45 protein-coding genes and 1 other RNA gene (1 of these 46 running past the window's edge) are annotated in these 44752 nt (G+C 50.6%); 17 read left to right on the top strand and 29 right to left on the bottom strand.

Annotation, left to right across the window (positions count from 1 at the left end; genetic code table 11):
- A protein-coding gene (locus EVX52_RS21805) for a DUF1471 domain-containing protein (RefSeq protein WP_129952880.1) crosses the window boundary here: on the bottom strand, nt 1–257 show its 5' portion. 19 nt of this gene lie to the left of the window's left edge; the window shows 257 of its 276 coding nt (coding positions 1–257); it begins with the start codon at nt 255–257; the stop codon falls past the left edge of the window.
- A gap of 389 nt (nt 258–646) precedes the next feature.
- On the opposite strand from EVX52_RS21805, the gene EVX52_RS21810 reads away from it, so the two are divergent.
- Nucleotides 647–1567, top strand: coding sequence for a DUF808 domain-containing protein (locus tag EVX52_RS21810; protein WP_129992105.1), 921 nt, complete (start codon nt 647–649; stop codon nt 1565–1567).
- A gap of 55 nt (nt 1568–1622) precedes the next feature.
- Here EVX52_RS21810 and EVX52_RS21815 read toward each other — a convergent pair whose 3' ends face one another.
- Nucleotides 1623–2393 carry a class I SAM-dependent methyltransferase gene (locus EVX52_RS21815; protein WP_129992125.1) on the bottom strand — a complete coding sequence of 257 codons (771 nt, stop codon included), beginning with the start codon at nt 2391–2393 and terminating at the stop codon, nt 1623–1625.
- A gap of 137 nt (nt 2394–2530) precedes the next feature.
- Between EVX52_RS21815 and EVX52_RS21820 the strand changes: the two genes are divergently transcribed.
- The 3 genes from EVX52_RS21820 (at nt 2531) to sseA (ending at nt 4887) form a co-directional block, all read left to right on the top strand.
- Nucleotides 2531–3322, top strand: coding sequence for a helix-turn-helix transcriptional regulator (locus tag EVX52_RS21820; protein ID WP_129992106.1), 792 nt, complete (start codon nt 2531–2533; stop codon nt 3320–3322).
- A gap of 137 nt (nt 3323–3459) precedes the next feature.
- Entirely contained in the window at nt 3460–4008 is a 549-nt protein-coding gene (locus tag EVX52_RS21825; protein ID WP_129992107.1) for a GNAT family N-acetyltransferase, read from the top strand.
- Nucleotides 4009–4041: 33 nt separating this feature from the next.
- Nucleotides 4042–4887 (top strand): 3-mercaptopyruvate sulfurtransferase, encoded by an 846-nt coding sequence (sseA, locus tag EVX52_RS21830; protein ID WP_129992108.1) that lies wholly within the window; start codon nt 4042–4044, stop codon nt 4885–4887.
- A gap of 46 nt (nt 4888–4933) precedes the next feature.
- On the opposite strand, the gene EVX52_RS21835 is transcribed toward sseA, so the two are convergent.
- From EVX52_RS21835 to purL, 5 genes are all read right to left on the bottom strand, one after another.
- Entirely contained in the window at nt 4934–5740 is an 807-nt protein-coding gene (locus tag EVX52_RS21835; RefSeq protein WP_129952885.1) for a phosphate/phosphite/phosphonate ABC transporter substrate-binding protein, read from the bottom strand.
- A 12-nt stretch (nt 5741–5752) separates the two neighbouring features.
- Entirely contained in the window at nt 5753–6760 is a 1008-nt protein-coding gene (locus tag EVX52_RS21840) for a fatty acid desaturase (RefSeq protein ID WP_129952886.1), read from the bottom strand.
- A gap of 100 nt (nt 6761–6860) precedes the next feature.
- On the bottom strand, nt 6861–8162 hold the full coding sequence (gene agp / locus EVX52_RS21845) for a bifunctional glucose-1-phosphatase/inositol phosphatase (RefSeq protein ID WP_129952887.1): 1302 nt from the start codon (nt 8160–8162) through the stop codon (nt 6861–6863).
- Between the two features lie 172 nt (nt 8163–8334).
- Nucleotides 8335–8946 (bottom strand): lipid IV(A) palmitoyltransferase PagP, encoded by a 612-nt coding sequence (pagP, locus tag EVX52_RS21850; RefSeq protein WP_129992109.1) that lies wholly within the window; start codon nt 8944–8946, stop codon nt 8335–8337.
- 254 nt (nt 8947–9200) lie between these two features.
- Nucleotides 9201–13091, bottom strand: coding sequence for a phosphoribosylformylglycinamidine synthase (gene purL / locus EVX52_RS21855; RefSeq protein ID WP_129992110.1), 3891 nt, complete (start codon nt 13089–13091; stop codon nt 9201–9203).
- 278 nt (nt 13092–13369) lie between these two features.
- On the opposite strand from purL, the gene mltF reads away from it, so the two are divergent.
- Entirely contained in the window at nt 13370–14830 is a 1461-nt protein-coding gene (gene mltF, locus EVX52_RS21860) for a membrane-bound lytic murein transglycosylase MltF (protein WP_129992111.1), read from the top strand.
- Between the two features lie 18 nt (nt 14831–14848).
- Here mltF and tadA read toward each other — a convergent pair whose 3' ends face one another.
- From tadA to murQ, 4 genes are all read right to left on the bottom strand, one after another.
- Nucleotides 14849–15376, bottom strand: a complete 528-nt coding sequence (gene tadA / locus EVX52_RS21865) for a tRNA adenosine(34) deaminase TadA (RefSeq protein WP_255466773.1) — start codon at nt 15374–15376, stop codon at nt 14849–14851.
- Between the two features lie 71 nt (nt 15377–15447).
- On the bottom strand, nt 15448–16086 hold the full coding sequence (gene yfhb / locus EVX52_RS21870) for a phosphatidylglycerophosphatase C (RefSeq protein WP_129992113.1): 639 nt from the start codon (nt 16084–16086) through the stop codon (nt 15448–15450).
- A gap of 4 nt (nt 16087–16090) precedes the next feature.
- Complete coding sequence (locus tag EVX52_RS21875; RefSeq protein WP_129953315.1) at nt 16091–17461, bottom strand: PTS transporter subunit EIIC; 1371 nt, start codon at nt 17459–17461, stop codon at nt 16091–16093.
- Between the two features lie 28 nt (nt 17462–17489).
- Nucleotides 17490–18395, bottom strand: a complete 906-nt coding sequence (murQ, locus tag EVX52_RS21880) for an N-acetylmuramic acid 6-phosphate etherase (RefSeq protein ID WP_129952893.1) — start codon at nt 18393–18395, stop codon at nt 17490–17492.
- 142 nt (nt 18396–18537) lie between these two features.
- Here murQ and EVX52_RS21885 point away from each other — a divergent pair, with 142 nt between their 5' ends.
- Together EVX52_RS21885 and EVX52_RS21890 are read left to right on the top strand one after the other, a co-directional pair.
- A complete protein-coding gene (locus EVX52_RS21885; protein ID WP_129952894.1) occupies nt 18538–19386 on the top strand; it encodes a MurR/RpiR family transcriptional regulator in 849 nt (282 codons plus the stop codon).
- A gap of 113 nt (nt 19387–19499) precedes the next feature.
- On the top strand, nt 19500–19754 hold the full coding sequence (locus EVX52_RS21890; protein ID WP_129952895.1) for a YfhL family 4Fe-4S dicluster ferredoxin: 255 nt from the start codon (nt 19500–19502) through the stop codon (nt 19752–19754).
- 148 nt (nt 19755–19902) lie between these two features.
- Here EVX52_RS21890 and acpS read toward each other — a convergent pair whose 3' ends face one another.
- The 7 genes from acpS to lepA all read right to left on the bottom strand — a co-directional run bounded on the left by acpS (nt 19903) and on the right by lepA (nt 26466).
- The gene (gene acpS / locus EVX52_RS21895; protein ID WP_129952896.1) at nt 19903–20283 is read right to left on the bottom strand and encodes a holo-ACP synthase; all 381 of its coding nucleotides are present in this window, start codon (nt 20281–20283) and stop codon (nt 19903–19905) included.
- A complete protein-coding gene (gene pdxJ / locus EVX52_RS21900; protein ID WP_129992114.1) occupies nt 20283–21014 on the bottom strand; it encodes a pyridoxine 5'-phosphate synthase in 732 nt (243 codons plus the stop codon). Before pdxJ ends, acpS begins: the two co-directional genes overlap by 1 nt.
- A gap of 103 nt (nt 21015–21117) precedes the next feature.
- On the bottom strand, nt 21118–21855 hold the full coding sequence (recO, locus tag EVX52_RS21905) for a DNA repair protein RecO (protein WP_129992115.1): 738 nt from the start codon (nt 21853–21855) through the stop codon (nt 21118–21120).
- An 11-nt stretch (nt 21856–21866) separates the two neighbouring features.
- The gene (era, locus tag EVX52_RS21910) at nt 21867–22772 is read right to left on the bottom strand and encodes a GTPase Era (protein ID WP_129952898.1); all 906 of its coding nucleotides are present in this window, start codon (nt 22770–22772) and stop codon (nt 21867–21869) included.
- The gene (rnc, locus tag EVX52_RS21915; protein WP_015698392.1) at nt 22769–23449 is read right to left on the bottom strand and encodes a ribonuclease III; all 681 of its coding nucleotides are present in this window, start codon (nt 23447–23449) and stop codon (nt 22769–22771) included. Before rnc ends, era begins: the two co-directional genes overlap by 4 nt.
- Nucleotides 23450–23660: 211 nt before the next feature.
- Nucleotides 23661–24638 (bottom strand): signal peptidase I, encoded by a 978-nt coding sequence (gene lepB / locus EVX52_RS21920; RefSeq protein ID WP_129952899.1) that lies wholly within the window; start codon nt 24636–24638, stop codon nt 23661–23663.
- A gap of 28 nt (nt 24639–24666) precedes the next feature.
- The gene (lepA, locus tag EVX52_RS21925; protein ID WP_129952900.1) at nt 24667–26466 is read right to left on the bottom strand and encodes a translation elongation factor 4; all 1800 of its coding nucleotides are present in this window, start codon (nt 26464–26466) and stop codon (nt 24667–24669) included.
- Nucleotides 26467–26889: 423 nt separating this feature from the next.
- Between lepA and EVX52_RS21930 the strand changes: the two genes are divergently transcribed.
- Nucleotides 26890–27708 (top strand): DUF6585 family protein, encoded by an 819-nt coding sequence (locus tag EVX52_RS21930; protein ID WP_129952901.1) that lies wholly within the window; start codon nt 26890–26892, stop codon nt 27706–27708.
- 68 nt (nt 27709–27776) lie between these two features.
- Here EVX52_RS21930 and rseC read toward each other — a convergent pair whose 3' ends face one another.
- From rseC to rpoE, 4 genes are read right to left on the bottom strand one after another with little or no spacing between them, the layout of a single operon-like run.
- On the bottom strand, nt 27777–28241 hold the full coding sequence (gene rseC / locus EVX52_RS21935) for a SoxR-reducing system protein RseC (RefSeq protein ID WP_129992116.1): 465 nt from the start codon (nt 28239–28241) through the stop codon (nt 27777–27779).
- 48 nt (nt 28242–28289) lie between these two features.
- Complete coding sequence (gene rseB, locus EVX52_RS21940) at nt 28290–29240, bottom strand: sigma-E factor regulatory protein RseB (RefSeq protein WP_129952903.1); 951 nt, start codon at nt 29238–29240, stop codon at nt 28290–28292.
- On the bottom strand, nt 29240–29887 hold the full coding sequence (gene rseA / locus EVX52_RS21945; RefSeq protein ID WP_129952904.1) for an anti-sigma-E factor RseA: 648 nt from the start codon (nt 29885–29887) through the stop codon (nt 29240–29242). The genes rseB and rseA overlap by 1 nt, the downstream gene beginning before the upstream one ends.
- A gap of 30 nt (nt 29888–29917) precedes the next feature.
- Nucleotides 29918–30493 carry an RNA polymerase sigma factor RpoE gene (gene rpoE / locus EVX52_RS21950; RefSeq protein ID WP_129953316.1) on the bottom strand — a complete coding sequence of 192 codons (576 nt, stop codon included), beginning with the start codon at nt 30491–30493 and terminating at the stop codon, nt 29918–29920.
- Nucleotides 30494–30707: 214 nt separating this feature from the next.
- Here rpoE and nadB point away from each other — a divergent pair, with 214 nt between their 5' ends.
- Entirely contained in the window at nt 30708–32309 is a 1602-nt protein-coding gene (gene nadB / locus EVX52_RS21955) for an L-aspartate oxidase (protein ID WP_205952702.1), read from the top strand.
- Between the two features lie 62 nt (nt 32310–32371).
- Here the strand turns inward: nadB and EVX52_RS21960 are convergent, their stop codons facing one another.
- Complete coding sequence (locus EVX52_RS21960; protein WP_129992118.1) at nt 32372–33118, bottom strand: tRNA1(Val) (adenine(37)-N6)-methyltransferase; 747 nt, start codon at nt 33116–33118, stop codon at nt 32372–32374.
- Nucleotides 33119–33274: 156 nt separating this feature from the next.
- On the opposite strand from EVX52_RS21960, the gene srmB reads away from it, so the two are divergent.
- Nucleotides 33275–34603, top strand: coding sequence for an ATP-dependent RNA helicase SrmB (gene srmB / locus EVX52_RS21965; RefSeq protein WP_129992119.1), 1329 nt, complete (start codon nt 33275–33277; stop codon nt 34601–34603).
- An 88-nt stretch (nt 34604–34691) separates the two neighbouring features.
- Here srmB and grcA read toward each other — a convergent pair whose 3' ends face one another.
- Together grcA and EVX52_RS21975 are read right to left on the bottom strand one after the other, a co-directional pair.
- Nucleotides 34692–35075: an autonomous glycyl radical cofactor GrcA gene (gene grcA, locus EVX52_RS21970; protein WP_129952908.1), complete on the bottom strand. Its 384-nt coding sequence runs from the start codon at nt 35073–35075 to the stop codon at nt 34692–34694.
- A 118-nt stretch (nt 35076–35193) separates the two neighbouring features.
- The gene (locus EVX52_RS21975; protein ID WP_129992120.1) at nt 35194–35421 is read right to left on the bottom strand and encodes a hypothetical protein; all 228 of its coding nucleotides are present in this window, start codon (nt 35419–35421) and stop codon (nt 35194–35196) included.
- Here EVX52_RS21975 and ung point away from each other — a divergent pair.
- Nucleotides 35414–36094: a uracil-DNA glycosylase gene (ung, locus tag EVX52_RS21980; RefSeq protein ID WP_129992121.1), complete on the top strand. Its 681-nt coding sequence runs from the start codon at nt 35414–35416 to the stop codon at nt 36092–36094. The two genes, EVX52_RS21975 and ung, sit on opposite strands and share 8 nt — an antisense overlap.
- 56 nt (nt 36095–36150) lie before the next feature.
- Here ung and grpE read toward each other — a convergent pair whose 3' ends face one another.
- Complete coding sequence (gene grpE, locus EVX52_RS21985) at nt 36151–36738, bottom strand: nucleotide exchange factor GrpE (RefSeq protein ID WP_129952911.1); 588 nt, start codon at nt 36736–36738, stop codon at nt 36151–36153.
- A gap of 137 nt (nt 36739–36875) precedes the next feature.
- On the opposite strand from grpE, the gene nadK reads away from it, so the two are divergent.
- The 3 genes from nadK to bamE all read left to right on the top strand — a co-directional run bounded on the left by nadK (nt 36876) and on the right by bamE (nt 39969).
- On the top strand, nt 36876–37754 hold the full coding sequence (gene nadK, locus EVX52_RS21990) for an NAD(+) kinase (RefSeq protein WP_129952912.1): 879 nt from the start codon (nt 36876–36878) through the stop codon (nt 37752–37754).
- A 96-nt stretch (nt 37755–37850) separates the two neighbouring features.
- A complete protein-coding gene (recN, locus tag EVX52_RS21995) occupies nt 37851–39512 on the top strand; it encodes a DNA repair protein RecN (protein ID WP_165385195.1) in 1662 nt (553 codons plus the stop codon).
- Nucleotides 39513–39624: 112 nt separating this feature from the next.
- Nucleotides 39625–39969, top strand: a complete 345-nt coding sequence (gene bamE / locus EVX52_RS22000) for an outer membrane protein assembly factor BamE (protein WP_037040188.1) — start codon at nt 39625–39627, stop codon at nt 39967–39969.
- Nucleotides 39970–40046: 77 nt separating this feature from the next.
- On the opposite strand, the gene EVX52_RS22005 is transcribed toward bamE, so the two are convergent.
- Both EVX52_RS22005 and EVX52_RS22010 read right to left on the bottom strand, forming a co-directional pair.
- Nucleotides 40047–40331 (bottom strand): RnfH family protein, encoded by a 285-nt coding sequence (locus tag EVX52_RS22005; RefSeq protein WP_129952914.1) that lies wholly within the window; start codon nt 40329–40331, stop codon nt 40047–40049.
- Nucleotides 40324–40758: a type II toxin-antitoxin system RatA family toxin gene (locus EVX52_RS22010; RefSeq protein ID WP_120506496.1), complete on the bottom strand. Its 435-nt coding sequence runs from the start codon at nt 40756–40758 to the stop codon at nt 40324–40326. Before EVX52_RS22010 ends, EVX52_RS22005 begins: the two co-directional genes overlap by 8 nt.
- 156 nt (nt 40759–40914) lie before the next feature.
- On the opposite strand from EVX52_RS22010, the gene smpB reads away from it, so the two are divergent.
- The 3 genes from smpB (at nt 40915) to EVX52_RS22025 (ending at nt 43096) form a co-directional block, all read left to right on the top strand.
- The gene (gene smpB, locus EVX52_RS22015) at nt 40915–41397 is read left to right on the top strand and encodes an SsrA-binding protein SmpB (RefSeq protein ID WP_129952915.1); all 483 of its coding nucleotides are present in this window, start codon (nt 40915–40917) and stop codon (nt 41395–41397) included.
- Nucleotides 41398–41446: 49 nt separating this feature from the next.
- Nucleotides 41447–41810: a transfer-messenger RNA gene (ssrA, locus tag EVX52_RS22020) on the top strand.
- 101 nt (nt 41811–41911) lie between these two features.
- Nucleotides 41912–43096: an integrase domain-containing protein gene (locus EVX52_RS22025; RefSeq protein WP_129992123.1), complete on the top strand. Its 1185-nt coding sequence runs from the start codon at nt 41912–41914 to the stop codon at nt 43094–43096.
- 220 nt (nt 43097–43316) lie between these two features.
- On the opposite strand, the gene EVX52_RS22030 is transcribed toward EVX52_RS22025, so the two are convergent.
- A partial coding sequence (locus EVX52_RS22030; protein WP_205952703.1) for a hypothetical protein occupies nt 43317–44752 on the bottom strand: 1436 nt, incomplete at its 5' end.

Below are 44752 nucleotides of genomic sequence, written 5' to 3' on the forward strand. Positions count from 1 at the left end.
CTGGCACGGGTCAGACTTGAATCCCCCGGGGTATCCGCACCAATCACACGGTAGTGGCTCGCCCCTTTGTCGCTGGCAATCTGGTTCAGCTGGTCGTGCAAACTGCCCGGGATGGTGCTAGGCGCACTGACGGACACCATGCCCAGTGACTGATAAGTACCGCTTTGCGCCTGCATTTCTGAAATAGGCGTCGCAGCCAGGGCAGAAAATGAAGCAACAGTAATAGCAACAGCTGTAATTGCAGGTAACAGTTTCATATTACGCACCTTTCTTTCGTTAGTTTCGTTAATTAATGGGGGCGGAAGCAATCCGTTGAATTAATTATCGCCGAAGCAATGAAAGCGGACGTAATACAATGTAAAGAACTTAAACCATTGTGGTAAAAATAAGGAGAGTATGAAAACAAACATTTCTGCTAGCGTAAGCGCTGGAGAATCAACGATATTTAATGGAGAAAGTATGGAGGAATTTCAAAGTTATTTATAGTTCGCACAACTTTCGCACAAATCGACGCCAGCATGCAATCACTGTTATGATTATTTTGTATGAATTCTCTGTTGCAGTGACCGGCTGTCCTGTCAGGGTTACAGAGTTCGGTTTCCCGCGCGTGCGGAGAACCTTTGCATAATGATAAAAGGGAGTATTTATGGCGGGTGGTAGTCTTCTGGCCTTAATCGATGACATCGCATCGATTCTTGATGATGTAGCGGCGATGAGCAAAGTCGCTGCGAAAAAAACAGCCAGCGTGCTGGGCGATGATTTGGCGCTGAATGCACAACAGGTGACGGGAGTAAAAGCCGATCGGGAATTACCGATCGTCTGGGCGGTAGCCAAAGGCTCAATGATCAACAAAGCCATTCTGGTTCCGCTGGCCTTACTGATCAGTGCCTTTATCCCCTGGGCCATTACCCCGCTGCTGATGATTGGCGGCGCTTATTTATGTTATGAGGGTTTCGAAAAAATCGCCCATAAACTCATGCCGGGCGAGCATCCTGCTGAAGAAAAACCGGCCACCGCTGAAATAAAAAATGAAGCGGATGCTAAAAAGCATGAAAAAGATAAGGTCAAAGGCGCTGTGCGCACCGACTTTATTCTTTCAGCTGAAATCATCGTGATTTCGCTCGGTATTGTCTCATCAGCGCCGTTCCTTAATCAGATCACCGTGATGGTGCTGATTGCGGTGATAATGACTATCGGTGTCTACGGGCTGGTCGGCGCGATTGTCAAAATCGACGACGCCGGTTTGTATCTGAGTAAACTCTCCGGCGAAAACAGCATGATGAAGGGTGTGCGCGCCTTTGGTCGCAGCATCGTAAATCTCGCTCCCTGGCTGATGAAGGCACTGTCGGTGGTGGGAACTGTTGCAATGTTCCTGGTCGGCGGCAGCATCATCAGCCACGGCCTGCCGTTTATGCACAGCCTGATTGAACCCCTGACGCACGGCCACGAAAGCTGGGTGAATACACTGATTACCGGTGCCACTGATTTAGTCGTCGGTCTGATTGTCGGCGCGGCCGTGCTGGCGCTGGTGATAATTGGGCAGAAAATGTTCGGCAAGAAATCATAATACAGACGCTGTGCGCCCTTCCCTCTGTGAAAGGGCGCCTCTTAGGCTTTTATCTTCAGTGCTTCGATGCCACCAGCATCATGATATCACTGGTGAACGTACCGTCAGGCTGGATCTCAAAATGTTGTACCACCTCATCCGACATGACTTTTTGCAGTTCGCGGATAGCAACGGCGAAATGTTCCGGCGTACGCATACGGGCAATCCAACTGGTGAACTCCAGCGGCAGACGATCTGTCGTGACCTCACGGGCAATCAGCCCGGCTTCAGCCACCATATTCAGCCATTCACCTGGTGAATAATTGCAAACATGCGAGGTGTCGCGCAGCACTTCGACGGTTTGCAGATAAATATCCAGCAACGGGTGTCCCGGTGACACCACATCCATCATGATAAATTTACCGCCTGGCTTCAGCACGCGTGCCACTTCGCGCAGCGCCTGCCCGACATCATGCCAGTGGTGCGCGGAATAGCGGCTGATGATCACCTCAGCGCTATGATCCTCGAAAGGCAGCGATTCCGCCATGCCCTGTTGCACAGTGATATTGGTCAGTTGCTTATCCCGGGCAGCCAGCATGACCACATCCAGCATCTGCGCCGACAAATCGTAAGCAATCACATTTTTAACCACGCCTGCGGCAACAAAGCTGGCGTGCCCTGCGCCGCACCCCAGATCAATGACCTGCGCTTCCTTATAGGGTGCCAGCAAGGCAGCGAGACGTTGTAAATCCGCGCCCTGCGAATGAACCGCACTGGTCAGGTAATCCTGTGCCTGTGAGCCAAACTGCTTATCAACAGCCTCACTGTGAGTATTTTTGGTATTCATCATTGCTCCTGTCTGTCTTGTTTTTGTAATAAGAATCTGGGTTTCTCATGTTTCAAAATCACTATAGGCAGAGTTCTATACGAGAACAATATGAGCATTTATACTGGTATCAGTTACTTCCTGTTTAAGAGAATGTCATGACTGATAATGCAGAGTCGCTCAGCGGGCCGAAAGCGCTGGGCACGTTTTTACGTACTCACCGCGAACGTGTCACGCCTGAAATGGTCGGGCTTCCCGGTTCCTCCCGCCGCAGAACCAGCGGTTTGCGCCGCGAAGAACTGGCGCAAATCAGCGGGATCAGTGCAACGTGGTATACGTGGATTGAGCAGGGCCGCGATGTGTCCATTTCCGCTGCGACACTCGACAGACTGGCAAAAGCGCTGCGCATGGAGTCTGCCGCGCGCGAGTATTTATTCAGTCTGGCGTCGGTGAAAGATCCCCGGGTGTTGCCCTCTTCCGGCGCGCCGGACGCCGGCCTTAAAGATTGCGTCAGTCAACTCACCTGCCCCGGTTATCTGCTCGACAGTGCCTGGAATGTGCTGGCATGGAATCCCCAGGCAGGAGCGTTGTTCGGTGGCTGGCTGGGAGTGGATGAACACCCTAATCTGCTGGAGTTCATGTTCCTGCATCCGCTGGCTCGCCGGCTGGTCACAAACTGGCCGGAACGCGCCAAACGGGTGGTGGCGGAGTTTCGCGCCGAAACCAGTCATTACGCCCATTCGGAAGCCGTCCGCCAGTCGGTGATCAACCTGCGTGAGCGCAGCCACGAGTTCAACCAGTGGTGGTCACAGCAGGAAGTGCTGGCGCGTGAGGGAGGTGAACGGCGTTTCCATCACCCGCTTCAGGGTGAAATCTGTTACCGGCAACAGACCTTTTTCCCGGCCGGATATGCAGAATGTAAACTGGTGATACTGGTACCCGAAACGTAAAAAACCACAGCGGGCAGCCTGCTGTTTTTTCTTGGTTAATGGTCATTTTCACCAATTGACATACAGATGCCGGATATGTGAGGCTGACTTTTTTGGTTTGCTAAATAATTGGTTTCCCCAATGACAGGTTAACGCCCATGATGACACGCCAGATTTATCAGGATGAAGAATTCGAAATTCGTGTAGCGACTGAACTTGAGGCCGTCACGCATTTTGCGGCAGTTAAAGCGTCTGTAAAGGATATCGGCGCATGGGAGTCCTGGTGTACCGATAAATATTCGCATGAAGACAGCCGGAAATACCTGGCCGACAGCGAGCAGAAACGCCATCGCGGCACAGAATTCAATTTTTGTATCTTTGAGCGTTCAGGCGGTAATCTGATTGGCAGCGTGGGCATCAACCGCATTACGCCCGAGTACAAATTCGCCAATCTCGGTTACTGGATCCGTACCGGTTATACCGGCCACGGGCTGGCGACGCTGGCAGCCAGATCGGCGGCACGCTTTGCGTTTACTGAGCTGGAGCTGACCCGTCTGGAAATCGTGGTGATGGAGGGCAACGAACGCAGCCGCCGGGTAGCGGAAAAAACGGGCGCGATATCAGAAGGCCTGCACCGTAACCGGCTTTATTATCATGGTCAGCCATGTGATGCCTGGATGTATTCTCTGATCCCGGGCGATCTCTGAGGCTGACCTCACAAAAAGATAAGGCAACAAAACATGACTTTTTCTACCCATACCGTATCTACCGACTGGCTGGCGAAGAATCTGAACTCACCGGACGTGGTCATTATCGATTGTCGTAAATCCAAACCGGGCATTACACCGCCCATCGATTTCCACGCAAAATATCTCGAAACGCATATTCCCAACGCGATTTATGTGGAAGTCGACAGCATTTCTGATTGCAGTACCGGCCTGCCACACATGATGCCGACAGCGGAGGAATTCGCTGCGTCAATGAGCCGTTTAGGCGTGGCCGATACGCAAACCATCGTACTGTATGACGAAGGCGATCTCTTCTCCGCGCCGCGTGTGTGGTGGATGCTGACCAGTTTCGGTGCCAAAAGCGTACGCGTGCTGGATGGGGGTCTGAATGCATGGATTGCCGAAGGTAAGCCGACACAAAGCGGCGAGCACACCCGCGTACCCACAACGTTTAATGCCAGGCTGGTGCGTCCGGTGGTGGTCAGTGCTGGTCAGGTGAAAGACGCGATCGGCAAGGTGCAGATTATCGACGCCCGTTCGCTGGCACGCTTTAAAGCCGAGGCGCCGGAACCGCGGCCAGGGCTGCACGGCGGGCATATTCCCGGCAGCCTGAGTGTGCCGTTTACCGAACTGACGCAGGACGGACATCTGAAATCGCCATCAGATCTGAAGGCGACGTTTGAACGTCTGGGCGTCAATCTGGATAAACCGGTCATCACCAGTTGCGGTTCAGGTGTTACAGCCGCCGCCCTGGCATTCGGACTTGATTCGCTGGGCGTTAAAGATGTGCTGTTATATGACGGTTCGTGGGCTGAATGGGGGGACATTAACGAAGATTTCCCGATCGAAACGCACTGATCCTGTGATGCAGGAAAACGACAACCGGGCACCGCGCCCGGTTTTTTTATGCCGTTTTTGACAACTCAGGCATCAGCTCACTGACGCCGAGCGCCAGAGCTAACGCTTTCATCTGGCTGATCACCTGGTAGGCCTGTCGTGGAACTTCGGTGAATTTTTCAATAAGTAAGGGTTTACTGACCGGCTCATCCACAATGTCGTGCAACGCCTGCCGTAAAATCGCCAGATCCTCCGAAGAAGTTTGCGCACAGGTGATCATCGGTAAACCGGGCACAGCGGCGGTTTGTCCGATCACCTCCAGCCCGGTGAGGGAACGGGACCCGGTACGCCGCAGGAGTTCCAGCGTTACGCAGTCAATCGCGGCAAGATCGGCAAGATTTTGCTGAACGTAATGAAGCGATTCGCGGTGCCCTCCGGTGGCGGTGGCCTGTGAGAAAAACCTTCCGTCTTTGGCCAGCGGCGCGACCAGTGCGCGCAGGCTGTTATAACCTGACTGGGAATCGGTACTGTTAAACGCCAGCCGCCGGTGGCGAAAATCAGCCAGATGTAATCCGGCATCCTCCTCACGCGCCAGTAAAAAACTGCGATAACGGAAACCGTCGCAGCCGGGGGCATGGTAACTGAATGTGCCCACCAGCTGAACCTGGGGCAAACTTTCCATCAGCGGAAAACCGCAGGTCTGGCTGAGCAACAAATCCGGTGCCTGCCAGTGGCTGAATAAATCCTGCGGCCAGTTCAGCGCATCCGGTGTTGAAGCGAGGCCGAGTTGCCGGAGTTTTTGGCGTAGCACGTCGGCGAACGCTTCCACATCAGCGGGAGAAATCGCATACATCGGCAAAGACATCAGCATCATCTGGCCACTCCGTCAGGGGGTATCCTGCTGATAATCATAGTCGCTGAGCACAGGTTGCGCCGGAGATTTCCCGGCGGCAAAAGGATGAGCTTCAACATCTACAGGTATCTGCGTGTGATCGCGGAACCACTGGCGGTAACCATGCACGACGAAACCCTCGCTGCGCTGAATATACGCCTCACGGTCAGCGACGTAGACCTGTCGCAGCGCATACCACGGCACGCCGGGTAAATCGTGATGTACCAGATGATAATTCAGATTCAGAAACAGCAGACGCCACACAAAACCGGCTTCATTGAGCGTCGATCGGGCCTGCGGCAAATGCTCTGCGCGATGTTCAAAGAAAGATCGGACTTTGGTCAGGCTCAGGGCGGGATAACTTACTGCCAGAATAAAATACAGCGGCGATAACCCGCGTTGCGCCATCACGCTGAACAGGGCTACCAGCAATACGCCATGCATCAGCCACATACTCACCGTACGCCACTCGCCACGCAATACGGCCATCAGCGCGCCGGTCAGCGCACTCACAATATCTGACAGCGGGCCAATGAACATTCTCCCCGGCAAGGTATTGCGCAAACGGACAACAGTTTTCATCGCGGGTGACAGATTTTCCCAGGTTGTACGGCTGAAATAATAAGCTTCAGGATCGTCGCCGGGCAGCGTCAGATGTTCATTGCGGTGATGTTGCAGATGCGTATCCCGATACAGGCCATAGGGATACCAGACCGCCAGCGGCAGCATGCCAAATAACTGATTCAGCCAGGGTTTGCGGGTAGGGTGACCGTGGATGAGTTCATGTTGCAGTGACATATACCAGGTAGTGAACCAGATAAGCAGCGGTGTTCCGAGCCATGGACCGAGACCATGCCAGAAAAAAACGCTAGCGAACCAGCCGCTGTAGACTGAGACAATCAGCAACCAGGTGGGGATTTCCAGCCTCCACCAGTAATGGCGTGAGCGGAGAGTAATTTCGGCCCGCTGACGGGCGCTGAGGTAAAACGAAGAAGACGTCATAATGTGCCAGAGTCAGAAAGCCTGACACATTATCGGACAATGGATTGATGCCGCTAACTAACTTAAATCACTATCTATTGCCAGTTAGCGGCTAACAAACTCAGCCCTGCATATCTTTTTGCAATGCCTGGGTAAACTGTTCCATCGGACAGAAACCCTGCTTGTCGGTGGTACATCCTTCGATGTGCAACGTCACACGTTCCGGAGGATTTTTGAGGCTCAGCGCCACATTATTGCGGATCTGGCGGGCAGTCGGATAAACATATTCAATTTTCATCAAATCCTTATCCGCTTTTTTATCGTGCCAGCGCTGGAAGACCACCGTGCCGCTGATAGGCGTACGTTCATACTGCCCCGGTAACTGGTAATCCTGCGTTTTCAGTGCAGCCAGCAGGGAAGCGATATTCGAATCATGCCCGACCAGCACCGCCAGTTTTGCCTGTTGGGCGGCCTTCTGATCAGCGGTTGACGCCAGCTTCGGATCAAGCACACCGGCGATAAAGGTCAGCAACGGTTTAGCTGCGTTGGCCGCAATCGCTGGCGATCCGAACAGTGTTTCGTGATACAAATTTTTGATAGTTTCCAGCTTCGTCCATTGGTCTGGTGTATCAACTTTCCCCCAGGCAATATCCTTCATCGGGAAACCTTCGTAATACTGCAACATGAAGGCATCGGTTGCCCCGGTCGCCATTCGTAGCGGGCCGGTAATGCCCGGTTCCTTGCCCTGGGTCAGCACCACGTCTGACGGCTGCGAAGCCAGATCGCACTGTTTTTTCTCTTTGCAGATTTTACTGTTTTTATAATCGAGGATGCTTTCCAGCAACTGATAGTTCGGCTTGAGACGCTGATTCAGCCCTGCCAGTCCGCCCTCGCCTGCGTGCTGATTAATCGAGTTCAGGGCGCTGGTTTTGAAAGTATCATTCACTTCTGCGGTAATGATCGGGTTAAAAACGGGATCCATTTTGCCGATCTCTACGCGATTCAGCACCGGGACATCGCAGCCGGGGAAAGCCCCGCCGGTAAAGTGTTTCGCGGTATCAATGGTGCGCGGCAAACTGTTAGCGTAGGTAAAGACTTGCGTATTTTCAGGGCATCCGGCGGCAGGCAGCAGTTTGTCCTGCGCCAGCCAGGCACGGAAATAATGCCCCATATGTTCGGAAACCTGACCACCTTTTGGTGTCAGCAAACCGCCTTCGGTTTTCCACACCGGCCAGGTGTGCGTTGTCGATTCGGCAAGCACATCACCATAATTGACCAGCGGCGCACGGATACCGTGGCGGCTGAGCACCAGCACCTGTTGCAGTTCTAAATTATCGGACTGGGCAGCCTGAGCGACAGGCAAAGTGAGAGGTAAAACGCAGGCAAGTGCTGACAACGCAAAATAACGGGATGCTTTTTTCACGAGTGATCCTCTTGATGAAGTGTTTTGTAGATTCCCTGAAAACAAAAAACGCCGCAGAAGCCAACAGATTGATTCCTGCGGTGAATTTTCAGCATAGTGGAATATTCATCAAAAGTGGGGGATCAGGTTCACAACCTGTATCCGGGCTTTGTTCAGTCACAAAGAAAGCGGATCAGAACTGATAACGCAGCCACGCAAAGAACACATTGCCGTTATTGTAAGTTCCCGGAATATATGTCGCCTGGAAGGTAAGTTTGTTATAACCGATGGAAGCCAGCGGTAAAACGATCGGAATCGGGATATATTTATAGTCGTCACGAGCTGTGACCGCTGCGGTATACCCCAGCCCTAAGCGGAAGTTCTTATCTTCTGCAGGTGTCCATATTTTTTCCCAACCGTAACCCCCGATGGGTTCCCATTTATTATGGGAGTCTTTAAACGCCATTAAATAAATGCCATTCCAGTTACCCTTTTCATCGTACCGGGAAATACCATAACCTCCGCCCCACGGACGTTCGTTATATTTATCGGTTTTCTCTTTATCGTAGGTCAGGCGGTTATGCCAGGTAATAACCGGTAAATACAGATCCTGCGAATCAGAATCATTCCACGTCGTCGAAACCTTGTCTTTAAAATCTGACCATATTCCGGGAAAGATAGACTCTTTCTGTGATGGCTTTGGATCATCCGTGGGATAGGCACTATTATTGGCGGCAAAAGCGGGCACACAACAGGCGAGAACAACGGTGAAACTTAAATCCCTGGCAATTTTTTTATAAAACATCTTTTCAAATAACTCCCTGACGTAATGAATTATTATACCTAATCACGTCTGGAAAATAATTAAACGAGTTAAAAACAATACCCTTATTATTTTTTAATTACCTGAAATTTAAGTGATTGCCGATTATATTATAAGAGAATTCCTACCCTGAAGATAATACCATAAGTAAACAGAACGTAAGGAATAAGTAAGTTTCATAAAAAAATCCGCAGGCTTTCGCACTGCGGATTTTTATTACTGAAGCCCGTTAAGCGTTAGCCAAGCTGTTTACGGGCATTGCGGAACATGCGCATCCACGGGCTGTCTTCGCCCCATTCTTCCGGATGCCATGAGTTGCTGACAGTGCGGAAAACGCGCTCCGGATGCGGCATCATCACGGTAACGCGGCCTGACAGGTTGGTCACCGCCGTGATGCCGTTCGGAGAGCCGTTCGGGTTCGCCGGATAGCTTTCGGTCGCCTGACCGTTGTTATCCACGAAACGCAGCGCTACCAGATTACTGTGCTCAATTTGCGCCAGATGCGCGGCGTCACGCACTTCCACATGCCCTTCCCCGTGGGAAACGGCGATTGGCATACGTGAACCGGCCATACCCTGCATGAACATCGACGGGCTGGCAGCCACTTCCACCAGGCTGAAACGTGCTTCGAAACGGTCAGACAGGTTACGCACGAAGCGTGGCCAATGTTCCGCACCGGGGATCAGCTCTTTCAGGTTAGACATCATCTGACAGCCGTTACACACACCCAGCGCCAGCGTTTGCGGACGGTGGAAGAATTCTTCGAACTCTTCACGCACGCGGTCATTGAACAGAACTGATTTCGCCCAGCCTTCACCCGCGCCCAGCACATCACCGTAAGAGAATCCGCCGCACGCCACCAGCGTATGGAAATCCTGCAAATCCCGGCGACCGGCCAGCAAATCACTCATGTGGACATCAACCGCATCAAAACCGGCACGGTGGAAGGCAGCCGCCATTTCAACGTGGGAGTTCACGCCCTGCTCACGCAGCACGGCAACTTTCGGACGCGCGCCCTTCGCGATGTAAGGTGCGGCCACGTCTTCGTCAGGGGCAAAGGTCAGTTTGACGTTCAGCCCCGGATCCAGATCGTTGGTTTTCGCCTGATGTTCCTGATCGGCACATTCAGGGTTGTCGCGCAGACGTTGCATCTGCCAGGTCGTTTCAGCCCACCAGGTACGCAGCGTGGTGCGGCTTTCGCTGTACACCGGCTTGTCACCAGAAGAAATGATGAAGCGGTCACCGGTTTCGACGCTGCCGAGGTAATGCGTGCAATCCGCCAGACCAAAATCAGCCAGCGTTTTCTCAACCGCTTCACGGTCTGATGCACGGATCTGGATCACCGCGCCCAGTTCTTCGTTGAACAATGCCGCCAGCGCATCAGTGCCCAGCGCCGCGATATCTGCGGTCAGGCCGCAATGCCCTGCGAAGGCCATTTCAGCCAGCGTCACCAGCAGACCACCGTCGGAACGGTCATGATATGCCAGTAATTTCTGCTCAGACACCAGCGCCTGCATGGCATTGAAGAAGCCGCCCAGTTGCTCTGCGCTGCGCACATCCGCCGGTGTATTGCCGAGCTGACGGTAAACCTGTGCCAGCGCCGTGGCACCCAGTGCGTTATGACCGGCACCCAGATCCACCAGCAGCAACGCGGTGTCACCTTTATCGGTGCGCAGTTGTGGCGTCACGGTATGACGAACGTCTTCGACACGGGCAAACGCGGTGATCACCAGTGACAACGGCGAAGTCATCTCGCGTTGTTCGTTACCTTCCTGCCAGCGGGTTTTCATCGACATGGAGTCTTTGCCCACCGGGATGGTAATGCCCAGCGCCGGACAAAGTTCTTCGCCTACCGCTTTCACGGCGGCGTATAAACCGGCATCTTCCCCAGGATGACCGGCCGCAGACATCCAGTTAGCAGAAAGCTTAACGCGTTTCAGGCTGCCGATTTCTACCGCCGCGATATTCGTCAGTGCTTCGCCAACGGCCATGCGACCGGAAGCGGCGAAATCCAGCAAGGCAACCGGCGCACGTTCGCCCAGTGACATCGCTTCGCCGTGGTAGCTGTCGAGGCTGGCGGTGGTGACTGCGCAGTCGGCTACCGGGATCTGCCACGGGCCGACCATCTGGTCACGTGCGACCATACCGGTGACAGTGCGGTCACCGATGGTGATCAGGAAGGTTTTCTCGGCCACGGCCGGCAGATGCAGAACACGGTTTACCGCTTCAGCAATCTGAATATTTTCCGCATTCAGGTCATCGCCTTTGGCTTTCAGCGTGGTGACGTCGCGGGTCATTTTTGGCGTTTTGCCCAGCAGCACATCCAGCGGCATATCTATTGGCTGGTTGTCGAAATGGCTGTCTTCCAGAGAAAGATGCATTTCTTCAGTGGCTTCGCCGATGACCGCATAAGGAGCGCGTTCGCGCTGGCAGATCGCATCGAACTGTTCCAGCTGCGCCGGAGAAACCGCCAGCACATAACGTTCCTGCGATTCGTTACACCAGACTTCCAGCGGGCTCATACCCGGTTCGTCGTTGAGGATATCGCGCAGCCGGAAACGGCCGCCACGGTTACCATCACTGACCAGCTCCGGCATGGCATTCGATAAACCGCCCGCACCGACGTCATGGATAAATAAAATCGGGTTGGCTTCGCCCAGTTGCCAGCAGCGGTCGATCACTTCCTGACAACGGCGTTCCATTTCCGGGTTGTCGCGCTGTACGGAAGCAAAATCCAGATCGGCATCAGACTGACCGGAAGCCATAGAAGATGCCGCACCGCCGCCCAGACCGATATTCATCGCCGGACCACCAAGAACGATCAGTTTCGCGCCAACGGTGATTTCACCTTTTTGTACGTGATCAGCACGGATGTTACCGATACCGCCCGCCAGCATGATCGGTTTATGATAACCGCGCAGCTCCGGGCCGTTGTGGCTGTTGACGTTTTCTTCATAAGTACGGAAGTAGCCCAGTAATGCCGGACGACCAAATTCGTTGTTAAATGCGGCCCCGCCCAGCGGACCGTCGGTCATAATATCCAGCGCGGTAACGATACGATCCGGCTTACCAAAGTCTTCTTCCCATGGTTGTTCAAAACCCGGAATACGCAGGTTGGAAACGGAGAAACCGACCAGACCGGCTTTAGGTTTCGCACCACGGCCGGTTGCGCCTTCATCACGGATTTCGCCGCCGGAACCGGTGGCCGCACCCGGCCACGGAGAGATCGCCGTCGGGTGGTTATGGGTCTCGACCTTCATCAGGATATGCGCCTGTTCCTGATGAAAATCATACAGACCGTCTTTTGCATCAGCGTAGAAACGGCCGACCTGTGAACCTTCCATCACGGCGGCGTTATCTTTATACGCAGACAGCACGTGATCAGGGGTGTGTTCGAAGGTGTTCTTAATCATCTTAAACAGGGATTTCGGCTGCGTTTTACCGTCGATAATCCAGTCTGCGTTGAAGATTTTGTGACGACAGTGTTCTGAGTTTGCCTGTGCGAACATATACAGTTCGATATCCGTCGGGTTGCGCCCCAACGACGTAAAGGCAGCCATCAGATAATCAATTTCGTCCTGCGCCAGCGCCAGACCTAATTTGGTATTGGCGGCTTCCAGTGCGCCACGGCCCTCACCGAGGATATCCACATGTTGCACAGGGGCAGGCTGATGCTGTGCAAACAGCGCGCTGGCGTCTTCCAGCTGGCCAAAGACGGTTTCCATCATGCGGTCATGCAGCAAGGCACCCAGTTCGCTCCACTGAGCTTCGGCCAGTTGCGGTGCCTGAACATAAAATGCCAGACCGCGCTCCAGACGCAGAACCTGTGACAGGCCGCAATTGTGTGCGATATCGGTAGCTTTGGAAGACCACGGAGAAATGGTGCCGGGGCGCGGGGTCACTAACAGTAAACGACCAGAAGGAGCATGTTCAGCGAGAGAAGGACCGTATTTCAGAAGGCGTTGTAACTTGGTTTGTTCGTCCGAATTCAGCGGCGCGCTGACATCGGCAAAGTGTACATATTCGGCGTAAATATCGCTGACCGGAAGGCGGACTTCCTGACAACGGGACAACAATTTATTAATGCGAAAAGCCGACAAAGCGGGCGAACCACGCAGTATTTCCATAATGACAGATCTCTCGTCTTCGAAGACACTGACCACAGTGCTTCATTGGGCGCAACAGGGGGAAAACGCGGGCTATTATAAAGAAAGCTGGCGTCCGACGAAACCGTTTGCGCAGGGAAACTTGATATTCATTTATAGGCCCACATATCTTGCGGGTATCATGAATAAAGTTGCAGACTGCCGTTTTGTTGAGCAAAATGCGTCAGCACTGGGGATATAACCATACTAACTGCACAGCATAGCGTAAAAAAACAAGAGCGCCGCAGCGAGATAACTATTTGACGCGACTAAAAATTAATTATGTCCTGGTGGGGATCGCCGCCCTGTTACTGGCGCTGGCTTTATGGCCCGCAGTCCCATGGCACAGAGGTGAAGGCGACCAGCTGGATCACATAAAATCCCGTGGAGAATTGCGCGTAAGCACGCTCAATTCTCCACTGACTTTTATGGAATCTCCGGAAGGTAATCTCGGCTTCGATTACGAACTGGCTAAACGCTTTGCAGATTATCTGGGCGTGCGGCTGGTCGTGACACAGCACACCACCATCGAGAGCATGTTTGACGATCTGGACCATGATCATACTGACCTGCTGGCTTCCGGGCTGGTATATAACAATGCGCGGCTGAAAAACTACCGCGCCGGTCCGGAGTACTATTCCGTTTCCCAGCAGCTGGTTTACCGGCAGGGTGCCGTGCGTCCGAAAAGCTTTGCGGACATCAAAGGCTCGCTGGTGGTGTCTGCCGGCAGCGCACATATCGCCACACTCGAAGACGCCAGTAAAAAGTATCCCGGCCTCACGTGGACCACAACCGATAAGATGTCGCCACGCGATTTGTTGCAGCAAGTCGAGAACGGCAAACTCGATTATACGCTGGGCGATTCGGTGACTATCGCGCTGATGCAGCGCGTCTATCCGCGTCTGGCGGTGGCTTTTGATGCCACTGATGACGAACCCGTGACCTGGTACTACCGCAAGCAACCTGATGACGACAGCCTCTCGGCCGCCATGCTGGACTTTTTCAGCCAGATTTCTGAAGACGGTACACTGGAAAAGCTGGAGGAGAAATATCTCGGGCATGTGGGCGATTTTGATTACGTCGATACCCGGACTTTCCTTAACGCCATCGACAGTACGCTGCCGGATTTACAGCCGCTGTTTGAAAAATATGCCGGGAATATTGACTGGCGTTTACTGGCTGCCATCGCCTATCAGGAGTCACATTGGGATCCGCAGGCGAAATCCCCGACCGGCGTACGGGGTGTGATGATGCTGACCCGTGCAACCGCTGGCGGGCTGAATGTCGACGACCGTACTGACGCCGAACAGAGCATTCGCGGCGGTGCCCAGTATCTGTCGCATCTGATGGATAAAATGCCGGAATCAATTCCGCAGGATGAACGGATCTGGTTTGCCCTTGCCGCTTATAACATGGGTTATGGTCATATGCTGGATGCCCGTAAGCTGACGGCGCAGCAAAAAGGCAATCCTGACAGCTGGGCTGATGTGAAGCAACGCTTGCCGATGCTGAATCAGAAACGCTTCTTCAGCCGGACGAGTTACGGATATGCGCGTGGTACGCAGGCGTATAACTATGTGGAGAATATCCGTCGTTATCAGCTGAGTCTGGTGGGATACCTGATGGAAAAGGAAAAACAGCAGGCACAGAAAGCCGCCTTACAGGCTCAGTTAGGTCAGGGGTATCCGGTGGTCAATGCGCAGGAAGCCCTGGCACCGTAAGGCTGGCAGGCCTGTTTATCAGGCCTGTTCATCCGACGCATTACCCGCCTGAGCAGCACGCTCTGCCAGTCGCAGCGCTTTTTTCTGGCTGCGGCGAAAACGGAAAAAACGACTCAGTTGTTCCGAACAGGCTTCTGCCAGTACACCCGCAGTAATGTCTATCTGATGATTCATGCCCGGATGGCGCAGTATATCGAGCAACGATCCCACAGCACCGGTTTTAGCGTCAGCGGCACCATACACCACGCGGCGGATCCGGCTGTGGATCATCGCCCCGGCGCACATAACACAAGGTTCCAGCGTGACGTAAAGTGTGGCGTCAAGCAGGCGATAATTGCATATGGTGTCACCGCCCTGACGTAATGCCATGATTTCCGCATGCGCTGTCGGATCATGATGACCGATAGACCGGTTCCAGCCTTCGCCAATCACCTGATTGTCTAAAATCAGCACTGCCCCCACCGGCACTTCGCCTTCGTCCTGCGCTTTCAGCGCCAGCGTCATGGCATACCGCATCCAGTGTTCATCATCATTTATTACTGCCAATTCTGCGTCTGCCACTTCAACCTCAATTATTTTTTACCGGCAGACATTTTAGCTGAATTTTGTGCTGGCCGTTATTCGAGTTGCTGTAACTCACCCTGTTTACTGACGCGAAAACGGTGTTCACAAAAGAACAATAACGGGTTGTCCTGCTTACTGTCGCTGTATCCGCTGTAAAGTTTAAGCGGAGAACCAATGCGGCTTTCGAGCTGCACCACTTTCTCCTCACCCAGGCAACGCAAGGGTAACACCCAACCGCCTTTACCCCGGGCGATCCGGCTGCCGACCAGACGGACCTGTGGCAAAAACAGGGACGTATTATAGACCTGCTTTACCAGATTCTCCGGTGATCCGGTGATCAACCAGACTTCAGTATCATCGCTGTCGAGATATTCACGCAGCCTGCGCTGCACCACCGGAAACTCCACCACTTTCTCGCGAAAGGCAGTCACAAATTGCAGCTCCAGCGCTTTTAGCCGCGCTTCACTGTGACCAAAAGTAATAGCCCACAGTAACAGGCTCATCGGCCAGCGCGCGGCGCGCCCATGGATAAACAGCCCGATTCCTATCAGTGGCAGAACCGGCACGACTAAAATCAGATTCTGCGGCATCCGTCTGAGCAAAAATCGCAGAAAGCTGCCGAACATATCCTGCTGGTGCAGCGTGCCATCAAGATCAAAAAAGACTACCCGCCGATCAGGCTTCCTACTCAATCCGTTACTCCTCGGGATCGTTGAACCCCATCAACCAGGTAAAAATAAAACCAGCCAATACCGTAATGACTAAACCCGTCAGATACAACATCACTTTGCCGGAAATAATGGTCAGTGCCAGCGGCAGTCCGGAAATACCAAACGTGATGACCGTCGCGACTTTCCAGTAACAGATTAGCGCACCCCCGACGGCTCCGCCCAGACACGCACCAATAAAAGGACGACCGAGCGGCAAGGTAACACCGAATATTAATGGTTCACCAATACCGAGAATACCCACCGGCAGCGCGCCTTTAATCACTTTTTTCAGCCGTGTGTTTCGGGTTTTAATATACACCGCAATTGCCGCGCCCACCTGCCCCACGCCCGCCATGGCTAAAATCGGCAGCAGTGGATTAGAACCATGTGCCTGGATCAGCTCAACGTGGATCGGCACCAGCCCCTGATGCAGCCCGGATAATACCAGCGGCAAAAATGTCCCCGCCAGTATCGCGCCCACCAGTAACCCACCTTTATCGATGGCAATATTGACACCCTGCGCGATGCCGTCAGAGATATAACCACCGACAGGCTGAAGGATAACAATCGCCAGTGTCGCAGTGATAAGGGTCGTCATCAGCGGATTAAGGATCAGTTCGACAGATTCCGGCAACCACTGACGCAGCCTCTTCTCCAGCCAGCACATCAGCGCGACGACCAGTAATACAGCGATCACACCGCCGCGCCCCGGCTGTAAAGTTTCACCAAACAGGGTAATTTGCGCCAGTGCAGGGCTGGAGAGGATCCCCGCCATCACACCGCCCATGGCCTGAGAACCGCCGAAAACGCGCGCCGCGTTCACGCCGACTAAAATATTCATGATGGCAAATACAGCACCACCAAAAATCGCCAGCAAGCCAAGCACGTTAGGATAATCAAGGGCAATGGAACCGGCGATATCCGGCCGTTTGAGCAGGTTAATAATGCCCATAATCAGCCCTGAGGCAATAAATGCCGGGATCAGCGGGATAAAGACATCAGCCAGTTTGCGCAGCGCCCCGCTCATCGGTGCAGAGTACTTCGCTTTGGCGCTGGCTTTATTCCGGGCAATGTCATTTTCTCCCGACGAATTTGCCGTCCCTGTCGGACTCAGCAACAGACGCATCTCATCCACCACTTTTGCCGCCGCACCCGGGCCAACAATAAACTGATGCTGGTCACCTTGTTTAAGATATCCTTTGATACCTTCCAGTGTTTTCAGGCTGACCAGATCCAGCCGGTTATCGTCATACACTTCCACGCGGACGCGGGTCATGCAGTTTTCCAGCTTGCTGATATTCCCTTCACCGCCGACGCCCTGCAAAATCTTCGCAGCCAGCAGATGAGTTTTATCCATTGCCATCGCCATGCTTAACTCCTTGAGTTTAATCAGTCAGTGCCGCGCGCAGGAATCCATGGTGTTTAGTCAGTCGTATTTTGGCCTGCTCCGCGTCAATGCCTGCCAGCACCATCAGAATAGCCGGTTTGACTTCAAAATCGGTTTGAGAGAGTGCCTGTTCAGCATCAGCACGGGAGGCCCCTGTGGCCTCAACAACGATCCGGCAGGCACGATCGACCAGCTTCACATTGGTCGCCTTCACATCTACCATCAGGTTCTGATAAACCTTGCCACTTTTGACCATCGCCCCGGTTGAAATCATATTCAGCACCAGCTTCTGCGCCGTGCCGGATTTCAGACGGGTTGAACCGGTCAGCGCTTCCGGCCCGACAACCGGAGAAATCGCGATAGCCGCCTCGCGGGCAATTGGCGAATCCGGGTTACAGGAAATCGCCACTGTGGCGCAGCCCGTTTCGAAGGCATAGCGCAAAGCACCGATGACATAAGGGGTGCGTCCGCTTGCGGCTAATCCGACGACGGTGTCATCCGCGTTCAGATTGATGTTTTTTAAGTCTTCAACGCCCAGCGATTCACTGTCTTCCGCACCTTCTACCGCTTTGAGCAGCGCACCCGGCCCGCCGGCAATCAGCCCGACAACCATGCCGTGCGGCACGCCAAACGTTGGCGGACATTCCGAAGCATCCAGAACGCCAAGACGTCCGCTGGTGCCGGCACCAAGGTAAATCAGGCGTCCGCCGGATTTAAAAGAAGCCGCCGCTTTATCAATAGCCTGTGCGATATAAGGCAGAACTTTATTGATGGCTTCCGGCACTTTGCGGTCTTCCTGATTGAAGCAGGTGGCCAATTCCAGTGAAGACATTTCATCTAAGTTCATCGTATCCGGATTGCGGCTTTCAGAAACGAGTGCGCCTAAATTGAGTGGACGATTCATGATTCTCTCCTGAATTTTTAATTCAAAATTATTACACAATAGTTGAATATATTATTCATCAATACGAGGAATATTTGCTACTTTAGATAACATAATCCGTAAAACGTGATGTAAGTATTCAGAGACACCGGGATAACCCACCATGAGTTGTATGATCCGTATCCGTCAGCTTTATCCGACGCTGGCGCAAAATGACCGCAAACTGGCTGATTTTCTCCTCGCGCATCCGGAAAAAGCGCGCCATATGAGTTCGCAGAAACTGGCTGAAAAGGCCGGTGTCAGCCAGTCTGGCGTGGTGAAATTTGCCCAAAAACTGGGATATAAAGGCTTCCCGGCGCTGAAACTGGCAATGAGTGAAACACTGGCATCGCCGGAAAACAGTGAGCCGGTCACTGTACATAATCAGATTTTAAGCACCGACAGCCTGCATGTTGTGGGTGAGAAATTACTGGCTGAGAAACAATCGGCGCTTCGTGCAACCCTGGATATCAACAGCGAGCCACGGCTGCAAATTGCGTTGTCGATGCTCGCCGGTGCCCGAAAAATTGTGCTAAGTGGCATTGGCGCATCCGGATTAGTGGCAAAGGATTTAGCGTATAAGCTGCTGAAAATCGGGGTCACGGCAATTGCCGAATCCGATACGCATGTTCTGGTTGCCACCGCACAGGCGCTGTCGAAAGAAGATTTATTGCTGGCGATTTCGTTCAGCGGTGAACGGAGCGAAATCAATCTTGCGGCAAAGGTCGCCCGCGAGAGTGGGGCAAAAGTCCTGGCCATCACCGGTTTTTCACCTAATACCCTGCAACAGCAGGCAGACCATTGTTTGTATACGGTCGCAGATTTACCCGCAACCCGCGGCGCAGCCCTCTCCGCCAGTACGGCGCAATATTCCCTGACGGATTTATTGTTCGTCGCACTGGTTCAGCAAGATACGGCGCATGCACCGGAGCGTATCCGTCACAGCGAAGAATTGGTGAAAAAGCTGGTTTGATCCGGATCATTTGAAGGATGGAAAGGTACGCGAGCAGAATCTACGCCAGCGCAATTCTGCTATACTGCGCGCCCTGATTATTGATCTGTTTATTGAATATAAGAGAAAACGCCATGGCCCTGTTGATCACACACAAATGCATTAATTGCGATATGTGCGAACCGGAGTGCCCGAATCAGGCGATTTCAATGGGCAGTGAGATTTACGAAATCGACAGCGATCGTTGTACGGAATGCGTCGGTCATTATGATAAACCGACCTGCCAAAGCGTCTGCCCGATCGACAATACCATCATCATTAATCCGCAACACACCGAAACCAACGAACAGCTTTGGGATAAGTTTGTGGTATTGCATCACACCGTATAATTAACGGCGTGATGCATTTTCAAAACCACCCAAAATAATTCGAGCGGGAGGAAGGCGGCAAGTGAAGTGATCCCGATGAGCTTATTCAGGTAAGTGATTCGGGTCACTGAAAGCAGCCGACGCATCTGCCGCTTGCAGTACGAAGGGGTTAGTTCTCGATAATTACCGTGGCACAGGCATAACGCCTTTCATCAGCCAGCGTAACATGGACTGATTTCACCCCCATTTCTGCAGCCATTTCCGCCGCGCGGGCATGAAAAACCAGCCCCGGTTTTCCCAGCACATCATTGACGACTTCAAATTGCTCAAATGCCAGACCGTTGCGGATCCCGGTTCCCAGCGCTTTAGCCGCGGCCTCCTTGACAGCAAACCGCTTCGCGAGGAAACGTACCGGCTGTTGGTGCTGCTGATACACAGACCATTCATTCGCGCACAAAATACGCTTCGCCAGACGGTCGCCACTGCGTTCAATTACCGCTTCGATACGGGAAATTTCAACGATATCCGTACCTAAACCTAAAATGCTCATTACCGGCGCGCTTCCCGCATCAGGTTTTTCATTTCGCGTACTGCACCGGATAATCCGTCAATAACAGCCTGACCGATAATCGCATGGCCGATATTGAGCTCATGCATTTCCGGCAGTGCGGCGATCGGCTGCACGTTATGGTAAGTCAATCCGTGGCCGGCGTTCACTTTCAGCCCCTTACCGGCTGCATAAGCTGCGCCCTGTTTAATACGCTCCAGCTCGGCCTGACGCTCAAGGTCAGTTTTCGCCTCCGCATAAGCACCGGTATGGATTTCGATGTAAGTTGCCCCTACCGCGACGGCCGCATCAATCTGGCGCATATCCGGGTCGATAAACAGGGAAACCAGAATGCCCGCTTCGCTTAGGCGCGTGACCGCAACGGTCATTTTATCCAGCTGACCGGCGACATCCAGCCCCCCCTCAGTGGTCACTTCTTCGCGTTTTTCCGGCACCAGACAGCAGAAATGCGGCAGAATTTCGCAGGCAATACCGACCATCTCGTCGGTGACGGCCATTTCCAGATTCATGCGGGTTTGGATAGTCTGACGCAGAAGACGTACATCACGGTCGGTGATATGACGACGATCTTCACGCAGGTGGACGGTGATCCCATCAGCACCAGCCTGTTCAGCGATAAATGCCGCCTGAACCGGATCAGGGTATGCCGTACCGCGTGCATTACGCAATGTCGCGATATGATCAATGTTAACGCCCAACAGCAACTCAGCCATAACAGCTCCAGGTTTAAGAATGAATTGATTGATGAATGGAACAAAACGCTAATTCCTGCAGTTTACACCTTTGAGAGTGGCGGCGTGTAGCCCGGATTCCGAATTAGCGGGAAGAATTATCAGAAGGTGATACAGGTTTTTTAACCTGAAACTGGCGGAACAGCTCGCGGCTTTTCAGGGGCTTACCGCCAAGGTAAGGTTTGAGCGCCATGCGGGTGAAACGCTTTGCAGCCCGCAGCGTTGAGACATCCGGGAATTCACGGCTGGCCAGTGCTTTTAAATCCCGGCCGGTAAAGCTGGAATGATCAATCACCAGACTGGCAATAAAGCCTTTTTCTTCACGGTAACGGTACGTCATGGTGTCACTGACTTCTTCACCGCTGCCTGCGCAATGCAGAAAATCCACGCCGTAACCCAGATGGTGCAATAGGGAAAGTTCGAACTGACGTAATGCATATTCAGGAGACGCGCTGGCACTCGCGAGATTTTGCAAACAGTTGAGATAATCGAAGAACAATGATGAGTAATTAGCTTCCTGCTCAAGCACCCGTGAAACGAGCTCATTGACGTACAAGCCGCTGTAAAGCATCAGCCCGGAAAGAGGAAGAGCAAGGGAGACAGGTTCAGCATTACGCAGGGTTTTCACTTCTCCCCGCCCGCTCCAGCGAACCAGTAAAGGAGTAAAAGGCTGCAGGCAGCCTTTTAAATTGGACCGGCGGCCACGCGCACCTTTAGCCAGTATGCGTACCCGCCCTTGCCCCTCAGTGAACAAATCCAGCATTAAGCTGGTTTCACTGTAAGGTCGCCCATGCAAAACAAATGCGCGTTGCCAGCCTTCCATAGGCGCGGACCTTATAAATCGTCTACATAACCCAGACTGCGCAACGCACGTTCGTCGTCTGCCCAGCCGGATTTGACCTTAACCCACAACTCAAGATGGACTTTCGCTTCGAACATGTTCTCCATGTCGTGACGCGCTTCGATCCCGATTGTCTTGATTTTAGAGCCTTTATTACCGATAACCATTTTCTTCTGGCCTTCACGTTCTACCAGAATCAGGCCATTAATGTCGTATCCGCCCCGTTCATTGCTGACAAAGCGTTCGATTTCAACGGTCACTGAATATGGCAACTCTTCGCCCAGAAAGCGCATCAGTTTTTCACGGATGATTTCAGAAGCCATAAAGCGCTGGGAACGGTCAGTAATGTAATCCTCGGGGAAGTGATGAATCGCTTCCGGCAGGCGTTTTCGCACCAGAGCTGCGATGGTATCAACGTTGGTACCTTTCTCTGCGGAGATCGGCACGATATCGACGAAGTTCATCTGCTCACTCAGGAATTGCAAATGTGGCAATAATTTAGATTTATCGGTGACGTTATCAATCTTGTTGATTGCCAGCAGAACCGGTGATTTCAAATCACGCAGTTTGTTGACCACCATTTCGTCATCGGCAGTCCAGTTAGTGCCTTCAACAACGAAGATCACCAGTTCAACATCACCGATGGAGCTGCTTGCAGCGCGGTTCATCAGACGGTTGATGGCACGTTTTTCTTCAATGTGCAGCCCTGGTGTGTCCACGTAAATAGCCTGATAGGGCCCTTCGGTATGGATACCCATGATGCGGTGACGCGTGGTTTGCGGTTTGCGGGAAGTAATGGAGATTTTTTGCCCCAATAATTCATTCAGCAAGGTAGATTTACCGACGTTAGGACGGCCTACGATTGCAACAAAACCACAGTAATTCTTTTCTTCGCTCATTCAAGCTCCAGCTGTATCAGCGCTTGTTCCGCTGCCGCCTGCTCGGCTTTACGGCGGCTTGAACCGGTTCCTACAACCGGCTGGCTCAAGCCACTGACCTGGCAGTGGATGGTAAACTCCTGATCGTGCGCTTCACCGCGAACCTGCACAACCAGATAAGAAGGCAACGGCAGATGGCGACCTTGTAAAAACTCCTGTAAACGGGTTTTTGGGTCTTTCTGCTTATCACCGGGACTGATTTCGTCTAAACGACTACGGTACCAATCGAGAATCAGCTTTTCGACGGTCTGGATATCACTGTCCAGGAACACGCCGCCAATGAGTGCCTCCACCGTATCCGCAAGAATCGACTCGCGGCGGAAACCACCACTTTTCAATTCGCCCGGCCCTAAGCGTAAACATTCGCCGAGATCGAATTCACGTGCCATTTCCGCGAGCGTATTTCCACGTACCAGCGTGGCACGCATACGACTCATATCGCCCTCGTCTACGCGAGGAAAACGATGATACAACGCGTTAGCAATGACATAACTAAGAATTGAGTCACCCAGGAACTCTAAACGCTCATTGTGTTTACTGCTTGCGCTGCGGTGAGTCAGTGCCTGCAATAAAAGCTCCTGCTGTTGAAAAGTGTAGCCCAGCTTCCGCTGAAGCCTGTTTATTACGATGGGATTCATGAGTTACCAATAGACTAAGAATGCGTCAAAAACTTCAGCATACGGAACAGGCCTGCTTCGCCCTAAGCCAATCCAAAGCTGTTTCGTTTGCAGTGGCTCCCTCAGTTCGTTTTAAATTAAAACGTAAAATCAGGGGAGCCAACTTTTATCGCCCGAAAGGATATTCTACAACGAGTGGAAATATAATGCTGCGGTAATAGGCACCATTAAATTAATGAATTCCACCGATTCGGCTTAAACGAACACCGGTAGGCCATTCACCTTCCTGTTTTTTAAAGCTCATCCAAATTGCGGAAGCTTTACCCACTAAGTTCTGTTCCGGAACAAAACCCCAGTAACGGCTGTCAGCGCTGTTATCACGGTTATCGCCCATCATGAAATAATGGCCGGCCGGCACCACCCAAGTTCCCAGTGGCTGACCCGGTTGCTGATAATAAGCACCCAGTTGGTCACGCGCGCCTGGCACGGTCAGAATACGATGCGTCACATTACCCAGGGTTTCATTGCGCTGCACAAGACGGACGCCGTCTTGTGGCACGTTACTGGTCGGTGGCGTTTCAAAGAAACCACTGCTGGCTTCGCCACCTGAAGACTGACCAAAAGTCTGTACGAAATCACTGGCAACGCCGGTGTCATATGTCACCGCCAGTGCGGTGGTGCAATTTTTGCCGGTTTCACAGGCAGGCTGAACGGTCACCTGCTTGCTGAACGGATCATATGTCACTTTGTCACCCGGTAAGCCTACCAGACGTTTAATATAGTCCACGCTCGGATTTTGCGGATATTTAAATACCACAACATCGCCACGTTTCGGCTCACCCGTTGGGATCAGCTTAGTCTGCGTAATAGGATCTTTCAGGCCGTACGCATATTTTTCAACCACAATGAAATCGCCAATAAGCAGCGTTGGCATCATGGAGCCGGACGGGATCTGGAAAGGCTCATAAATAAATGAACGCACCACAAACACAACCAACAATACCGGGAATACCGAGGCACAGGTTTCTACCCAGCCCGGTTGCTTCGCCACTTTGTTCAACGTTGAATCGTCAACAGCACCACCCGTTTCAGCCTTAATTTTAGCAATTTTAGCCCGGCGTGCAGGTGCCAGCTTGAAACGATCAAGGCACCAGATAATCCCAGACACCAGCGTTGCAATCGCCAGAATCAGGGCAAACATGTTAGCCATGCATACTCCCTACAACTCAATTAAGGGTTTACTTGCTGTCTTTACCCACGTGAAGAATGGCCAGGAACGCTTCTTGTGGTAACTCGACGTTACCCACTTGTTTCATGCGTTTCTTACCATCTTTCTGTTTCTGCAAAAGTTTTTTCTTACGGCTGACGTCGCCGCCATAACATTTGGCGAGAACGTTTTTACGTAATTGCTTCACGGTTGAACGGGCAATGATATGAGCACCAATCGCCGCCTGGATAGCAATATCGAACTGCTGACGCGGGATCAGTTCCTGCATCTTCTCGACCAGCTGGCGTCCACGGAACTGGGAATTGCCACGGTGAGTGATCAACGCCAATGCATCCACACGGTCGCCGTTGATTAGAACATCAACACGCACCATGTCAGAAGCCTGAAAACGTTTGAAATTGTAATCAAGTGACGCATAACCGCGTGACGTTGACTTCAGGCGGTCAAAGAAATCGAGTACGACTTCCGCCATCGGGATTTCATAAGTCAGTGCGACCTGATTGCCGTGGTAAACCATGTTGGTCTGTACGCCACGTTTTTCAATACACAACGTAATCACGCTGCCCAGATATTCCTGAGGCATCAGCATGTGACACTCGGCGATAGGCTCACGCAGTTCCAGAATGTTATTCAACGCTGGCAGTTTAGACGGGCTGTCTACATAAACAGTTTCGTTGCTGGTCGTCAGAACTTCATAAACTACGGTCGGTGCCGTGGTGATCAGATCCAGATCGTATTCACGTTCCAGACGTTCCTGAATGATTTCCATGTGCAACAGCCCCAGGAAACCACAGCGGAAACCGAAGCCCAGCGCAGTAGAACTTTCTGGTTCGTAGAACAGTGAGGCATCATTGAGGCTCAGTTTGCCTAACGCATCACGGAAGTTTTCATAATCATCTGAGCTGACCGGGAACAGACCAGCATAAACCTGCGGTTTCACTTTCTTGAAGCCAGGCAGTGCTTTGTCAGCAGGCTGACGAGCCAGAGTCAGTGTGTCCCCTACTGGTGCGCCGAGAATATCTTTGATCGCGCATACCAGCCAGCCAACTTCGCCGCAGTTCAGAATGTCTTTATCGACACGTTTAGGCGTGAAAATACCCAGACGATCGGCGTTATAAACCTGTCCGGTACTCATCACTTTAATTTTGTCGCCCTTTCTCATGGTACCGTTTTTGATACGTACCAGAGACACAACGCCAAGATAGTTATCGAACCATGAATCGATGATCAACGCCTGCAGTGGCGCATCAGGATCACCTACCGGCGGTGGCACATCACGTACCAGACGCTCCAGCACCTCCGGCACACCGACACCGGTTTTCGCAGAACAGCGGACAGCATCCGTAGCATCAATACCCACGATGTCTTCGATTTCCTGCGCCGCACGATCCGGATCAGCGGCCGGTAAGTCGATTTTGTTCAGAACCGGCACAACTTCCAGATCCATTTCCATTGCCGTATAGCAGTTTGCCAGCGTCTGGGCTTCAACACCCTGCCCTGCATCCACGACTAATAACGCCCCTTCGCAGGCGGCGAGAGAACGGGAAACTTCATAGGAAAAGTCGACATGGCCCGGTGTGTCGATGAAGTTCAGGTGATAAACCTGACCATCTTTCGCTTTATAGTCGAGCGTCACGCTTTGCGCTTTGATGGTAATGCCGCGTTCACGCTCAAGATCCATCGAATCGAGGACCTGCGCTTCCATTTCACGGTCGGATAACCCACCGCAAATTTGAATAATACGGTCTGACAGCGTCGACTTACCGTGGTCAATGTGGGCAATAATGGAGAAATTTCGTATATGCTTCATTATAAAAGTTTTTTTACCTTGGTATTTCTGAATCATTCGCCATGAACATACAGCGACGGTTTGTAGGTTGGCTGTCTTTCGCCTAAGTCGCAGCATTCTACATGCCAGCACCGTGAAAACCTAGTCTCGCCACATCCTAACTCCAGATTATGCGAGCTTTCTCAGGACGAAATCTTTATATTTTCATTTGTTTTCATTACCCGGGTGACTGTGTGCCTCCTATGTTTGTCCTCATCCGGTATTGCGTGCGTGTGCCGCATGCCGTTTGGTTTTAGGAAAATCCCCATATACACAAACCCGTGTTGAAACTTAATATATTGTTATAAAAGAAATTACATAATTTCAAACATTTAAAGCTCTTATTCGCCTTCTTCCATAAATATCTTTTTCTTTTTAATTCAATCCGGTTACAAGGTTATCACTATGATCAATGAAGGGCGGCTGCTCAGTCAGCATGGCTTTGCCAAAGCCAACTCTTGGATCACTCTGGTCCTGTCTGTATTGTTATTGATCGGCGGTGCAGTGCAGATTGCATTTTTGCTGGCCTTTGGCCAGACCGCTGAGGGACTGCATACTGTAATTTTGTCCGCTCTGCTCAGTATTGCCCTGGGTATTGTCCTTATCCTGCTGCGACGTCTGATACGGCCAAATCAAATCTATCAGCTTCATGAAAACGGTATTTTAGTTATAAGCCAGACCGATAAGAAAAACCGTTTTATCCCTTTTGACCGCATTATGGATATATATCGCTTCAGAACCGGGAAATACACACGCCGTATTTTAAACACAATGATATTCCGCGAGGAAGACAGCAAAGTCTGGCACCGAATTACGCCAAACATCGCCAATTCGGAAAGATTAATTGAAGTGATTAAAAATGAACAGCTGATGTATCGCGGCCCCTGGGCCTTAAATACCCTGGCGCAGGGAGGGGATATTCTTTTTACCTATCTGATCAATCCACATTCCGGATTGAAAAGATTTATCGGCGCTAACCTGCTGGCGTTGAACGAAAAAAAGATACACCTGAGCGCCCTGGTATTAACCACCGATGAAGGAAAGAAAGTGCCTGTTGAGGATATTCAGTTTATCAGTGGCGGCAGCAACAGCCCGCTGATACGTCTGCTGGATAAACACGGCCGCATCCTTTTCTCTGTTGAATATACATCGCTTTCAAGTGCAGATCTTTTCATCGCACTGATCGAACATATGATCCAAAACCGTATACCCGTCAGAAATTAAAAATGACACAGTGTTAGCAAACACTGTGTCATTTTTATGCATGGCAAGAAGCAGAATTAAGCAGGGAGTTAACTGTCAACCGAATAACGGAAAGCGTCAGGTGGCAAACCCACCTGCAAAATCACAGGCTGGTAGCCTGCTTTACTATCCATTTTCGCAGCCAGTGATTTGGCTATCAGAAATCCTAATCCGCCCCCCAGCACCGCACCAACAACCGCATATACATCTGCTTTCAGCACGGCTTGCAATACGCTGCCACCTGCAATCACACCAACCAGTGGCGTCATATAAACCAGCAACGCCGAGCGCAACAGGTTCCCTTCCTGTATTCCCAGTTCAACTTTCTGACCAGGGACAAGAGGTTCGTTAACGCTGACCCGGAGGTTATGTTCAGTTTGCGGCCCTAACTCATTCAATACGCGAGCGCCACAGCCTGAACGTGAATGGCAGCTACTGCAACCCGCCTGTGTTTCACAACGCAGTGTCGCAATACCGTCTTGCCACGACACAACCGTGGCCCATTCTTTCATCATGTGATCACCCTGTATTTCTGCCACTGAGGCCGTTAATTCTGTTAAACGCTATTTTGCTGAGAAAACAATGCTCTCGGCAATACGTTTGGCCGTTGAAGGAGGAAGTTCACCGACGACAGTGATTTCATTGCCATTACGTATTTCGGTTTGCACGGTTCTGCGCCCTTGCCTGATCAATTGCTCAGAAGGACCACTGGTTGTTGCACTGATATTGACAGAGAAACTAAACAGTCCGTCTGTGTACAACCGGGATTCTATCGATACAGGCATATTTGGCAAGTTCCGGCGGCTACTTGCCACCTCCGTCACGCCATCTGGCAGCCATTTTATTTGCCAGTCAAACTTCACCTGCTCAGAGGCAGGTAAAGACAGCACCGGCGGTAAACTCGCTTTTTCGAGATCAACAACCGTTCCAATGACTTGTTGTCCTTCATCGAAACTGATGACGCGGAACTGCTCCAGTGTTTCACCGTCACGATCCAGTAAATCGACACGCATCGGCAGTTTCGTCTGCTCATCGATCCATATGACATAACTAAATCGGGTACCATCGCGGGACACAACACGGATCACCTGACTCAGACGATCGGCTGCACGTGCACGGCCTACGGCAATAAAATCGTAGTATTTAGTCAGAAGAGTGAAATCGCTAAAGACGATAGAAGGCAGGGAATCAACGATATGATCGCCGTCCAGCGTAAAGGGCTGTAAACCGGTCTCAAAGTAGCTGATGTCTTTCCCACGCTGGACAATTTCACGGCGCGGTCCATCCATCAGAACCAGTTGAGCGAGCGGAGTTTGATGAGAAACAGCATGACGATAGCGAAAGGAATCAATCCCTTGCTTCGTGATGTTGATAAAACCCATTTCATAATTCAGCGTTTGGGAAGCTTTGCCCATCTCTTGTAGTAACGCCTCGGAAGGTGAATCTGCCGAGGCGATACCAGGAGTAAGCACGCTGCCCGCCGCTAAACAAACGGCAAACCAAATTTGCTTCATTACTGCGTTTGCGTTCCTAAAGACTGAGTTCCTGGGACCTGAACAGCGGCTTGCTGAGGAGTAACAGGTTCAAGTTGAAGCTGCTCTGAATGCAAGCGGCGCTGCAATTCGTAATCCTGCAACATCGCATTAATGCGTTTACGTTGCTCCTGAACATTTTGTTGCCCGCTGGTGGTATTGCCTTCATTTGGCACGCCGAAGCTCACCGGAGAAGCTTTACCCATCATAGGCAATGTATTGAACGCTGGCGTTTCCGGAGAAGCCCCTGATGCGTCAGGCTGGTTATAATGCTGAACACCAACAATAACAGCGAGTGAGACACAAGCCGCCACGCCCACCTGAGTCAACTGGCTCGCCCATGGGCGCACCTTCTGCCAGAATGGCATTTTTTGCCAGGTATGAGGCTGAGGTTGAGATTCGGTTGCGGAACCCGGTACCAGTTTTACCGGCTCATTTGCCAGCGCTGCGGCCACACGGTCTGCGATATCCAGATGCAACACGTTCCCAATATCACCGCGTAGCGTATCGCGGATCAAATGATAACTCTGCCAGTCTTGCTGAAGCCTGGTATCAGTTGATAATGAACTTAACAGTTCAGTATCAATGGCTTCACCATCCATCAGAGCGGAAAGCTTTTCTTTCTGCATGCCTAAGTATCCTTCCTGTGTCCGTCATCTCTAACGCTGGATGAGCGGTTGAACTTTGTTATCAATTGCTTCCCGGGCACGGAATATACGTGATCTCACTGTACCCACCGGACAATCCATGATGGCGGCTATTTCTTCGTAGCTCAATCCATCCAACTCCCTCAAGGTAATCGCCATACGGAGATCTTCAGGAAGTGCTTCAATAGTACGGAAAACAACCTGCCGTAATTCTTCAGACAACATCAAGTTCTCAGGGTTCGAAATTTCTTTAAGGGCACCGCCATTTTCGAAATTTTCGGCTTCATTCGCGTCGACATCACTGGATGGCGGGCGTCGGCCCTGAGCGACTAAATAATTTTTCGCTGTGTTGACTGCAATACGATACAGCCAGGTATAAAAAGCACTGTCGCCGCGGAAAGATTCCAGCGCACGATACGCTTTAATAAAAGATTCCTGAACCACATCAGGCACATCGCCTTGTGGTACATAGCGGGATACAAGGCTCGCTACCTTATGCTGGTAACGAATAACCAGTAAATTGAACGATTTTTGATCACCCTTCTGGACCCGCTCAACCAGAACCTGATCGGCTAACTGCTCGCTCATCCGAGGTAAAATCTCCCCAAAACTTTCTCCGCGCTTAAAATCGTACTGCCAGCTTTCATCATTATATTCCTGAGCAAGTACTGCTTGGAGTTCACATGAAACATTAAGTTCCACATCGCCATTGTTTTTTCTATTGAAGTCTCAAGCCCGTGGCTTTTGCACGGAGGTTTAGGCTAACATGAATTTCCCTCTTCTTCTGCAAACATCATACGTTATGCAACCTTCATCTGAATTTGTTAGCGATGTATTGATAATCGGAAGTGGCGCTGCGGGCCTTTCTTTGGCTTTGCGACTTGCAGACCACTGTCATGTCACTGTTCTCAGTAAAGGCCCACTCAACGAAGGCTCAACATTCTATGCCCAGGGCGGCATTGCCGCAGTTTTCGACGAAGCAGACAGCATTGCCTCACATGTTGATGACACATTAATTGCCGGCGCGGGCTTATGCGATAAAGAAGCTGTTGAATTTATCGCGAGTAATGCACGTCATTGCGTCCAGTGGTTGATCGACCAGGGCGTACTGTTTGATACCGAACCTAATACCAGCTCAGAAGAGCGTTATCATCTGACTCGCGAAGGCGGTCACAGCCACCGTAGGATCCTGCATGCTGCTGATGCTACAGGTAAAGAAGTAGAGACTACGCTGGTTGGGAAAGCAAGAGCCCACGCTAATATTTGCGTGAAAGAGCGCTATAATGCCGTTGATTTAATCACCTCAAGCAAGCTTGGATTGCCCGGGACACAACGCGTTGTTGGCGCATATGTCTGGAACCGTGATAAAGAGCATGTTGAAACGCTCCGTGCCAAAGCCGTTGTACTGGCCACGGGGGGCGCTGCCAAGGTTTATCAGTACACGACCAATCCTGATATTTCATCAGGCGATGGCGTCGCCATGGCGTGGCGTGCAGGCTGTCGTGTGGCCAATCTTGAATTCAACCAGTTTCACCCGACCTGTCTCTATCATCCTCAGGCACGCAACTTTCTGCTGACGGAAGCATTGCGCGGCGAAGGAGCCCTGCTCAAACGCCCGGACGGCACCCGTTTTATGCCGGATTTCGATGAGCGTGGCGAACTGGCACCGCGCGATGTCGTGGCGAGAGCCATCGACCATGAAATGAAGCGTCTTGGCGCTGACTGCATGTATCTGGATATCAGCCATCGTCCGCCGGAATTCATTAAACATCATTTCCCGATGATTGATGAAAAGCTGCAATCACTGGGTATTGATCTGACTAAAGAGGCCATTCCAATTGTTCCGGCTGCCCATTATACCTGTGGTGGTGTCATGGTCGACCAGCACGGACGCACCGATCTCGATGGGTTGTATGCCATTGGCGAAGTCAGTTATACCGGCCTGCATGGCGCAAACCGTCTGGCCTCTAATTCACTGCTGGAATGCGTCGTTTATGGCTGGTCAGCGGCGGAAGACATCATCAAACGTTTGCCGCATGCCCGGCTGGCCAAAAACATCCCACAATGGGATGAAAGCCGGGTGGATAATTCCGATGAACAGGTTGTCATTCAGCATAACTGGCATGAACTGCGGCTGTTTATGTGGGATTACGTCGGGATCGTGCGCACAACAAAACGCCTTGAGCGCGCATTGCGCCGCATCATGACGCTGCAACAGGAAATTGACGAGTATTATGCAAACTTTCGTATTTCCAATAACCTGCTGGAACTGAGAAATCTGGTGCTGGTGGCCGAGTTGATCGTCCGCAGTGCCCTTGAGCGCAAAGAGAGTCGCGGACTGCATTACACGCTGGATTATCCTGATTTACAGGAAAATCCGCAGCCCACTATTTTGCAGCCGTAGTATTTACCGAAACACTGCCGGGAAAGTGCGAAGGAACGCACTTTTAAAAGCTCAGACATCCGCTAATAATTCAGATAAAAATCAGTAATCAGCGCACAAAAAGCTTCACTGTAGACACCTTCCGATTTTCGCAGCGCCAGTTCCTCATCAACCCGTTCAACGGATTGCCTTGATAAGGTGAGCAGTAACCGGTTTAGCGGTTTTCCCGGCCGATCGCGTACGGCCATCCGCCATGCGCTGAACCAACCTTGCCGGTGAGCCAGGGTTTCAAACGCCAGCCCGATGTCGTACGGTAAAACAACGCAGAACAATCCCTCTGGCGTGATCAGATTTTTCGCGCATTCCAGCAATGTGTCGTGCGTCAGAGTTTCGGTGTAACGGGCCGCATTGCGGGCTGCATCGCGGCAGGCCACCGCCGATTCAAAGTAAGGCGGATTACTGACAATCAGATCGTATTCAGACGGATGCTCTGCGGCATACGCAGTGATATCTTGCGCATACACCGCCAGCCTCGTCGCCCAGACTGATTCGCGGAAATTCTCATCAGCCTGCGCGGCGGCGGAAGGTTCCAGTTCGACGGCATCAATACGGGTTTGAGCCTGACTGCGTTGCGCCAGCATCATGGCAATCAGACCGCTGCCACAGCCAATATCGAGCACGCGCCGTGCCTGGCTGACCGGCGCCGTGGCACCGAGCAGAACACCGTCGGTACCTACTTTCATCGCACAACGGTCATGCGCAACGAAAAATTGTTTAAAGGTAAATCCGTTACGCCGTAAAGTTTTTGCAGAACCGACTTCTTTTGTCACTCATTTCACCGTAATAACGCCAGCCAACAGGGCCGGGAACGAAAACTGTCGTAGCATAGGGTAAAGAGAAGCAGAGTAAAAGCCACGCAAACCGCTTAAATAGGTGAAGATCGCGTCTAACACGTCTATAATCGGCGCCCCAAGTAGAGGTAGACCATGACTGTAACCACTTTTTCCGAACTCGAACTCGATGAACGCCTGATTGAAGCCCTTGGCGACAAAGGCTATAGCCGTCCTACTGTCATTCAGGCAGAGGCCATTCCGCCAGCAATGGACGGACGCGATGTGTTGGGTTCGGCTCCTACCGGCACCGGCAAAACAGCGGCATTCCTGCTGCCTGCATTGCAGCATTTGCTGGATTTCCCGCGTAAGAAATCGGGTCCGCCACGAATTCTGATCCTCACGCCAACCCGTGAACTTGCTATGCAGGTTGCTGAACAAGCGCGTGAGTTAGCCAAACATACCGAACTGGATATCGCCACCATCACCGGCGGCGTGGCTTATATGAACCACGCCGAAGTGTTCAGCGAAAACCAGGACATCGTTGTGGCGACCACCGGTCGTTTGCTGCAATACATTAAAGAAGAAAATTTTGACTGCCGCGCAATCGAAACCCTGATCCTTGATGAAGCCGACCGCATGCTGGATATGGGGTTTGCTCAGGATATAGAAACGATTTCTGCTGAAGCACGCTGGCGCAAACAGACGTTGCTGTTCTCCGCAACGCTGGAAGGGGAAGCCATCCGTGAATTCGCAGAGCGCATCCTGACTGAGCCGGTAGAAATCGAAGCCGACCCGTCACGTCGCGAACGCAAAAAAATTCTGCAATGGTATTATCGTGCCGACGATGTAGCACATAAAACCCAGATGCTGATCCATTTGCTGAAACAGGAAGATGTCACGAAATCCGTGATCTTCGTGCGCAAGCGTGAACGCGTGCATGAGTTGGTTGCCTGGCTGCGTCAGGCAGGGATTAACTCCTGTTATCTCGAAGGCGAAATGGTACAGGTGAAACGTACCGAAGCCGTCAAACGTATGGTTGAAGACCGCGTTAACGTCCTCGTTGCGACCGACATTGCAGCCCGCGGCCTGGATATCAACGATATCAGCCACGTCTTCAACTTTGATCTGCCGCTGACCGCTGATATCTATCTGCACCGTATCGGACGAACAGGTCGTGCCGGTCGCAAAGGTACTGCGATTTCCTTCGTGGAAGCACATGACCATCTGCTACTCGGTAAGATTGGCCGTTACCTTAACGAGCCGCTGAAAGCCCGTGTGCTGGACGAATTCCGTCCTAAAACCAAAGCCCCGAGCGAAAAAGTCACCGGTAAGCCGTCGAAGAAAGTGCTGGCGAAACGCAAAGAAAAACTAAAAGCGGCACAGGAAAAGTCGAAGGTGAAAGTTAAAGTTCGCCATCGTGACAGCAAAAACGTCGGCAAACGCCGCGTTAAACCTGACGCGGTAAAAGACGCCGCTAAATAGATATCGGCCTGGCTGGATGCAAAGAAAAACCGCCCCGTGTGAACGGAGGCGGTTTTTTTATAGCTCAAAACTTAAAACTCAGGAGCGATTACAGGCTTTCAGTGAAAGTACGGGTAATCACGTCACGCTGCTGCTCAGCAGTCAGTGAGTTAAAACGCACCGCATAACCAGACACACGAATAGTCAGTTGCGGATATTTTTCCGGATGCTTAACCGCATCTTCCAGCGTTTCACGGCGCAGTACGTTAACATTCAGGTGCTGACCCCCTTCCACACGCACAGTCGGTTGGATTTCCATCGGCACTTCACGGTATTCAAACTGGCCAAGATCGCTGACAGCGACGATCTGATCTTCCGCAAAACCCGCTTTTGCACAAACGCAGCGTGCTTGCGCTTTTTCATCATCGAGCAGCCAGAAAGAGTTTTTCAGCGCTTCATTGTTGCTTTTAGTAATTTGGATCCCGGTGATCATATGTTGCCTCCGTTGTTGGCTACGATACTGTTAATTGATTGGCGTAAGGTTTGAACGACAACCTGTTTTCCTGTTATCAGATATAACAGCAGAGCACCCCCGTGTTCTTTGATAAATATCAATCTTTTCCTTGTGGGTATTTCTCACTCGCAGCATATTTATGTTTTATATCAATTTTTCCAAGATGCCAGATTAAATTATTTTGTAAATTATCAAAAAAATTTGCATAGAACATTAAGCTGCACATAAATAGCAGCAAAAGCGCGCACGGGTTTAACTCATCAGGATGAGCAGGTAAGCTACAGTCAGTTAAAATTACCTTCACAAGGAGAGCGTTAATGTCCACTACTCTCACCTGGCATGACGTACTCGGTCAGGAAAAAGAACAACCCTACTTCGTTGATACGCTGAAGTTTGTCGCTGCCGAACGCGCGGCAGGTAAAACCATTTATCCGCCACAACAGGATGTGTTTAATGCCTTCCGTTCTACCGAACTGGCAGACGTTAAAGTCGTTATTTTGGGTCAGGATCCTTACCACGGCCCTAATCAGGCGCATGGTTTATCGTTTTCCGTTCGCCCGGGCATTCCCGCTCCCCCTTCTTTAGTGAATATCTATAAAGAACTGATGACCGATATTCCCGGCTTCGAACGGCCTTCTCATGGCTATTTGCAGAGCTGGGCAGATCAGGGCGTCTTGTTGCTCAATACCGTGCTGACTGTAGAAGAAGGTAAAGCACATTCACATGCCAAACTGGGCTGGGAAACATTCACTGACAAGGTGATTGCCGAGCTCAATGAAAACCGTGAAGGGGTCGTCTTCTTGCTCTGGGGCTCTCATGCGCAGAAAAAAGGCAATATTATTGACCGCAACCGCCATCATATTTTGAAGGCACCCCACCCTTCTCCGCTTTCTGCACACCGGGGTTTTCTGGGATGTAAACATTTCTCGCAGGCGAATGCCTTACTGGTGGCCCAGGGGCTGGCACCCATTGACTGGGTGCCGAGATTACCGGAATAAAAAAGAGGCACCCGCAAAGGTGCCTCTTTCATTATCTCAGTCTGCGTGAAACAGAATCAGGCTTTGGCTTTAGAAACCGCCACCATGGCCGGACGCAACAGACGGCCGTTCAGCGTGTAACCCTTCTGCATCACCATCATTACGTGATTAGGTTCCAGCTCTTCGGATTCCATCATGGTCATCGCCTGGTGCAGTTCAGGATTGAATGGCACATGGATATCTGCCACTACTTCCATACCGAACTTGCGGACAGCATCCAGCAGGGATTTCAGGGTCAGCTCGACGCCTTCAATCAGACCCGCCAGTTCTGCATTCGATTTATCAGCCAGATCCAGCGCACGTTCCAGATTATCGATTACCGGTAACAGTTCGCCGGAGAATTTCTCCAGCGCGAACTTATGCGCTTTCTCAATATCCATCTCGGTACGACGGCGGATATTTTCCACCTCCGCTTTCGCCCGCAGCAGGCTGTCACGCTCACGCTGCTGAAGTTCTTTCAGCTGCGCTTCCAATTCAGCAATACGTTCATCGCGGGGGTCAACGACATCTGCCGCCTGAGTTTCCGCTTCCGTATGCAGCTCTTGTTCCTGCTTCAGTTCTTCAGAGACTTGCTCGTCAGGTGTCTTATGTTCTTTACTACTCATGAATCTCTCCGCGTTTTAGCATTAATCTTGCTAGTTGGCTTATTATGGGGATCAAAACCGGGGTTTCAAGGTTTGGTTTTTAATGAAACCGGTCATAATGCAGGAGTCATCACACCCTGCTGAGGATAACCACAGCGATGAATAAAAAATTTGAGTGCATTGGGATTGTCGGACACCCCCGCCATCCTTCCGCACTTGCCACCCATGAAATGCTTTACCACTGGTTAATCTCAAAAGGTTATCAGGTGATCGTCGAACGTCAGGTGGCGCAAGATTTAGCCCTGGAAGGCGCACAGACGGGGAGCCTGGCTGAGATCGGCAAACTGGCAGATTTAGCCGTGGTCGTCGGCGGTGACGGTAATATGCTGGGTGCGGCTCGCGTGCTGGCCCGCTATGACATAAAAGTCATTGGCATTAACCGGGGAAATCTCGGTTTTCTGACCGATCTGGATCCGGATAACGCTTTGCAACAACTCGATGACGTGCTGCAGGGCGAATACATCAGCGAGCAACGCTTTCTGCTGGAAGCGATGGTGCGCTGCAAAGATCAGCAATGTCGCGTAAGCACCGCCATCAATGAAGTGGTCCTCCATCCGGGGAAAGTGGCGCATATGATTGAATTTGAAGTTTATATCGACGACAAATTCGCTTTTTCCCAGCGCTCTGATGGCCTGATCATTTCCACACCAACCGGTTCTACCGCTTATTCGCTCTCAGGGGGCGGTCCGATCCTGACACCCACTTTAGAAGCGATCGCGCTGGTGCCGATGTTCCCGCATACGCTCTCGGCGCGCCCGCTGGTCATCAACAGCAGCAGCACCATTTGCCTGCGGTTTTCGCACATGAGCAATGACCTTGAAATCAGCTGTGACAGCCAGATCGCCCTGCCGATACAGCCGGGTGAAGAAGTGATTATCCGCCGCAGCGAGTTTCACCTGAATCTGATCCATCCTAAAGACTACAGTTATTTCAATACATTAAGTACAAAACTTGGGTGGTCGAAAAAACTTTTCTGATCGGATAAAAATAATTCGCCAGCCTCTTTACTGTATATAAAACCAGTTTATACTGTATGTAATTACAGGTCTGTTGTTATGTACAGGAAGGTGATCATGCTGGCGCAATTAACTATCAGTAACTTTGCCATTGTCCGCGAATTAGAAATCGATTTTCATGCTGGTATGACAGCAATCACCGGTGAAACAGGTGCCGGTAAGTCCATCGCTATCGACGCGCTCGGGTTGTGTCTGGGCAATCGTGCGGATGGCAGTATGGTACGCCTCGGTGCCAGCCGTGCGGATATCTGTGCGCGATTCACCTTAGCGGATACTCCTTCGGCGAAATACTGGCTGACTGAAAATCAGCTTGATGAAGGGCTGGATTGTCTCTTACGCCGGACTATCAGCAGCGATGGCCGTTCGCGCGGCTTTATCAATGGCACGCCCGTCCCCCTGTCACAGCTACGTGAACTGGGTCAGCATTTGATCCAAATTCACGGACAACACGCTCATCAGCTTCTGCTCAAACCTGAGCATCAGAAAGATTTACTCGACGCTTATTCCGATCAGCCCTTATTGCTATCAGAAATGCGCAAGGCTTACCAAAACTGGCATCAGAGCTGCCGTCAGCTGGCACAATATCAGCAACAGATGACTGAGCGAGAATCGCGCCGTCAGTTGTTGCAATACCAGTTGAAAGAGCTGAATGAATTTGCTCCCCAGGCAGGGGAATATGAGCAAATTGATGAAGAATACAAACGCCTGGCTAACAGCGGACAACTGCTTTCCCTGAGCCAAAATGCGCTTTATTTGCTGGCAGACGGTGAAGAACAGAATATTGTCAGTCTGCTCTACAGCGCTCGTCATCAGTTGGCTGAACTGGCTGAGCTCGACAGCAAAATGAATGACCTGATCATCATGCTTGACGACGCGTCTATTCAGGTCAGTGAGGCCAGCGATGAATTACGTCATTACAGCGAACGTCTGGATATGGATCCAAACCGTTTATTCGAGCTGGAGCAGCGCCTGTCCCGCCAGATGAATCTGGCCCGTAAACATCATGTCAGTGCTGAAGAACTCCCTGAACTACATCGTCAGTTGCTCGAGGAGCAGCAGGCGCTTGATGATCAGGAAACCAATCAGGCTGAACTGAGTGAAGCCGTACAGCACCATTATCAACAAGCCGTGGCTATTGCTGAGCAGCTGCATGAAAAACGGCAGTATTTTGCCGATGAGCTCACGCATCTGATTACGCAAAGTATGCAGGCGCTCTCCATGCCACACGGTAAATTTAAGATTCAGGTTCAGTTCGAACCCGAACATTTAAATATGGAAGGGGCAGATCGCCTCGAGTTCCAGGTCACCACCAACCCGGGGCAGCCGCTTCAGGCTCTCGCAAAAGTAGCCTCCGGTGGCGAATTGTCGCGTATTGCGCTGGCTATTCAGGTGATCACGGCGCAGAAAATGGAAACGCCGGCGCTGATCTTTGATGAAGTAGATGTCGGTATCAGCGGCCCGACGGCTGCGATCGTCGGTCGTCTGTTGCGTCAGTTAGGCGAATCAACGCAAGTGATGTGCGTCACTCACTTACCGCAGGTTGCAGGTTGTGGTCATCAGCATTATTTTGTCAGCAAAGAAACAGACGGTGAAGTGACTGAAACCCAAATGAATCGCCTTGATAAGAAGGCGCGTTTGCAGGAACTGGCACGTCTGCTGGGCGGAAGTGAAGTAACCCGAAACACGCTGGCCAACGCAAAAGAGTTACTCGCAGCGTAAAAAGCTCAACTTTTTTACAGTTCAGCGGTCATACAGGTGCTCCGCAAAGGTTTCAAACTGATGAAAGGTCTATTATCATCGGCATCTTATGCCCTAAAGGAATGTAATGACTATGCGCTGTAAAACGCTAACTGCCGCCGCTGTAGCTCTTGTAATGCTTACTGCGGGCTGTTCCACTCTGGAAAAGGTGGTTTATCGGCCTGACATCAATCAGGGGAACTACCTCTCTCCTGCTGATGTTCAAAAAATTCATACCGGTATGACTAAACAACAAGTTGCTTATGTTCTCGGCACGCCGATGTTGCATGACCCGTTTGGCAGTAATGTTTGGTATTACGTGTTCCGTCAGGAACCAGGCCATGAAGGTGTCACTCAGCAGACATTAACGCTGACCTTCAACGAGTCTGATACGCTGACCAACATCGACAACAAACCGAAGTTGAGCGATCAAAAATAAATCGCCCCGGTGTGATGGTCTCTGGTTACCGCCAAAAATCATCTTTCAGGGTAAAAAAATAAGGCGCCTGAGGCGCCTTATTTTTTAGAACGTTCGGCGCGTATACGCCTTAACTCTTTCGGATCGGCAATCAGGGGCCGATAAATTTCAACGCGATCACCATCATTGACTGTATCCGCAAGCTTCACCGGCCGGCTGTAGATACCTAGCTTGTTCTGTTTTAGATCGATATCCTGACGCAGTTCAAGTAAACCGGAAGCCTTCACAGCCTGCTCGACGCTGCTCCCCTCTGCCAGTTTTACCGTTCGCAGATACTGGCGTTCCGGTAAAGCGTAGACCACTTCAACGCTGATCTCAGACACTGTAGACCTCTTTCGCGCGCAACGTGAAGGCCTGAACCATGCTGCCAGCCAGTTCTTTGAAGATTTTACCGAAGGCTAACTCAATCAATTTATTTGTAAATTCAAAATCAAGGCTGAGCTGAACTTTGCAGGCGTCCGGGCTAAGTTCGATGAAATCCCATCCGCCGGTCAGTTTACGAAACGGGCCATCCACCAGTTGCATATCAATACGTTTATTGCTGATTAACGTATTTTTGGTAGTAAAAGTTTTACTGATGCCTGCTTTGGAAACATCAACCGCTGCGGTCATCGACGAATCGCTGTTTTCCAGAATGCGGCTGCCGGTACAACCGGGCAGAAATTGCGGGTAAGCATCGACATCATTCACTAAGGTGTACATCTGTTCCACGCTGAACGGCACAAGCGCAGAACGACTTATCTGTGGCATATCATTTCCCAGGTGTCATAAAACGTACAGATAATACCATTTATCCACGCGGTAATAAAAACTACGAAGCACAGGGCGCCACAAACAGGAAAAACATCCGACTCTGACTGCGTGGGGATTTCAATCGGCATCGCTTACAGTATAATAAGTGTCACTATGACAAAGAAAAAAGCACATAAACCCGGTTCCGCGACTATCGCGATGAACAAACGCGCTCGCCATGAATATTTCATTGAAGATGAAATCGAGGCGGGGCTTGCTTTGCAGGGATGGGAAGTCAAATCGATGCGTGCTGGTAAAGCAAACATCACTGACAGCTATGTCACATTCCGCGACGGTGAAGCCTTTCTTTTTGGCGCAACCATTCAACCTCTCAATGTGGCGTCGAGTCATATCGTCTGTGACCCGACACGCACAAGAAAACTGTTGCTGAAAAAACGTGAGCTGGAAACGTTGTTCGGCAAGGTCAGCCGCGATGGTTACACCGTCGTCGCGCTTTCTATGTACTGGAAAAACGCCTGGTCCAAAGTAAAAATTGGCCTGGCGAAAGGTAAGAAAGAGCACGACAAGCGCGATGACATCAAAGATCGTGAATGGAAAGTAGACAAAGCACGTATCATGAAGAATGCAAACCGCTAAGCCTCTGGCTTCGCATGGTGTTTTTCTGATATACTGCACAACAGTACTTGGGGCTGATTCTGGATTCGACGGGATTTGCGAAGCCCAAGGAGCATGCCGAGGGGCGGTTGGCCTCGTAAAAAGCCGCAAAAAAATAGTCGCAAACGACGAAAACTACGCCCTAGCAGCTTAATACCCTGCTCAGAGCCCTCTCTCCCTAGCCTCCGCTCTTAGGACGGGGATCAAGAGAGGTCAAACCTAAAAGAGATCGCGTGGACACCTTGCCTGGGGTGAAAGCGTTAAACCCAATCAGGATAGTTTGTTAGTGGCGTGTCCATCCGCAGCTAACCGGCGAATGTAAAGATTGGACTAAGCATGTAGTGCCGACGGTGTAGTAATTTCGGACGGGGGTTCAAATCCCCCCAGCTCCACCAAATAATGATCCGGTTATTACCAGATAAGTCCGGAGAAGTCCTGAAAGCCCGCATCCCTTCTAGGTTTGCGGGCTTTTTTGTGTCTGTAGAAGTCCGAGAAGATCTGTCTAAAACCGGCGTCTGTTGAAGTACAAAAAGCCAAAGCCGCAGAGAAAGACCTCACATTGCATGACGGCGACGGGCTCTTTCTCCTGGTCAAAACCACCGGCAAGAAAATTTGGCGCTTTCGCTACCAGGTGCCTGGCACTTCAAAACGCACCATGATTAGCCTCGGCGCTTATCCTGCCCTTTCACTGGCTGATGCCAGAGAAGTGCGTGCAGAGAAGCTTGCGATGTTAGTCAAAGGAATTGATCCACAAGCAAGAGCTGGGGAAGAAGCTGAGAAGCTCCAAATCGCTCAGGAAAGCATTTTCGTTAATGTTGCACGTAAATGGTTCGAGCTGAAACAAAGTCACGTCAGCCCTGACCATGCTAAAGATATCTGGCGTTCTATTGAGAAAGACATCCTGCCCAGTATTGAAAATGTTCCTGTTCAGGAGCTGAAAGCACGCGCCTTGATCCAGGTGTTAGAACCAATCAAAGCGCGGGGAGCATTGGAGACGGTCAGGCGTTTAGTGCAACGCATAAATGAGATAATGATTTATGCCGTCAATGTTGGGTTAATTGAGGCAAATCCAGCTTCAGGTATAGGTAATGCTTTCGAACGCCCGAAGAAGCAACACATGCCCACAATACGCCCCGAAGAACTTCCCAAGCTAATGCGCACCATTTCTATGAGCAACTTATCGATACCAACGCGCTGCCTGCTTGAATGGCAGTTACTGACGCTAATACGCCCTGCCGAAGCATCGGCAACAGCCTGGTCAGAAATCGATATTGAGAATAAGCAATGGTGTATTCCGGCAGAGCGAATGAAGGCAAAACGCGACCATATCGTCCCTCTGTCAGAACAGGCCTTAGAACTGCTTGAAATCATGCGCCCAATTAGTGGGAATCGTCAGTACGTTTTTCCAAGCCGAAATGATCGACGTAAGCCAATGAATAGCCAGACTGCAAATGCAGCCTTAAAACGTATCGAATATGGTGGAAAGCTTGTTGCTCATGGTTTACGTTCTATAGCCAGCACAGCTATGAATGAAGCCGGATTTAATGCTGACGTAATCGAGGCAGCGCTTGTACATAGTGATAAGAATGAAGTTAGGAAAGCTTATAATCGGTCAACCTATCTCGAGCATCGTCGTGAATTGATGTCCTGGTGGGGGAGTTTAGTCTCCCAAAAACATTAAATAATGCTATGAATAAAAACATATTCATTATTTGAAACTTTGCATAATAGACTATCAAATTAAATACAATCCCTTATTCGTTAAGATAAGCGATTGTATTTATATATTTTCACTAAGCTAATACAAAAATCACGATTACAGGCTTGAACAATACGTACGATAAATAGTTCAAACCCCGCTACCAGATATATAAAAAATAAAGAAAATAAAGAAAATAATGTCAGCTGTAAAATCTCAACACTGATTCTAAACTAATAAATCTCACTTCCTCAATGTTAACAGTTTTGATATTAAGGTTAGGATAAATGTTCAGTTTTACTTTAAATTCCTCATGTTGGCTGTCGGGTATAGTCTTTTCAGAGTTTTCATTCACTCCGATGTAAACAGAACACTCTGCACTAACAACCCTTGATAAAATTACATTTCTCTTAGGTACAAAGTAAACACCTTGCTCTAAATTAGAATAATTAGTATTTATGAAAAATGAGACACCTTTATATAGTGTATATGGGAATGTCACACCATTTCTTTTGTTAAAAATAAGTATATAACCACCTTCCTTGAGGAAATCATCTACCTTATTGATATTTACCACATTATCTTGAATAACCCTCAAACTCCTAATTAAAATCCTATTGAAGTAGTCACAAAGATATTCACCGTAAACATTCCCACTTAGAATATAAGAAACACCATCTAATGGCTCGATAAATTGTCTCTTCTCAACAAGCAATGGCAAAACCCTTAATTTCCCATCGACCACTAGATTACTAGTTTGTACTGAAAACTTCCTAGCAAGCCAATTACTAAAATAACTATTTATTTCGCTCTCAAGCTTTTCCACTAACTCTTTTTTTATTATAGCGTGCTGTATAGCATCCACAACCTCTTCTTTTTTAATCTTCTCAAACTCAGAGATATACGACTTTAAATCCACTTTAGATTTTTCTAGGCTTTTTTCATCGGCACCTAGACTTAAAATAATTTCTTCTATTGAAGATGAATCAACAGCTGCCTTCATTTTTTCAAAATCATATGATCTAAATTCACTTATAAAACTGGCTTCTTTAATGTTATATAAAAACTTCAAAGACATATTACTTCCAGAGTTACATGCTTCACCAAACAATAAAATAAATACTAAAGATTTTATTTTAAAACTACCCTCGGTTACACCGTATGCATCTCCTCTATTAAGATTCCTTATATTTTGCTCGTCAAGTTTAAATTGGTAATCTTTTTTGTATACTAGGAATAAAACTTGATATAACTTTGGATTAAAATACTCATTAGAAACAAATGATAAATTGACCCATTTCCCAATAATCTCAATAAGATCATTATATTCAGATGATGTTCTGTCATTTTTTATTACTGACTCATAACGCATTATCATTGTCGTTATAACAAGTCTCTGCATTTCTAATATTTTTTCAATTACATCATCCTTATCTCCATCTAGAGTAAGATACTTAATGCTTAGATGTTCCGAATCCTGGCCGAAAAACTTCCCCCAGAAATGGAGCACATGACCTGCTCCCCGTTGATTAATACACCACGATGTTAGTAATGTCTTCATAAGCCACATGAGGACATCCCCATGAAGAAGCGTTTTTCCGACGAACAGATCATCAGTATCCTCCGCGAGGCTGAAGC

Origin of the sequence: Rahnella sp. CFA14(1/10) (assembly GCF_004195095.1) — a bacterium.
GTDB classification, from domain to species: Bacteria; Pseudomonadota; Gammaproteobacteria; order Enterobacterales; family Enterobacteriaceae; genus Rahnella; species Rahnella perminowiae.

Excerpts from the sequence above, each read along its gene's own strand:
- EVX52_RS21835 (WP_129952885.1), bottom strand. The coding sequence starts at position 5,740 with ATGATGCTGATGTCTTTGCCGATGTATGCGATTTCTCCCGCTGATGTG.
- recN (WP_165385195.1), top strand. The coding sequence starts at position 37,851 with ATGCTGGCGCAATTAACTATCAGTAACTTTGCCATTGTCCGCGAATTA.
- purL (WP_129992110.1), bottom strand. The coding sequence starts at position 13,091 with ATGGAAATACTGCGTGGTTCGCCCGCTTTGTCGGCTTTTCGCATTAAT.
- EVX52_RS22010 (WP_120506496.1), bottom strand. The coding sequence starts at position 40,758 with ATGCCACAGATAAGTCGTTCTGCGCTTGTGCCGTTCAGCGTGGAACAG.
- EVX52_RS21840 (WP_129952886.1), bottom strand. The coding sequence starts at position 6,760 with ATGACGTCTTCTTCGTTTTACCTCAGCGCCCGTCAGCGGGCCGAAATT.
- grcA (WP_129952908.1), bottom strand. The coding sequence starts at position 35,075 with ATGATCACCGGGATCCAAATTACTAAAAGCAACAATGAAGCGCTGAAA.
- nadB (WP_205952702.1), top strand. The coding sequence starts at position 30,708 with ATGCAACCTTCATCTGAATTTGTTAGCGATGTATTGATAATCGGAAGT.
- lepA (WP_129952900.1), bottom strand. The coding sequence starts at position 26,466 with ATGAAGCATATACGAAATTTCTCCATTATTGCCCACATTGACCACGGT.
- rseC (WP_129992116.1), bottom strand. The coding sequence starts at position 28,241 with ATGATGAAAGAATGGGCCACGGTTGTGTCGTGGCAAGACGGTATTGCG.
- srmB (WP_129992119.1), top strand. The coding sequence starts at position 33,275 with ATGACTGTAACCACTTTTTCCGAACTCGAACTCGATGAACGCCTGATT.
- sseA (WP_129992108.1), top strand. The coding sequence starts at position 4,042 with ATGACTTTTTCTACCCATACCGTATCTACCGACTGGCTGGCGAAGAAT.
- acpS (WP_129952896.1), bottom strand. The coding sequence starts at position 20,283 with ATGAGCATTTTAGGTTTAGGTACGGATATCGTTGAAATTTCCCGTATC.
- rnc (WP_015698392.1), bottom strand. The coding sequence starts at position 23,449 with ATGAATCCCATCGTAATAAACAGGCTTCAGCGGAAGCTGGGCTACACT.
- ung (WP_129992121.1), top strand. The coding sequence starts at position 35,414 with ATGTCCACTACTCTCACCTGGCATGACGTACTCGGTCAGGAAAAAGAA.
- EVX52_RS21930 (WP_129952901.1), top strand. The coding sequence starts at position 26,890 with ATGATCAATGAAGGGCGGCTGCTCAGTCAGCATGGCTTTGCCAAAGCC.
- era (WP_129952898.1), bottom strand. The coding sequence starts at position 22,772 with ATGAGCGAAGAAAAGAATTACTGTGGTTTTGTTGCAATCGTAGGCCGT.
- EVX52_RS21815 (WP_129992125.1), bottom strand. The coding sequence starts at position 2,393 with ATGAATACCAAAAATACTCACAGTGAGGCTGTTGATAAGCAGTTTGGC.
- lepB (WP_129952899.1), bottom strand. The coding sequence starts at position 24,638 with ATGGCTAACATGTTTGCCCTGATTCTGGCGATTGCAACGCTGGTGTCT.
- rpoE (WP_129953316.1), bottom strand. The coding sequence starts at position 30,493 with ATGAGCGAGCAGTTAGCCGATCAGGTTCTGGTTGAGCGGGTCCAGAAG.
- EVX52_RS21825 (WP_129992107.1), top strand. The coding sequence starts at position 3,460 with ATGATGACACGCCAGATTTATCAGGATGAAGAATTCGAAATTCGTGTA.
- recO (WP_129992115.1), bottom strand. The coding sequence starts at position 21,855 with ATGGAAGGCTGGCAACGCGCATTTGTTTTGCATGGGCGACCTTACAGT.
- murQ (WP_129952893.1), bottom strand. The coding sequence starts at position 18,395 with ATGAATCGTCCACTCAATTTAGGCGCACTCGTTTCTGAAAGCCGCAAT.
- bamE (WP_037040188.1), top strand. The coding sequence starts at position 39,625 with ATGCGCTGTAAAACGCTAACTGCCGCCGCTGTAGCTCTTGTAATGCTT.
- pagP (WP_129992109.1), bottom strand. The coding sequence starts at position 8,946 with ATGTTTTATAAAAAAATTGCCAGGGATTTAAGTTTCACCGTTGTTCTC.
- EVX52_RS21810 (WP_129992105.1), top strand. The coding sequence starts at position 647 with ATGGCGGGTGGTAGTCTTCTGGCCTTAATCGATGACATCGCATCGATT.
- EVX52_RS21890 (WP_129952895.1), top strand. The coding sequence starts at position 19,500 with ATGGCCCTGTTGATCACACACAAATGCATTAATTGCGATATGTGCGAA.
- EVX52_RS21885 (WP_129952894.1), top strand. The coding sequence starts at position 18,538 with ATGAGTTGTATGATCCGTATCCGTCAGCTTTATCCGACGCTGGCGCAA.
- rseB (WP_129952903.1), bottom strand. The coding sequence starts at position 29,240 with ATGAAGCAAATTTGGTTTGCCGTTTGTTTAGCGGCGGGCAGCGTGCTT.
- EVX52_RS21875 (WP_129953315.1), bottom strand. The coding sequence starts at position 17,461 with ATGGATAAAACTCATCTGCTGGCTGCGAAGATTTTGCAGGGCGTCGGC.
- EVX52_RS21820 (WP_129992106.1), top strand. The coding sequence starts at position 2,531 with ATGACTGATAATGCAGAGTCGCTCAGCGGGCCGAAAGCGCTGGGCACG.
- nadK (WP_129952912.1), top strand. The coding sequence starts at position 36,876 with ATGAATAAAAAATTTGAGTGCATTGGGATTGTCGGACACCCCCGCCAT.
- smpB (WP_129952915.1), top strand. The coding sequence starts at position 40,915 with ATGACAAAGAAAAAAGCACATAAACCCGGTTCCGCGACTATCGCGATG.
- grpE (WP_129952911.1), bottom strand. The coding sequence starts at position 36,738 with ATGAGTAGTAAAGAACATAAGACACCTGACGAGCAAGTCTCTGAAGAA.
- pdxJ (WP_129992114.1), bottom strand. The coding sequence starts at position 21,014 with ATGGCTGAGTTGCTGTTGGGCGTTAACATTGATCATATCGCGACATTG.
- rseA (WP_129952904.1), bottom strand. The coding sequence starts at position 29,887 with ATGCAGAAAGAAAAGCTTTCCGCTCTGATGGATGGTGAAGCCATTGAT.